The 57,671-nt window shown below is 55.6% G+C and carries 50 protein-coding genes, 1 tRNA gene and 5 pseudogenes (1 of these 56 running past the window's edge); 25 read left to right on the top strand and 31 right to left on the bottom strand.

The genetic code is table 11. From position 1 onward, the window contains the following. On the bottom strand, window positions 1-619 hold the 5' portion of the coding sequence (locus FBY01_RS28045; protein ID WP_145310415.1) for a PAS domain-containing sensor histidine kinase. The gene continues 1,493 nt to the left of window position 1, outside the view; the window shows 619 of its 2,112 coding nt (coding positions 1-619); the start codon lies at window positions 617-619; its stop codon lies beyond the left edge, outside the window. Window positions 620-817: 198 nt separating this feature from the next. Here FBY01_RS28045 and FBY01_RS32370 point away from each other — a divergent pair. Beyond that, window positions 818-928, top strand: a pseudogene (locus FBY01_RS32370) (flavin reductase family protein); the annotation flags it as partial. A gap of 110 nt (window positions 929-1,038) precedes the next feature. Here FBY01_RS32370 and FBY01_RS28035 read toward each other — a convergent pair. From FBY01_RS28035 to FBY01_RS28000, 8 genes are all read right to left on the bottom strand, one after another. Next, entirely contained in the window at window positions 1,039-1,698 is a 660-nt protein-coding gene (locus tag FBY01_RS28035; protein ID WP_010460994.1) for a DUF799 domain-containing protein, read from the bottom strand. After that, window positions 1,695-2,036, bottom strand: coding sequence for a DUF4810 domain-containing protein (locus tag FBY01_RS28030; RefSeq protein WP_371857854.1), 342 nt, complete (start codon window positions 2,034-2,036; stop codon window positions 1,695-1,697). Before FBY01_RS28030 ends, FBY01_RS28035 begins: the two co-directional genes overlap by 4 nt. 60 nt (window positions 2,037-2,096) lie before the next feature. Continuing rightward, window positions 2,097-2,771: a CsgG/HfaB family protein gene (locus FBY01_RS28025; protein ID WP_154505590.1), complete on the bottom strand. Its 675-nt coding sequence runs from the start codon at window positions 2,769-2,771 to the stop codon at window positions 2,097-2,099. A 232-nt stretch (window positions 2,772-3,003) separates the two neighbouring features. Beyond that, a complete protein-coding gene (locus FBY01_RS28020; RefSeq protein ID WP_218571014.1) occupies window positions 3,004-6,102 on the bottom strand; it encodes an error-prone DNA polymerase in 3,099 nt (1,032 codons plus the stop codon). Then, window positions 6,078-7,493, bottom strand: a complete 1,416-nt coding sequence (locus FBY01_RS28015) for a DNA polymerase Y family protein (protein WP_010461003.1) — start codon at window positions 7,491-7,493, stop codon at window positions 6,078-6,080. The genes FBY01_RS28020 and FBY01_RS28015 overlap by 25 nt, the downstream gene beginning before the upstream one ends. A 7-nt stretch (window positions 7,494-7,500) precedes the next feature. Then, window positions 7,501-8,118 (bottom strand): translesion DNA synthesis-associated protein ImuA, encoded by a 618-nt coding sequence (imuA, locus tag FBY01_RS28010; protein WP_010461005.1) that lies wholly within the window; start codon window positions 8,116-8,118, stop codon window positions 7,501-7,503. Then, window positions 8,118-8,735 carry a transcriptional repressor LexA gene (gene lexA, locus FBY01_RS28005; RefSeq protein WP_042932007.1) on the bottom strand — a complete coding sequence of 206 codons (618 nt, stop codon included), beginning with the start codon at window positions 8,733-8,735 and terminating at the stop codon, window positions 8,118-8,120. The genes imuA and lexA overlap by 1 nt, the downstream gene beginning before the upstream one ends. Before the next feature lie 38 nt (window positions 8,736-8,773). After that, complete coding sequence (locus FBY01_RS28000) at window positions 8,774-9,691, bottom strand: LysR family transcriptional regulator (protein WP_010461008.1); 918 nt, start codon at window positions 9,689-9,691, stop codon at window positions 8,774-8,776. Window positions 9,692-9,794: 103 nt separating this feature from the next. Here FBY01_RS28000 and FBY01_RS27995 point away from each other — a divergent pair. Both FBY01_RS27995 and FBY01_RS27990 read left to right on the top strand, forming a co-directional pair. After that, window positions 9,795-11,537: pseudogene (locus tag FBY01_RS27995) on the top strand (amidohydrolase). A 109-nt stretch (window positions 11,538-11,646) separates the two neighbouring features. After that, entirely contained in the window at window positions 11,647-12,384 is a 738-nt protein-coding gene (locus FBY01_RS27990) for a TorF family putative porin (protein WP_077749691.1), read from the top strand. 30 nt (window positions 12,385-12,414) lie between these two features. Here the strand turns inward: FBY01_RS27990 and FBY01_RS27985 are convergent, their stop codons facing one another. Beyond that, the gene (locus tag FBY01_RS27985) at window positions 12,415-13,383 is read right to left on the bottom strand and encodes a Gfo/Idh/MocA family protein (RefSeq protein WP_077749692.1); all 969 of its coding nucleotides are present in this window, start codon (window positions 13,381-13,383) and stop codon (window positions 12,415-12,417) included. 15 nt (window positions 13,384-13,398) lie between these two features. Beyond that, a complete protein-coding gene (locus tag FBY01_RS27980) occupies window positions 13,399-14,286 on the bottom strand; it encodes a Dyp-type peroxidase (RefSeq protein WP_077749693.1) in 888 nt (295 codons plus the stop codon). Between the two features lie 400 nt (window positions 14,287-14,686). Here FBY01_RS27980 and FBY01_RS27975 point away from each other — a divergent pair, with 400 nt between their 5' ends. Together FBY01_RS27975 and FBY01_RS27970 are read left to right on the top strand one after the other, a co-directional pair. Then, complete coding sequence (locus tag FBY01_RS27975; RefSeq protein ID WP_145310411.1) at window positions 14,687-16,312, top strand: NADP-dependent glyceraldehyde-3-phosphate dehydrogenase; 1,626 nt, start codon at window positions 14,687-14,689, stop codon at window positions 16,310-16,312. A 68-nt stretch (window positions 16,313-16,380) separates the two neighbouring features. After that, complete coding sequence (locus FBY01_RS27970) at window positions 16,381-17,400, top strand: FUSC family protein (RefSeq protein ID WP_178113308.1); 1,020 nt, start codon at window positions 16,381-16,383, stop codon at window positions 17,398-17,400. Window positions 17,401-17,408: 8 nt separating this feature from the next. Here the strand turns inward: FBY01_RS27970 and FBY01_RS27965 are convergent, their stop codons facing one another. After that, complete coding sequence (locus FBY01_RS27965; RefSeq protein WP_077749695.1) at window positions 17,409-18,302, bottom strand: DMT family transporter; 894 nt, start codon at window positions 18,300-18,302, stop codon at window positions 17,409-17,411. A 135-nt stretch (window positions 18,303-18,437) separates the two neighbouring features. Here FBY01_RS27965 and FBY01_RS27960 point away from each other — a divergent pair, with 135 nt between their 5' ends. Both FBY01_RS27960 and FBY01_RS27955 read left to right on the top strand, forming a co-directional pair. After that, on the top strand, window positions 18,438-18,875 hold the full coding sequence (locus tag FBY01_RS27960) for an Lrp/AsnC family transcriptional regulator (RefSeq protein ID WP_010461024.1): 438 nt from the start codon (window positions 18,438-18,440) through the stop codon (window positions 18,873-18,875). 57 nt (window positions 18,876-18,932) lie between these two features. Beyond that, window positions 18,933-19,262: a YceK/YidQ family lipoprotein gene (locus tag FBY01_RS27955; RefSeq protein WP_145310407.1), complete on the top strand. Its 330-nt coding sequence runs from the start codon at window positions 18,933-18,935 to the stop codon at window positions 19,260-19,262. Window positions 19,263-19,321: 59 nt separating this feature from the next. Here FBY01_RS27955 and FBY01_RS27950 read toward each other — a convergent pair whose 3' ends face one another. Then, entirely contained in the window at window positions 19,322-19,993 is a 672-nt protein-coding gene (locus tag FBY01_RS27950) for a Bax inhibitor-1/YccA family protein (RefSeq protein ID WP_010461027.1), read from the bottom strand. Between the two features lie 123 nt (window positions 19,994-20,116). Here FBY01_RS27950 and FBY01_RS27945 point away from each other — a divergent pair. The 6 genes from FBY01_RS27945 (at window position 20,117) to FBY01_RS27920 (ending at window position 25,606) form a co-directional block, all read left to right on the top strand. Then, window positions 20,117-20,204 (top strand) — tRNA-Ser (locus FBY01_RS27945). Window positions 20,205-20,316: 112 nt separating this feature from the next. Continuing rightward, window positions 20,317-22,176, top strand: a complete 1,860-nt coding sequence (locus FBY01_RS27940; protein ID WP_145310405.1) for a site-specific integrase — start codon at window positions 20,317-20,319, stop codon at window positions 22,174-22,176. Then, complete coding sequence (locus tag FBY01_RS27935; RefSeq protein WP_145310403.1) at window positions 22,157-22,450, top strand: hypothetical protein; 294 nt, start codon at window positions 22,157-22,159, stop codon at window positions 22,448-22,450. Before FBY01_RS27940 ends, FBY01_RS27935 begins: the two co-directional genes overlap by 20 nt. Window positions 22,451-22,824: 374 nt before the next feature. Then, on the top strand, window positions 22,825-22,995 hold the full coding sequence (locus tag FBY01_RS27930; RefSeq protein WP_145310401.1) for an AlpA family transcriptional regulator: 171 nt from the start codon (window positions 22,825-22,827) through the stop codon (window positions 22,993-22,995). 49 nt (window positions 22,996-23,044) lie between these two features. After that, entirely contained in the window at window positions 23,045-23,341 is a 297-nt protein-coding gene (locus FBY01_RS27925) for a hypothetical protein (RefSeq protein ID WP_145310399.1), read from the top strand. Window positions 23,342-23,629: 288 nt separating this feature from the next. Then, entirely contained in the window at window positions 23,630-25,606 is a 1,977-nt protein-coding gene (locus tag FBY01_RS27920; RefSeq protein WP_145310397.1) for a replication endonuclease, read from the top strand. A 24-nt stretch (window positions 25,607-25,630) separates the two neighbouring features. Here the strand turns inward: FBY01_RS27920 and FBY01_RS27915 are convergent, their stop codons facing one another. From FBY01_RS27915 to FBY01_RS27905, 3 genes are read right to left on the bottom strand one after another with little or no spacing between them, the layout of a single operon-like run. Beyond that, window positions 25,631-26,050, bottom strand: a complete 420-nt coding sequence (locus tag FBY01_RS27915) for a hypothetical protein (protein WP_145310395.1) — start codon at window positions 26,048-26,050, stop codon at window positions 25,631-25,633. Between the two features lie 54 nt (window positions 26,051-26,104). Next, complete coding sequence (locus tag FBY01_RS27910) at window positions 26,105-27,241, bottom strand: HNH endonuclease (protein WP_145310393.1); 1,137 nt, start codon at window positions 27,239-27,241, stop codon at window positions 26,105-26,107. A gap of 51 nt (window positions 27,242-27,292) precedes the next feature. Then, window positions 27,293-28,474, bottom strand: coding sequence for an SEC-C metal-binding domain-containing protein (locus FBY01_RS27905; RefSeq protein ID WP_145310391.1), 1,182 nt, complete (start codon window positions 28,472-28,474; stop codon window positions 27,293-27,295). Between the two features lie 483 nt (window positions 28,475-28,957). On the opposite strand from FBY01_RS27905, the gene FBY01_RS27900 reads away from it, so the two are divergent. Both FBY01_RS27900 and FBY01_RS27895 read left to right on the top strand, forming a co-directional pair. Next, entirely contained in the window at window positions 28,958-29,371 is a 414-nt protein-coding gene (locus FBY01_RS27900; protein ID WP_145310389.1) for a hypothetical protein, read from the top strand. Beyond that, entirely contained in the window at window positions 29,368-31,122 is a 1,755-nt protein-coding gene (locus FBY01_RS27895; protein ID WP_145310387.1) for a relaxase/mobilization nuclease domain-containing protein, read from the top strand. Before FBY01_RS27900 ends, FBY01_RS27895 begins: the two co-directional genes overlap by 4 nt. A gap of 578 nt (window positions 31,123-31,700) precedes the next feature. Here the strand turns inward: FBY01_RS27895 and FBY01_RS27890 are convergent. Continuing rightward, window positions 31,701-32,222 carry a hypothetical protein gene (locus FBY01_RS27890; RefSeq protein WP_145310385.1) on the bottom strand — a complete coding sequence of 174 codons (522 nt, stop codon included), beginning with the start codon at window positions 32,220-32,222 and terminating at the stop codon, window positions 31,701-31,703. A gap of 134 nt (window positions 32,223-32,356) precedes the next feature. On the opposite strand from FBY01_RS27890, the gene FBY01_RS27885 reads away from it, so the two are divergent. From FBY01_RS27885 to FBY01_RS27870, 4 genes and pseudogenes are all read left to right on the top strand, one after another. Continuing rightward, window positions 32,357-32,659: a helix-turn-helix domain-containing protein gene (locus tag FBY01_RS27885; protein WP_145310382.1), complete on the top strand. Its 303-nt coding sequence runs from the start codon at window positions 32,357-32,359 to the stop codon at window positions 32,657-32,659. Between the two features lie 294 nt (window positions 32,660-32,953). Beyond that, a pseudogene (locus tag FBY01_RS27880) lies at window positions 32,954-33,682 on the top strand (IS3 family transposase); the annotation flags it as partial. Window positions 33,683-33,697: 15 nt separating this feature from the next. Next, a pseudogene (locus tag FBY01_RS27875) lies at window positions 33,698-33,865 on the top strand (transposase domain-containing protein); the annotation flags it as partial. 68 nt (window positions 33,866-33,933) lie between these two features. After that, the gene (locus FBY01_RS27870) at window positions 33,934-34,422 is read left to right on the top strand and encodes a GNAT family N-acetyltransferase (protein WP_145310379.1); all 489 of its coding nucleotides are present in this window, start codon (window positions 33,934-33,936) and stop codon (window positions 34,420-34,422) included. A gap of 200 nt (window positions 34,423-34,622) precedes the next feature. Here the strand turns inward: FBY01_RS27870 and FBY01_RS27865 are convergent, their stop codons facing one another. The 14 genes and pseudogenes from FBY01_RS27865 to FBY01_RS27805 form a co-directional block, all read right to left on the bottom strand. Next, on the bottom strand, window positions 34,623-35,219 hold the full coding sequence (locus FBY01_RS27865) for a hypothetical protein (RefSeq protein ID WP_145310377.1): 597 nt from the start codon (window positions 35,217-35,219) through the stop codon (window positions 34,623-34,625). A gap of 88 nt (window positions 35,220-35,307) precedes the next feature. Continuing rightward, a complete protein-coding gene (locus FBY01_RS27860; RefSeq protein ID WP_145310375.1) occupies window positions 35,308-36,864 on the bottom strand; it encodes a BCCT family transporter in 1,557 nt (518 codons plus the stop codon). Window positions 36,865-37,092: 228 nt separating this feature from the next. Beyond that, on the bottom strand, window positions 37,093-38,340 hold the full coding sequence (locus FBY01_RS27855) for a Xaa-Pro peptidase family protein (protein WP_010461039.1): 1,248 nt from the start codon (window positions 38,338-38,340) through the stop codon (window positions 37,093-37,095). 51 nt (window positions 38,341-38,391) lie between these two features. Beyond that, the gene (locus FBY01_RS27850) at window positions 38,392-39,642 is read right to left on the bottom strand and encodes an MFS transporter (RefSeq protein WP_178113310.1); all 1,251 of its coding nucleotides are present in this window, start codon (window positions 39,640-39,642) and stop codon (window positions 38,392-38,394) included. A gap of 151 nt (window positions 39,643-39,793) precedes the next feature. Next, the gene (locus FBY01_RS27845) at window positions 39,794-40,165 is read right to left on the bottom strand and encodes an ethanolamine utilization protein EutQ (protein WP_042932004.1); all 372 of its coding nucleotides are present in this window, start codon (window positions 40,163-40,165) and stop codon (window positions 39,794-39,796) included. Then, a complete protein-coding gene (locus tag FBY01_RS27840; RefSeq protein ID WP_145310373.1) occupies window positions 40,162-41,490 on the bottom strand; it encodes an FAD-binding oxidoreductase in 1,329 nt (442 codons plus the stop codon). Before FBY01_RS27840 ends, FBY01_RS27845 begins: the two co-directional genes overlap by 4 nt. A gap of 10 nt (window positions 41,491-41,500) precedes the next feature. Beyond that, complete coding sequence (locus FBY01_RS27835) at window positions 41,501-42,748, bottom strand: FAD-dependent oxidoreductase (RefSeq protein ID WP_224795573.1); 1,248 nt, start codon at window positions 42,746-42,748, stop codon at window positions 41,501-41,503. After that, window positions 42,737-42,901: pseudogene (locus FBY01_RS32000) on the bottom strand (rubredoxin); the annotation flags it as partial. The pseudogene FBY01_RS32000 and the gene FBY01_RS27835, both read right to left, overlap by 12 nt. Window positions 42,902-42,906: 5 nt before the next feature. Continuing rightward, a complete protein-coding gene (locus FBY01_RS27830; RefSeq protein ID WP_010461049.1) occupies window positions 42,907-44,352 on the bottom strand; it encodes an aldehyde dehydrogenase family protein in 1,446 nt (481 codons plus the stop codon). A gap of 10 nt (window positions 44,353-44,362) precedes the next feature. Further along, window positions 44,363-45,553, bottom strand: coding sequence for an aromatic ring-hydroxylating dioxygenase subunit alpha (locus FBY01_RS27825; protein ID WP_154504970.1), 1,191 nt, complete (start codon window positions 45,551-45,553; stop codon window positions 44,363-44,365). Window positions 45,554-45,878: 325 nt separating this feature from the next. Further along, complete coding sequence (locus tag FBY01_RS27820) at window positions 45,879-46,814, bottom strand: LysR substrate-binding domain-containing protein (RefSeq protein ID WP_010461053.1); 936 nt, start codon at window positions 46,812-46,814, stop codon at window positions 45,879-45,881. Between the two features lie 761 nt (window positions 46,815-47,575). Beyond that, complete coding sequence (locus tag FBY01_RS27815; RefSeq protein ID WP_145310371.1) at window positions 47,576-49,702, bottom strand: TonB-dependent siderophore receptor; 2,127 nt, start codon at window positions 49,700-49,702, stop codon at window positions 47,576-47,578. A 275-nt stretch (window positions 49,703-49,977) separates the two neighbouring features. After that, window positions 49,978-50,529 carry a 3-hydroxyacyl-CoA dehydrogenase family protein gene (locus tag FBY01_RS27810; RefSeq protein ID WP_372241904.1) on the bottom strand — a complete coding sequence of 184 codons (552 nt, stop codon included), beginning with the start codon at window positions 50,527-50,529 and terminating at the stop codon, window positions 49,978-49,980. Window positions 50,530-50,691: 162 nt separating this feature from the next. Then, entirely contained in the window at window positions 50,692-51,567 is an 876-nt protein-coding gene (locus FBY01_RS27805) for a LysR substrate-binding domain-containing protein (protein WP_010461058.1), read from the bottom strand. Window positions 51,568-51,710: 143 nt separating this feature from the next. Here FBY01_RS27805 and FBY01_RS27800 point away from each other — a divergent pair, with 143 nt between their 5' ends. The 6 genes from FBY01_RS27800 to FBY01_RS31995 form a co-directional block, all read left to right on the top strand. Beyond that, window positions 51,711-52,061: a RidA family protein gene (locus FBY01_RS27800; RefSeq protein ID WP_145310369.1), complete on the top strand. Its 351-nt coding sequence runs from the start codon at window positions 51,711-51,713 to the stop codon at window positions 52,059-52,061. 48 nt (window positions 52,062-52,109) lie between these two features. Then, entirely contained in the window at window positions 52,110-53,501 is a 1,392-nt protein-coding gene (locus FBY01_RS27795; RefSeq protein ID WP_077749698.1) for an FAD-dependent oxidoreductase, read from the top strand. 303 nt (window positions 53,502-53,804) lie between these two features. Continuing rightward, complete coding sequence (locus tag FBY01_RS27790) at window positions 53,805-54,971, top strand: 2-aminoethylphosphonate--pyruvate transaminase (protein ID WP_077749699.1); 1,167 nt, start codon at window positions 53,805-53,807, stop codon at window positions 54,969-54,971. A gap of 265 nt (window positions 54,972-55,236) precedes the next feature. Continuing rightward, entirely contained in the window at window positions 55,237-56,580 is a 1,344-nt protein-coding gene (locus FBY01_RS27785) for an MFS transporter (RefSeq protein ID WP_010461067.1), read from the top strand. Window positions 56,581-56,619: 39 nt separating this feature from the next. Then, window positions 56,620-57,447, top strand: coding sequence for a phosphonoacetaldehyde hydrolase (gene phnX / locus FBY01_RS27780; RefSeq protein WP_010461068.1), 828 nt, complete (start codon window positions 56,620-56,622; stop codon window positions 57,445-57,447). A gap of 75 nt (window positions 57,448-57,522) precedes the next feature. Beyond that, the coding region (locus FBY01_RS31995) for a hypothetical protein (RefSeq protein ID WP_178113306.1) at window positions 57,523-57,671 on the top strand (149 nt) is incomplete at its 3' end.

Genomic DNA, 57,671 nt, shown 5'->3' with positions numbered 1-57,671 from the left:
AGCGCTCGTCACCGGACAGCACGTTGCCCTTGATGTCCCAGACGAACGAGCCGAGCAAAGCCCCGGCATTGAGCGCCAGGCGCACCCGTTCGTTGTCGGCGCGATAGGCGTCTTCGGCTTCCTGGCGCCGGCGTTCGGAGATCACATATTCAGTGGTTTCAACGACCATCGCCATGACCCCGGCGGGGCGCCCTTCATCATCGGCGACAGGGCTGTAATAGAGGTCCAGCCAGACGTCTTCGGGGACTCCGTCGCGTAGCAATTCCAGCAATTTATTACGATAGGACAAGGTGCCGCCGGCCAGGCAGGTATCCACCACATGTCGATTGAACTCGGCCACTTCCGGCCAACCCAACTCGACCGGCGAGCCCAGCAGATAAGGATGGCGGCCACCGGCAAACGTCGAGTAGGCATCGTTATAGATCATGTAGCCCTCGCGCCCCCAGAGCATCACCATCGGCAGTGGCGACGCGAGCATCAGCCGCACCGTGCTGCACAGACTGGCGGGCCAGGTGTCGATGTTTCCAAGCTCGGTCCGGCTCCAGTCGAACGCGCGGATGCGCCCGGCCATTTCACCGTTCCAGCCGGCACACCCGTGGCTATCAGATAGAAACTGCATCGACTGGCTCTTTGTCCCTGTGAGTGACTGAAATGCGGGATCGCAGTGCGAGGACGGCACGTGCCCGTTTGTTTCGAGCATCGCCGACGCCAATGGTTTCATATGAGGTTAGCCGATTCAAACCGTCCGTAGTTGGCGGATGATTGCGCTGTGCATCGGGCCGTTGCGGGAAATCATCTTCGGGGGAAGTGTTGATGGCGCATGGGCGGGCATGGCTATGCGCGGACGCGCGATGATTTTGATTTGCCGACGCGCTTGTTGCAGGCGGGGACGGATGCGCCAGGGGATGGCGAGCGGTTCAAGCCTATTACCAATAACGAAATTCACATAAAACGGTGGCGAGCAAGCTTGCGCCCTCGCCACAGGAAGCCGTTCACAGGAAGCACTTCACTCCAGGAGCTTCCTTAAACAGACCGTTATCAATCAGTACCGTATTTCGGCGAACGCGGTCCGTACAGCAAGCCCGCCGGTTGACCGGCCGACAGCAGGCGCGCACTGGCCACACCGGCAATCGGGTGACCGGCGTCGGTGGCGCTGTTGATCACTTGCTTGACCGCTGCCGTAATCAGCATGCCAACCAAGCCGCCGCCACCGTTGTTGCCGCCCTCTTCGCTCGAAGCCCGGGCCGAGCCGGTCCACAGGGTGGTGCCGCTCTTGAGGTCTACCAGTTTCGCGGTGGCGGTCACCACGGTTTCGCTGCTGATGATCATGTAGCGCGTACCGTAGTCCGTCACGGTGATGTACAACGCCGCATCGGCACCGAAAATTTCCTGCAGCTTGTTGGCCGGAGCCTGGTGAATGTCCGCCGGTGTGGTCAGGCCATTCTGGCGGAATGTCTCATCGACCAGGGTGATCGGCAGCACGTAGTAACCGGCTTCTGCCAACGGGTACGTGACCTGCGACAACATGCTGTAGGACGCCTTGACGTCCGGCGAGTTGTTCAGCGGCGGCAGCACCAGAATGGTTTTCGGACGGGCTTGCTTGTACGCCGAATAGTCCACGGTCTTGGGGCTGACGCAGCCACCGAGCACAGCCAGCGCCAGCAACCCGGCCATCAGTTTCAATGAACGCGCGATCATTGGGTGTCTCCGGTCTTGGCGTTTTTAAGCAGAAAATCCATGTACGGCGTCGACTCGGGAAACAGGGTTTTCTCAGTCCTGAACTGCTGCACCATCTGATCGTCCTTGCCCATGCTCAGGTACAACAGCCCCAGGTGAGCGTGGTAGCCAGGCGGCGGCGTCTTGCCGGTGGACTTGATCTTCTGCAGGTCGCGTTCCAGCGCTTCGGCCTGGGCTTCCTTGGGTGTTTCACCCTTGAAGTACTCGTAAACTTCCGGCTGGTAGCTTTCCCACTGGTAAAGGGTTTTCGGGCCAGCGCAACCGGCCAACAGGCCGCTGACCAGCAATGTCGACGCCATCAGCGCCCACGACACATACGTCTTGAACATGCTTTTACCGCTCCTTGTCATCAACCTTGATCAGTTACCCGGTTTCCATGCCCCGGCGTTCATCCCGTCTACCAGGCGATTGATCGCCTCGCGCATGGCCAGGTCGAGCACTTTGCCGTTGAGGGTCGAATCGTAGGCAGCGGTGCCGCCGAAGCCGATGACTTCACGGTTGGACAAGGCGTACTCGCCCGCGCCCTGAGTCGAATAAACCACTTCGGAGGTGCTGATATTGACGATGTTCAGGTTGACCTTGGCGTAGGCCACCTGGGTCTTGGCGCGACCGAGAATGCCGAACAGCTGATGGTCGCCGGTTTCTTTGCGGCCGAACTCGGTGACATCACCGGTGACCACAAAGTCAGCACCCTTGAGGCGCTGGGACTGGCCCTTGATCGCGGCTTCCTGCTGGATCTCGCCCATGTTGTCGCGGTCCAGCACGCTGAAGCGGTTGGTTTGCTGCAAGTGAGTGATCAGGATGGTCTTGGCCTGACCGCCGAGGCGATCCACGCCGTCGGAGAAGATCCCGCGCATGTAGCTTGAACGGTTGTCGAACTTGCCGACCGCCATGGGTACACGAACACCGGCATACGCCACGCTGGCGCTTTCGACTTTTGCGACCGGCAAGGCGCGCGAGCTTTCCGTGGCGCAACCGGCCATGCTGCCCAAAAGGGCAATCGCTGCCGTCGATACCAACATCCGAGAGATCATTCTCACTGTGCATTCCTTCTGAAAAACGGTTTATCCCGGCACGGCAATAGCCAACCGCTGCGGGTTGCAGCGGCGAAAAAGCGAGGGGGAATCAAATCGATAATCGACGTGCGGGACGTCGGCGGCCGGCATTATGCCAAAGTGCCATCACTGATAACAGTGTTTAATTTTTTATTGGCGCCAATGCATTGGCTGTCGCGATCAGTGCGATCAGTGCGATCAGTGGTGGGGATCAGTGGAAATCGCGGCTGCGCACGCTGATGCCATCCAGCAAGGGGCTCAGGTCGCTCAAGCGTCCGGCAATCAGGTGGCGCACCTCGCCTTCCTTTTCCCAGCGGCCATCGACCTTGAGCAACTGCGAGCCGACCAGCACTTTTCGCTGCCGATCAGCCAGGTCGCGCCAGACGATGACGTTGATGTTGCCGAATTCGTCTTCGAGGGTGACGAAGGTCACGCCACTGGCCGTGCCCGGCCGTTGCCGGCCGGTGACCAGCCCGGCGACGCTGACCGGTCGCCCGTGCTCGACCTCCATCAGCTCTTTCGAACTGCGGCAACGTCGGGCTTTCAACTCACCACGCAACAACGCCAATGGATGCGGACCCAAGGTGGTGCCGACACTGTTGTAGTCGGCCAGCAGGTCCTCGCCCACTGTGGGTTTGGGCAGATAGATCGCAGGTTCTTCCTGACTCGGCAGGCCGGCAAACAAACCGAGTTGCTTCTGCACCCCCGCCACCTCCCAGCGCGCCCGATGACGATCGCCGGCCAGGCCCCGCAACGCACCGGCATCGGCCAGTTGTTCCTGGGCACGGGCGTCGAGTCGTGCGCGCTCGCCCAGGTCGGCGATGTCGACAAATACACCCTTTGCCCTCGCCGCTTCGATGCGCCGGGCATCGTCCTCGCGAAAGCCCTTGATCATCCGCAGCCCCATGCGAATCGCCGGCTGCGCGCTGGTGATCGGTTCGAGGCTGCAATCCCAGTCACTGGCGCGCACGTCCACCGGGCGAATCTGCAAATGATGCCGGCGCGCGTCCTGCAGAATCTGGTCCGGGCTGTAGAAACCCATGGGCCAACTATTGATCAGCGCACAGGCGAAGGCCGCCGGTTCATGGCATTTCAACCAGCAACTGGCGTAGGTCAACAAGGCGAAACTGGCGGCGTGGGACTCAGGAAAACCATAACTGCCGAAGCCTTTGATCTGTTCGAAGATCTGCGCGGCGAACTCGGCCGTATAGCCGTTTTTCTTCATCCCGGCGGCCAGCCGATCCTTGTGCGGTTCCAGTCCGCCATGGCGTTTCCAGGCGGCCATGGAGCGACGCAACTGATCAGCCTCGCCGGGGCTGTAGTCGGCGGCGACAATCGCAATCTGCATCACCTGTTCCTGAAACAGCGGCACGCCCAAGGTGCGTTTGAGCACGACTTCCAGCGCCGGGGACGGGTAAACCTCGGGTTCCTCCTTGTTTCGCCGTCGCAGGTACGGATGCACCATCCCGCCCTGGATCGGCCCCGGACGGACGATCGCCACTTCGATCACCAGGTCATAGAAGGTCCGGGGCTTGAGCCTCGGCAGCATCGACATTTGTGCCCGGGATTCGATCTGGAACACGCCGATGGTGTCGGCACGGCCGATCATGTCGTAGGTTTGGACATCTTCGGCGGGGATCGTCGCCAGGCTCAAGTCCAGATGGCGATGACGACGCAGCAGATCAAAACAGCGGCGGATCGCACTGAGCATGCCCAAGGCCAGAATATCCACCTTGAGCAGCCCCACCGCATCGAGATCGTCCTTGTCCCACTGAATGATGGTGCGCTCGGCCATGGCAGCGTTTTCCACCGGCACCAGGCTGTCCAGTGGCTGCTCGGAAATCACGAAACCGCCGGGGTGTTGGGACAGATGCCGGGGGAAACCGATCAGTTGCTGAGTCAAACTCAGCACCCGGCGCAGCACCGGGCTCTCGGGGTCGAAACCGCCTTCAAGCAGGCGCTCCACGGGCGGCGTTGCATCGCTCCAGTGGCCGCAGCAATCGGCCAGGGCGTTGATCTGATCCGGTGGCAAACCCAGGGCCTTGGCCACATCGCGCACCGCGCCGGCCGCGTGATAGGTGCTGACCACTGCCGTGAGCGCGGCGCGGGTCCGGCCATAACGCTGGAACACGTACTGCAAGACCTCCTCGCGGCGCTCGTGTTCGAAATCGACGTCGATGTCCGGTGGTTCATTGCGCTCTTTGGAGAGAAAGCGTTCGAACAACAGCGTGGTGCGATCCGGGTCGATTTCCGTGATGCCCAAGGCAAAACACACCGCCGAGTTAGCGGCAGACCCCCGGCCCTGACAGAGGATTTTTTGTTCACGGGCAAACCGCACAATGTCGTGCACCGTGAGGAAGTAGCTTTCATAGCCCAGCTCGGCGATCAGCTCCAGCTCCTTGTCGATCTGCACCAGCACCTTGGCTTGCGGGCCGTCCGGCCAGCGCCACGCAATCCCCTCTTCGGTCAGATGCCGCAGCCAGGACGTGGCCGTCTGGCCTTGCGGCACCAGCTCGCGGGGATACTGGTAACGCAACTGGCCGAGGTCGAAGGTGCAACGCCGGGCAATGGTCAGCGTTTCATCGAGCAGTGCTTGCGGGTAGATCGATTGCAGGGCATCGAGGCTGCGTACATGCCGCTCGCCGTTCGGATGCAGCCGCAACCCGGCCTCGGCCACCGGCAGGTGATGACGGATCGCGGTCATGGTGTCCTGCAAGGCGCGCCGTCCACGGGTGTGCATGTGCACATCGCCGCTGGCCACCGCAGGAATCCGCAGTTCCCGCGCCAGGGTCAACAGCGCGTCCAGTCGCCGGGTGTCGTCCTGCCCGCGATGCAACTGCACCGCCAGCCACAGGCCATCGGTGAACGTCTGTTTGAGCCAATGACCGCTGGCAAAATCATCGACCGTGTCCGGCACCCACAGCGCCAGCAACCCCGGCATCGGTTCACTGAAGTCCTCACGCAGCACCTGATACTGGCCTTTCTCCGTGCGGCGCCGCGCCCGGGTGATCAACCGACACAGGGTCTGGTAACCCTCAAGGTTTTCCACCAGCAGCACCAGCTTCGGACCGTTCTCAATGCGCACTTCACTGCCGATAATCAGCGGCAGCTCCACGGATTTGGCCGCTTGCCAGGCGCGGACGATACCGGCCAGGGTGCATTCATCGGTGATCGCCAGCGCTTGATAGCCGTGTTTTTTCGCCCGCTGAAACAATTCCAGGGCACTGGAAGCACCGCGCTGGAAACTGAAGTTCGACAGGCAGTGCAGCTCCGCATACTCGACGCTCATGCGAACCAGCCTTGCAGCCACAGCGGGCCACCCTCACCCACCGCACGGTAGGCCCAGCCCTGCTGGCCGGAACGGGTTTCGATCAGGTAGTAATCGCGGCGCACGTCGTCGCCGTCCCACCAGCCGGACTCGATGCGCTCCGGCCCCATGAGGATCCGTGTCGAGCCTTCGTGTACGGCCTGCGGTTCCGTCAGCAACCAGCCCGGACGCTGCACCCCCGCCAATCCCGCACACAGTTGTTTGTCGGCCCGTGCCTGCCACGCGCACTCTGGCCGGTGATCGGCCTGGAAACGCAAGCCATGCACCGCGTCATCCCCGAGCCGTGCACGCAAGCGTTCGCGCAGTTGCTCCCAGGGCAAGGACTGCTGCGGACGGTCGTCGAACAGTTCCTGACGTTGCGGGACGAAGCTCGGCAGGTCTTCGGCGCGCAGCCGAAAACCGCGCACCGGGGCCTCGACCTGCACCTGTTCCAGCCGTCCCCGGGCCAGTTCGAAGAGCATCGCCGGATCGCGCTCGGCGCTGAGCAGGCCGACCTTGATCAGCGTGTCCGGCAAGCCGGCGTGTTCCAGATGCAGGTCGAAACGCTGCACGCCACTGTCCCGGCCACAAAGGAAGGCCGACAGATCGCCGGTCAAGCGACGCAATGGAAACAACAACGCTTGATGGGATTGCACATCGAAGTTGAGCTCGATGCGCACATCAAACCGGTCCGGCGGCAGGTAGAACGCCAGCGCCAGCCGCCGCTCGCCGAACAGCGCATCCAGGTGCTTGAGCACTTGGGCCTCGAAACGTCGCGCCAGGCTGTTGCGCGGCAACGCCTGAACCTGGCTCAAGGTGCGCAACCCCATGCGCGACAACGCCGTGGCCACCGCCGGTTCCAGGGCGATCCGGTCAACCGGCAATTGCCCCAGGTGATAGCGCAAGGCTTGATCGTCCGGCACCACCAGGCCGTCATACATATTGGCCAACACCCGCGCAGCCACCGGGTTGGGCGCGGCGACGATCCGATGCCGAAAGCCCAGTTCGCCGAGCTCGGCACGCAACCGCGCCTCGAACTGCGGCCACGGCCCGAACAACCCCAGGCTGGATTCGATTTCAAACACCACGGCACGCGGGTAATGCACGCTAACCTGAGAGCTGAACCGATAGGCCCACGCCGCCAGGAACTGTTGCCAGTGCTCGATCTCGGCGACATCGTATTCGGCCGTGACAAAACCTTTGCTCAAGGCCTGGGCGGCGGTCATCGACTGCCCCGGGCGCAAACCCAGCGCCCGCGCCGGAGCGTTGACCGCTTGCAACACCCGGCGCTGTGCCGGGCCCGTCAGCAGCGCCAACGGTTCATCGGGATCGGGGCGCTGACGCAGTACCGCGTCCAGCGCCAATTGCGGGAAGAGAATGCACACCCAGCGCATGGCAACCTCAATGCCCCACGGGAAAGGCAATCGGCGCCGAACGCGCCAGCCCGCCCCGACACTTGAGCACACGCAACTGTGCAGGCCGGGCATCGATGGCGATGCGCAGCGCCGCAGGCGAAGGGTTGATGGCTTCGTTGATCGAGCGATAGGCGAACGCCAGAGTCGAGCCGGTTTCGGCCGCCACCTGCAAGCGTCGCAGCGCCCGGTCATCGGCCTTGTGCGGCCAGCACAGCACCGCGCCGCAACTGCCCGAACGCAGGCATTGTTCCGCTGCCCACAGCGCATCGCGCTCGCTGGCCTGGATGATCGACAACTGGCGCAGATCGACCCCGGCGTTCTGCCAGGCCTGGGGATACGGCACGTAAGGCGGCGCCACCAGCACAATGCGCTCGCCCGCCGCCGACAGCCGCGCCAGGGCCGGCCACACCAGTTGCAACTCGCCAACGCCCTGCCCGGCCAGGAGGATTTCGGTCAGCGCCGCCTCCGGCCAGCCGCCGGTGGGCAACGCCGCGTCCAGCGCGGCATGCCCGGTCGGTTGCGGGCTGACAGATGGTGGCGCAGGCCGGCCCTTCCAGACCTGGCCGCCATTGAACAGCGTATCCAACGCAACGACGGCGCCCATCACCCTTGCCTCACCAGACCGCAGAACACGCCTTCGATGGCCAGGTCCTGATTGGCCTCGACGATGATCGGCTTATAGGCCGGGTTGCGTGGCAACAACCGGACAACATCGCCGACCCGCTCGAAACGCTTGATGGTGACTTCGCCGTCGAGCCGCGCCACGACGATCTGGCCGTTGAGCGCTTCGGGATTGCGGTGTACGCCCACCAGGTCGCCGTCGAGAATACCGTCCTCGATCATCGAGTCGCCCTGGACCCGCAGCATGTAGTCCGGCACTCGCGAGAAGATCGACGGGTCGAGCAGCAAGCGGCTGTGCACTTCGGCATCGGCACCGATCGGCGCACCCGCCGCGACCCGCCCGAGTACCGGGATGTCCAGCAATTCGGGCCGCGCCGGTTGCCCGAGCAAACGAATGCCCCGGGCCTGATGCGGGTTGACCTCGATAAAACCGGCCTCGGTCAGCGCCAGCACATGCTTGCGCGCCACGCTGCGAGAGGCGAAACCAAATGCCTCGCTGATTTCAGCGAGGCTTGGGGATTGACCGTGCTCCGCGATTCGATCACGGATAAAGGTCAGGATGGCGGTACGGCGGGGAGTTAAAGTCGTCATGGAGTACATTTGTACTCTTTCGGCATTTTCCTGGCAAGGACCGCCAGTCAGCTCAAGCCACGCGACGCCAGAAACCCTGCGATGTAATCGATGAAGGCCAGCACTTTGGCGGTTGCCCGCCGATGACTGGGGTACACCGCCAGGATGTAGGAGCCAAAACTGTCGGGATCGATGTCGTAATCGGCCATTACCCGCACCAGCCGCCCGTCGGCGATGTACGCCGCGGCACTCCACAACGGCGTGTGCAGCAAACCGCGTCCGGCCAGTGCGTTGGCCAGCAGCAGGTCGTAGTTGTCACTGCGCAATCGTGGTGATTGCGGTTGCGCCAGGCTCAATCGTTGCCCGTCGCGCTCGGCCCACCAGAATTCGCGGCTGAGCAGCGGATGACGGTAGAGCAGCCATTCGTGGTCATCGAGGGTGTCCGGCGTGACCGGCAACCCCTTGCGCGCCAGATATTCAGGGCTGGCGCATAACGCCAGCCGATTGCTGCCGACGACGCGAGCAATCAACCCCGGCAAATCGTCATGCCCCTCGCGCAACGCCAGGTCGTAGCCGCTTTCCAACAGGTTGACGAACTCATCGCACAGGTCCACTTGCAGGTTGATCTGCGGGTATTGCTCCAGAAAGCCGCCGCACACCTGATCGAGAAAAGCCTGCCCATACGCCAGCGGCGCGGTGATTTTCAGGTTGCCGCGCAGGCCATGCTGCAACTGCTCGATTTCCTCGCCGGCCTCCTCCAGCCGCTGCAACACCTGGCGTGCGGTTTCCAGATAAAGACGACCCGATTCGGTCAGCAAAATCCGTCGGGTGCTGCGTTCGAACAAGCGGGCGCCGAGCTCCGCTTCGAGGTGATTGACCGCTTTGGTCAAGGCCGACGGGGTCTTGCCCAGTTGCTCGGCGGCGCGGCTGAAACTGCCGAGTTGCGCCGTGACCACGAACATTTTCAATGCACCCAACTTGTCCATTCTTTTTCCATTCAGGCAAAAACGTTTTTCGTGAGCGAGGCGTTCTGCTGGCCGTGACAAGCCACTAATCTGGCCATCAGACGCAATAACAAGGAAACATTCAATGAAAAGATTCATCCCGAATCTATTGATGGCCGCCGTCAGTTTTGCCTCGATGGAAGCCATGGCAGCGGCCGATCTGGTGCTGTTCAATGGCAAGATTTTCACCGCCGACCGCGCGCAACCGAAGGTGCAGGCGTTGGCGGTGCAGGACGGCAAAGTGCTGCAAGTGGGCAGCGATGCGCAGATCAAGGCTCTGATCGCGTCGGGCACCAAAGTCGTCGACCTCGGCGGAAAAGCCCTGATGCCCGGCCTGATCGACAGTCATTCCCACGCCATATTCGGCGGTCTGGAAATGACCTCGGCCAATATGGAAGACGAGGTGGTCGACCTCGACGAACTGGAAAAACGCCTGAAAGCCTGGCGCAATGACGGCAAGGCCAGGCATGGCGATGTGCTGGGCGTGGCCGGCATGAGTTCGGCTTATTGGGCCCAGGCCGAAGCTTTTGGCCAGAAATTCAACGCTGGCGAGTGGGCCAAGGTGCCCGTGGTGTTCACCGGCAGCGATCACCACACCGCGTGGGCCAACAACGTGATGCTCGAACGCGCCGGGATTGATGCGGCGCTGCTCAAGTCATTGCCGGACGCCGAGAAAGACACGATCGGCAAACTCGCCGATGGCAGCCCCAACGGTTTTCTGGTGGACGCCGGCTGGGATCGCGTCGCCTCGAAGATGCCGGTGCCGAGCCCCGCCGACATGTTGAAAGCCGCGCAATCCGCCGTGCGCTACAACAACAGCCTGGGCATCACCGCGTGGATGGACCCCGCCGCCAACGCCGCACCCGGCGAACCCGTGTTCGCGCTCAAACCCACGGAGAACACCGTCGGCGTGCTGCCGGTGTACAAAGCGCTGGCCGAAAGCGGCGGCATGAGCGCCCACGTCGCCGCACTGCTGGTGGCCAATCCGAAAAGCGTGCCGGCCGATCTCGACACCCTGGACAAGGTCCGCCAGCAATTCCAGGGCATCCCGAACCTGACCTTGCCCGGGGTCTAGATCTTCGCCGACGGCGTGATCGAATACCCGGCGCAGAGCGCGGCGATGATCGATCCGTACAGCAACTCGCACAAACAGGGTGAACTGCTGATCGATCCGAAGCACTTTGGCGAATTGGTCAGTGCCATCGATCAGCGCGGCTGGCTGGTGCACATCCATGCCATCGGCGACCGCGCAGTGCGTGAATCGCTGAACGGCATCGCCCAGGCGCGCAAGGACCGCCAGAGCGGCGTGACCCACTCGATCACCCACCTGCAAATGGTCAACCCGAAAGAGTTCGCGCGGTTCAAACCGCTCAACGTCATCGCCTCGATGCAACTGCTGTGGGCCAGCGCCGACGAGTACACCCTGGACATGATCAAGCCGTATGTCAGTGCGCTCGCTTTCCGTTACCAATACCCGGCGCACTCCTTGCTCAAACAGGGCGCGACCATCGCCGGCGCCAGTGACTGGGCGGTGTCTTCTCCCAACCCATGGAACGCCATGGCCCAGGCCATCTCCCGAGAAGGCCCGCTGGGCGTGCTGAACGCCGATGAGCGCATCGATCGCGAAACGATGTTGTATGCCTACACCCTGAACGCTGCGCGCACCATCGGCCTGGAGAAGCAGATCGGTTCGTTGAGCCCCGGCAAGCAAGCCGACTTCATCGTGCTGGACCGCGACGTGTTCAGCGTCGACAACAAAGCCCTGCATGACACCCAGGTGCTGCAAACCTGGTTCGCCGGTCGCGAAGTCTACGCACCGACGCTGTAAGAAAAATCATCTGAAACCACTGCCCGCCCCCCGCGTTTGTCGCCGGGGTTCGGCGCAGCCTTGCCGTAAAAAATCTGCCCATAACAATCACAATAACGGGACGCACCTCATGAAAGCTTTCACCCTGTTCGCCCTCGGTTCCTTGGGCCTTCTTCCCTTGAGCAGTCAGGCGCTGCCCTTGAATGACGATTTCGCCCTACTGGTCGACCTGACCCTGGCCAGCGACTACCGCACCCGTGGCATTTCGCAAACCCAGAATGATCCTGCGGTGCAGGCCGGTTTGACCTTGGCCCACAGCAGCGGGCTGTACCTCGGCGCATGGAGTTCAAACGTCGATTTCGGCGGCGGTCTGAAGACCCGGCAGGAAGTCGATTACTACGCCGGTTGGCTCTGGCAAGCGACCGATACGGTCAGCCTGGACCTTGGCTATCTCAAATACGCTTACCCCAGGGAGAGTCAGTTTAACCAGGGTGAGACCTACGCAATCCTCAGCGCTTATGGCGTGAAGCTGGCGGCCTATTATTCCGCGGATGCGCCAGGCATCGACAGCAAGCAGAGCTCGCTGTACAGCTACGTGGGCTACGAAACCGAGTTGCCTTACGACACCGGTCTGAAACTGCGATACGGCAACATGGATTTCAAGGACCCGCACCTTTACTCGATGTCAGGCCAGGCCGAAGACTCGTACCGCGAATGGGAGGTCAAACTGTCCCACGAACTGGCCGGTGTAATGCTGGGTTTGAGTTACATCGATACTGACCTGTCGAAAAGCCAGTGCGTCAGTAATTGGGGTTATGGAGATGTCTGCACCGCGACCGTAGTAGCAAGCCTGAGCAAATCCTTCTGACCCCCACAGGATTGCATTGAAGCTTAAATTTCAGGTGCGCTTGAGGATCTGGTCCATCACCCAGTCGGTTTTCAGCGCGTGTTCGGCCATCGCCGGATGCTGCGCTTCGCCCCGGATATGCGCGTTCATGCCCAGCACGTGATGCCACTGGATGTGCTCGTGATGGTCGATGTGCAGGCTGAGATTTTCATCCGCCTCAAGTCGCACCGGGTGCTCATCGAACACCGAAAAACTGATCCGGCCCTGGCTGCCGATCAGTTCTACCTGATCTTCGCGGCGGTCGGCGACGAAATTCCAGCAGCCCATGCCCAGGGCACCCGAAGCAAACCGCCAACTGGCGCTGACGGCGTCTTCGGCGGCATACAAACCGGCCTGCCGCGCGGTAAAACCGGCGACTTCGACGATATCCCCGAGCAAATACTGAAACAGATCGAAGCCATGACTGGCCAGGTCGGCGAAGTAGCCGCCGCCGGCAATCAGCGGGTCGGTGCGCCAATTGTCGGCGCCACCCAGATCGTTCGGAGAAGGCGCCTTGGTCAGCGTCCAGGACAGATGCCGCACCTCGCCGATCCGCCCCTCCTCCAGCCACTGCCGCACTTGCGCAAAGCGCGGCAGCGAACGTCGGTAATAGGAAACGAACAGGTGCAGTCCGGCGTCGGCAAAGACCTTTTGCATCTCGCGGCTTTGCCCGGCATTCAGCGACATCGGTTTTTCGACGCAGCAATGTTTGCCGGCTGCGGCGACCTGCAAGCTATAGGCGTGGTGACTGTCGGGTGGCGTGGCGATGTACACCGCGTCCACCTCAGGATCATTGATCAGCGCTTGCGCATCGGTGTAAACCCGGGCGATGCCGTGACGTGCGGCGTAGTCGGTCACCGCGTCCAGCCGCCGCCCCATCACCGCCACCAGTGCCGAACCGGGGGCCTTGTAAAAGGCCGGCCCGCTCTTGCGCTCAGCGACACTGCCACAACCGATCATGCCCCAGCGCACTACGTCCATGTTCTCTCCTTATCCTTAGCCGATGCGCAACGCGCGCAGGTCCAGATGGCCGTCCTTGAGCGGCGGGCACCAGTAGTAGCCGCCGGTGATCGGGCGGCTGATGCGATACAAACCGTCGGTAATGCCGTCTTCCAGTCCGCTCATGCGCCGCAGTTGGGCTTCGAAGGCGTCGAGGGAAAAACCGAACGCCAGAAACATCAGGCCGGCGCGGTCCCCTTCGATCCACGGCATCGAGCGACGGACCACGAACGCCTCAGGGGCGAAGCTTTCCTGGGCGGTGCGTTTGACGTGGGCGGAAATCGGCGCGTCATCGAGTTCTTCGTTATCGCTCAAGCGACGGCCCATGATGTTGTCTTTTTCCTGGGACGGCATCGCGTGGAAGCCTTTCAGATCATGCTGCCACTGTTGGATCGCGGCGAAGCTGCCACCGACCAGTCCTTCCGCGCCCTCGCCCAACAACGCGGCGGCCACGGCGGCTTCGTCGTGCGGGTTCTCGGTGCCGTCTTCGTAGCCGGTCAGGTCGTGGCCGGTCATGTGGCGGAAAGTTTCGTTCATCTGCACCAGGCGCAGGGCCGGTGCCAGCGCGGCTTCGATGGCGTTGCTGCGATTGAGCAGTTCACCGCGGTCGACGCCGTGTAGCCAGCACCAGAGCGCGTGTTGGGTCGACGGGTTGTCGACGCCAACGCCGGTCAGCGCCGGAAACGGTCGCAGGCCATCGATCTGTGCATGCAGCGCCTTGACCAGGGATTCACCGAAGCCGACCACCGCCGATTTTCCGTCCACCAGTTGCATCAAGTTGTCGAGCGCGGCCGGCAATGCTTCGGCGGATTCGAGGGCGAAGAACATATGGCGGGCTTGAGGCGGAACGGGGGTGGCGAGAATGCCCGGCTGGTAGTAACTCATATGAACTCCTTGAAAAAGAGCACGGAGTTTAACCGGAGCACGAGGGTTTGTGTGGCTTTGGCATCCTTCCCCACACGGCGAAATCGCGCTGGGCTCTGATTGCGAAACGCGCTGGGGCTTATCGTTAACACCGCTGAGCAGCGCCGGCAAGACGCCGCCCATCAACACCAAACAAAGGCTAGGCTTTTCAGAGACTCGAATGGCCCGCATGGCCGTCCTCTCGTGAGGTCCCCCCTCTGGGGGCCAACCAGAGGGGCATCTGGGCCATGACCGACGGTGCCGGCCATTCCACGATCGAAAACCCTGAACCGCCGAACGATGAGATGAGTCATGACAAGCGAGGCCGAGGTCTGCTAAAACGATTCATCAGTTCATCACCCAATCCAGACGGGGTAGCGACATGACCACAGCACATATCCTTGGCAACCTGTTTCCCGACTCAAGCGACATCCCGGAAAAATACCGCCTCGACGGTCAGACCGAGCAGCGTGAATACCTGGTCGACGGCGAACTGAAAACCTGGTCCGGCCCCCTCGCCCAAGTCCGCAGCCCGGTGTACCTGACCGGCGAAAATGGCGATGAACAAGTGATCCTCGGCAGCACGCCGCTGCTCGATGCAGAAACCGCATTGACCGCGCTCGACGCCGCCGTCCGCGCCTATGACCGGGGCCAGGGTTTGTGGCCGACCATGCGCGTGGCCGAACGCATCCAGCACGTCGAAACGTTTCTGGGCCGCATGCGCGAACAGCGTGAGGCGGTGGTCAAGCTGCTGATGTGGGAGATCGGCAAGAACCTCAAGGACTCGGAGAAAGAGTTCGACCGCACCTGCGATTACATCGTCGACACCATCAATGCCCTCAAGGAACTCGACCGTCGCTCCAGCCGCTTCGAGCTGGAACAGGACACCCTGGGGCAGATTCGCCGCGTACCGATGGGCGTCGCCTTGTGCATGGGGCCTTACAACTACCCGCTGAACGAAACCTTCACCACGCTGATTCCGGCGCTGATCATGGGCAACACTGTGGTGTTCAAACCGGCCAAGCTGGGTGTGCTTTTGATTCGGCCGCTGCTGGAAGCCTTTCGCGACAGTTTCCCGGCCGGGGTGATCAATGTGATCTACGGCAGCGGCCGCGAGACCGTCAGCGCACTGATGGCCAGCGGCAAGATCGATATCTTTGCGTTTATCGGCACCAATAAAGCCGCCAGCGACCTGAAAAAACTCCACCCCAAACCTCACCGCTTGCGCGCGGCACTGGGCCTGGACGCGAAGAACCCGGGCATCGTGTTGCCGGAGGTTGATCTGGACAACGCCGTCAACGAAACGGTGACCGGCTCACTGTCGTTCAACGGTCAGCGTTGCACCGCCCTGAAAATCCTTTTCGTCCATGAAGACGTGGTCGAGTCGTTCATCGAGAAATTCAACGCCAAACTGGCCACTCTGAAACCGGGTATGCCATGGGAAAGTGGTGTTGCGCTGACGCCGCTGCCGGAAGCGAGTAAGGTCGATTACCTGCACTCGCTGGTCGCGGATGCAGTCAGCAAAGGCGCCACCGTAGTCAATCCAAATGGCGGTGAAGCGCGCGCGTCGTTCTTCTACCCGGCGGTGCTGTTCCCGGTGACGCCGCAGATGCGCGTCTACCAGGAAGAACAATTCGGCCCGGTGGTGCCGATCGTGCCTTACCGGCATCTCGATACGGTGATCGACTACGTCCTGGAGTCGGACTTCGGCCAGCAGTTGAGTATCTTCGGCACCAACCCGGTGGCGGTCGGTCGGCTAGTGGACACCTTTGCCAACCAGGTCGGTCGGATCAACCTCAACGCCCAGTGCCAGCGCGGCCCGGACACCTACCCGTTCAACGGCCGCAAGAACTCCGCCGAAGGCACATTGTCGGTGCATGATGCGCTGCGGGTATTTTCGATCAGGACGCTGGTCGCGACCAAGTTCCAGGAAACCAACAAGGAACTCATCAGCGAGATCATCAGCGGACGCAGTTCGAGCTTCCTGACCACCGATTACATCTTCTGAGGACACCGAGCCTGAACACGTTCAGAGCCCATCGACTGCCACCGCTGCTGCGCCGGTTACTGCGTCCGTTGCTGGACCCGTATCGGCGCTATCGCTACGCCAAGCTGATCCACGCGGTCCGCGTGTCGCTCGGCTTGTTGGCATCGATCATGCTGACCACCGGCATCAACCTGCCCCACGGTGAGTGGGCGTCGGTAACGATGCTGGTGGTGATCGGCGGTTTGCAGCACCACGGCAACATCGGCAAAAAAGCCGCCGAGCGTGCCATCGGTACGTTGATCGGCGCCGCTATCGGCCTGCTGCTGGTGGCGCAACAGGCCTGGCTCGGGATGCCTTGGCTGACCTATTTTGTGATGTCGGCGGTGTGCGGTTTTTTCTCGTATCACGCCATCGGCAAGGGCGGTTACACCGCGCTGCTGGCGGGGATCACTGTGTTTATTGTCGCCGGGCATGGCGACAACCTAATCTCCGACGGACTGTGGCGCGCAGTGGACATTCTGATTGGCGTGGCCCTGGCCCTGGCCTTTTCTTTCGCCCTGCCGTCGTATGCGGTTTTTTCCTGGCGCTATAACCTGGCCAACTCGCTGCGCGATTGTGCGACGATTTATGGACGCATTATCGATGGTCAGTCCGTCTCCGATGACGAGCACCTGAAGCTGATGAATCGCCTGAACGCGTCGATGGTGCAATTGCGTTCGCTGATGCCGTCGGTGTCCAAGGAAGTGAAGATTTCCATGACCGAACTCGATGCGATTCAGCGTCATTTGCGAATGTGCGTCAGCACCTTGGAAATCCTTGGTAACACCCGGCCGGACTCCAAGGATCGCGACGCCATGGCGCATCTGCAATCGAGTTTCAAAGCCGAACACCGGCAGATTCGCGTGCAGCTGATCGGCATGGCCCGGGCGCTGAAAACCGGCGCATCGCAGCGACTCAGTCGCCCCATCGATTTGCCGGTTGATTCAAGTCTTGAAGCACCGGTCTACAACCCGCTGGACGGCCATCAATTATTGATACGCCAGTTCGCTTCGAACATCGGCGAGATGCGCCAACGACTGGCGAAGACCGCGCCGCGCTGGAACATCTGACGCCCGTCTTATTGTGTGACCGCCCGACGAGACTTCAAGCCCCAGCCCTGCTGCATGCCCGCGGCAGCCAGCAGAATAGCGGCAACACCGACCCACTGCAGCGGTTCGAGGCGATGACCGAAGGCAAACCAGTCAACGAAAATCGCCGCAATCGGGTAAATGAAAGACAACGCCCCGGTCAATGCCGTCGGCAGTTTTTGAATCGCGCCGTACAGCAGCACATACATCACGCCGGTGTGGACGATGCCCAGCGTCACCAGGCTGGCCCAGGCGCTGGGTGCTTGCGGCAACGCTGAAAAGTGCGCAAATGGCGCGAGCAGCAGCACCCCGGTGCTGACCTGGATCAGGGCAATCAAATGCGGTGGTGTGCCGGTCAGGTGTTTGATAATCAGGGCTGCAATCGCATACAGAAATGCCGCCCCCAAGGCCAGACCGATGCCCATCAGGTAATCGTTGCCACCTGCGCCCTGCTCGCCATGAGCGCTGACAATGGCCAGCATCCCGAGAAACGAAATGCCCAGCCAGAACAGTTTTTGCAGGGTGATCTTCTCGCCCAGAAACAACGCCGCCAACCCGACCAGCATGAACGGCTGAACGTTATAAACCGCCGTGCCGATGGCAATTGAGGCACGGGAATAAGAGGCAAACAACAACACCCAGTTGCCGACAATCGCGACCCCGCTGAGCACTGCCAGCAGGAAGGTGGTGCGGGTCAGAATGCCCGGACGCAGGAAGCCGAATGCCGCGCAGATCAACAACAGTGTGCCGGCGCCGAACACGCACCGCCAGAACACCACGTCCAGCACGGGCTGCCCGGACACCAGCACGAACCAACCGATGGTCCCGGAAATCAGCATGGCGGCGGTCATTTCGAATGAACCGCGACGTATGTTTTTGTCCATCATCAGACTCCTGTGGTTGAGGCCAAATTATGCCAATCCGTCCAAGGGCATCTCCAGCGCAAAAAGCAGGCTAAACTCGGTTTTTGCCTTTTTTATCAAGGCGTATTCAGTCAACGGCCTAACAGGGGATTTGCCATGACCGACGACATCGACCAAGTGCTCATCACCGCATTAATGGACGACTCACGCCGCTCGCTCAAGGCGCTGGCGCAGATCAGCGGCCTGTCCTCGCCCAGCGTTGCCGAGCGTTTGCGGCGACTCGAAGAGCGTGGTGTGCTTAAAGGTTACACCGTCGAAATCGACCCCAAGTGCTTTGGTTATCAACTCCAGGCCATCGTGCGGATCCGCCCGTTGCCGGGCCAGTTGCAGGAAGTCGAACGGCAGATTCAGGCCATCCCGGAATTCACCGAGTGCGACAAAGTCACCGGCGATGACTGCTTCATCGCCCGCTTGCATGTGCGCTCGATGGAGCAACTGGACACCCTGCTCGATCGCCTCAACACCCACGCGGAGACCAACACCGCCATCGTCAAGAAGACCCCGGTCAAACGCCGCTTGCCACCGATGGCGTGAGTGCGATTTTGATTGGAAACGCGTAAATTGACCGCTTTCCGGCTAAGGATTGGCGGTATGAAAATTCAGGTGGTTTTACTCGCGACGTTGTTGCTCGCCGGCTGCGGCACGGTTCAAACAGTTGTGCGCGGGGATGAAGTGGCTTCGAAGAGTCTCAAGGAGTACAAAAGTTACTGCGGTGCCGTTCCGCGTATCTACAGCGGCGTGACTTACGATTTCTGCATGCTCTATGCTCCCCTGCAAAAAGGACGGGATGAGCAGGTGCATGACAGCGCTCCGGCCATTGTCCTTATCGACGCAGTCATTTCCGGCGCCCTTGATACGTTGCTCCTGCCCTATACCATCTACCGCCAGCAAGCCGATGGCAGCATTATCATCACGGAATGAGCCCGAATTCCGGGCGATAAAAAACCCGCCTGAGCGGGTTTTTTACTTAGAGCCTGCGATTAATCATCGCGGCTCATGATGCCGAACAGCTGCAACAAGCTGACGAACAGGTTGTAGATCGATACATACAGGCTGATGGTCGCCATGATGTAGTTACGCTCGCCGCCGTGAATGATGGCGCTGGTCTGGAACAGAATGCAGACCGAGGAGAACAGCACGAAACCTGCGCTGATCGCCAGTTGCAGACCGCTGATCTGGAAGAAGAAGCTCGCCAGCGTCGCACCCAGCAGTACAAAGAAGCCTGCGGTGATGAAACCACCGAGGAAACTCATGTCCTTGCGGGTGATCAGCACGTAAGCCGACAGACCACCGAACACCAACGCCGTCATCGCGAATGCCGAACTGACAACTTCAGCGCCGCCCTGCATGCCCAGGTAGCGGTTGAGGATCGGGCCAAGCAGAAAACCCATGAAACCGGTCAGGGCAAATGCCGACACCAGGCCCCAGGCCGAGTCACGGAGTTTGTTGGTGAGGAAGAAAAGCCCGTAAAAGCCGATCAGCACCACGAAAATATTCGGGTAGCCGACACGCATCTGCTGAGCAACGAACGCCATCACGCCGCTGAATGCGAGGGTGAGAGCGAGCAAGCCGTATGTGTTGCGCAGGACGCGGCTAACCTCTAGCTGCTCAACCTGCACGCTGTTATTAACTGCGTAATCCTGTTCGCGCATGGCGACACTCCTGTTGGTTTGAAACGTTCAGTCGCAAAGATCATAACAGACGCTCTGTAACAAGCCATGCAGAGAGTTTGACAGTGTGTTTCATTCAGGTATTATGGCGCCCGCAACGCAAACGGAGGTGTGGCCGAGTGGTTTAAGGCAACGGTCTTGAAAACCGTCGACTGTAACAGGTCCATGAGTTCGAATCCCATCGCCTCCGCCATTTTCTTAGAAGTCCTTGATTTTCAAGGACTTTTCAGGGCTGGCTAGCAAGGTAGACGCAACAAGCGTCACAAAGCTAGCCGCAGCAACAGCCGAAAGGCCTGGAGCTGTAAATGCCCACAAAAAATCTACATCTAAGCCTAACGCGCAGCGGAAAATACGTTTTCCGGGCGCGCTGGCCTACGTCTATCGCTCGCCTTTTGCAGCGATCAGAGTTCAAAATCCCCCTTCAGACAGACAGCCGCTCGACTGCCATTAAAAAAGCAGCAGAGGTTAACGCGGCTTATCAACGGATTTTGAGCATGTACGAAAATATTGAAGAAGCGGATATCACCGATGAAATGCTAGCTGAAATGCGAGCGCGATTAAGGGCGATGGAAGCTCAAGTCAAGAAACAGAGCCTTTCATCACTGCGCGTAAGCCAATTCTTATCTGCCTGGCAGTTACTCAATGCCTTCGCAAGCGATGAAATCCTCGAAAGCTACGGCTTATCTGCCGATGATAAAAACGCGTTATACCAAAGAGTCATGGCTGAAGCTTCGTATTACGACGATGCAACTCGCCGAGAAATCAATCACCTCACCATGACCACTGCTGACAAAGAACTGCTGTTAGAGCAATTTAAAAGTATTGTTCATGACATTACACAAAAACACATTTCACAAATCGCACAATACAAGATCAGCCACCGCCCCCTCCAAAAAAAACTATCAACCCCGAGCAAGAACAATTCATTTCAGGACTTGCATAATCTCGACAAGCTTGATCCGGGAACGGTTTCAAAAGCAAGACAAAAAAAGACTGATCTTGAATATTCAAGATATGCTCGTGCGTTCGACGTCCTAGTACAAAATAAACCAGTTAATCTATTAACGCAGAAAGAACTTTCGGACGTTTTTGTAGACTTAAGCAACATCAAAGTGCGTGGAATATCTATAATTGAATTAGGCGACACCGCGAAAAAGATTGCTAAAAGCGATCTAATTGCAGGTACAGGCGAAACAAAGATCAGTTCGGCAACAGCAGAAAAATACTCCACAAGGCTTATTTCCTTGTTAAAATTAGCACATAACGATGGAATAACTGAATACACCCCTGACTCGATAAAGAAACCTTCGTTCAGTGCAATTCGTACACGGCAAAAGATGGAAAGCAGCCACATCGACGACAAAAAGTCTTCATTCACACCAGAAGAAATCCAAAAAATATTTAGTGGTTATCTATATAACACCCACGAATCCTGCCCTACCAATGGGATTTTTAAATATCAATATTGGCTTCCATTAATAGCGCTACACACTGCAGCAAGGATTAGCGAGATATCCCAGCTCAACACAGATGATATTTGCGAGTTAAATGGCATCTATTATTTTAAAATTGAAGGGGATTCTGATTCAGTGCCTCAGCGTCGAAGCCTGAAAAACATAGCGAGCAAACGACTAGTTCCCGTTCATAAAAAACTGATAGATCTTGGATTGTTAATATACGTCCAAGAACGGAAAGCCGAAAAAAAGAAAAAACTATTCGACGGTTTGGTGTATAGCGAAAATAACAAATGGGGCGCTACTGCCACTCAATTTTTTTGCCGTCTCGACGGGCCAGGCGGTTATCTCTCAAAAGTCGGCGTGCATAAATCTCAGAATGATGGAAAAAAATTCCACTCATTTAGACACACTGTCATCACAGAACTCCGCGATCACGTACTTAAAAACAATGAGCAACGTGGCTATATAATCGAAACGATAACAGGCCATGAAAAAGAAACAACATCAGAAGCAGACCGCTACGGAACAAGCAACCTCGAAACCAAAAAAGACTTTCTAAATAACCTCAACTTCAAAATTGACGTTATGACTTATGACCAATTCTGCAAGAAATTCAGAAGCATCCTTACCCGATCATTGAAGAGCTTTGAACTAAAACAAAAGACATTAGCAGCCAAGGAGGTGAAACGTGGATCTAAGCATCAGTAAACTGGAGCGACTCCCGAACGGGAAAGTTATGGGTGTAGCTAAGCTTTATGTTTTGTACGACTCTCTTGATGACGACTGCAATACAAAAGACGAAAACCTCTACATTGAATTTACTTTTGAGAGGAAAAATGGAGAGCTAAATTTTTCTGAATTTGATATCAACGATCAAAGTCTGAATTTTTACAAAGCGTTTAACTTCGCCGCTATTGAAAGGCTGAAACGGGGTATCGCAGCATTCTGCGAACTCGCTGGAACGGCAAAACTCTACGCCTAGCAACGACACTACACATCCCCCCTCCTCGCGCCGCTACGCACCGTAGCGGCAGCCTTGTGCGCTCTCCCCCTCCTAAAGCAGCAGCTAATAGTCAGCAATCTACGGTCGATGTCGGACAACTATGTAGAGCGCGCTTAAACCTCCGGGCAGTGTCGGACAAAAATCAATCAAGCACTACCGTCTGTCGGTTTTCTTGAAGCTATTTCCTCATCAGGTAGACGAGTTAATTATTTTTATCTTTGTTTTTCAACAGCTTAAAAAAGTATACTGAGTGTACTTCACAATATTGACATTTTGTCAACGATTTACCGATTGACGGGCCAGGTGATCTGCGAAAAGCTATCAGGGTGAACACAAAACACCAGGACTGAACGATGTTACTTACCACCAAACAAGTTTGCGAAGTTCTAAAAATCGGTCGAAGTACCGTCTATAAAATGACTTTAAATAAGGAAATTCCATCGCCACAAAAAATCGGAATTAAAAACGTATGGCTTGAAAGTGATATTAAAACATTTATCGCAAAAAAATTCGAAGGGGAATAAAAATGAGCTTGAGTATAGGCTTTCTAGTAAACAACAGGAGTGCAAAATAATGTTCAATCATATCTACGAACTGGGGAAACCCAAGAAAAACGTCATAATCCAAGGCATTGTTGACGACTGGGAGTCAAGGCTAAATCAGCTATCCGATCTTAGCGAAAATCTGACGGACAAGGGCGTCAGTGAAAACTTCATGAGTGCCAGCCGCGAGTTAATCAATCAGATTGAAGAGGAAGTGTGGATAGAACAAAAGCGGATCACTGGTGAAAAAGAACAGCTCAAGCTATTAAAAGAAGCTAAAGCTAATCTCTTAGAACAGATCGCTGAACTGCAGGGAGAAGCCTTGTGAACGTTGGCATATCGACGCTGGATATCGACTGAAATTCTAATAGTGTCATTCCGCCGAATAGGCGGCCCAGGATATGGGGGTGAGTGTTTGTAAAATCACTCCCATATTTGAAGACAACCCAGACCGTTGCAGCGGTAACGATACCGTTATGTATTTTGTCTCATCTCAGAAAACTTAGCCACGTCAATATTTCTTCTACCGATGAGGTTATTACTAGTCGGGAAAATCAAGTAAACCTACCGCACCTCCGGGCGGTTTGGCAAACAACTATAATAATAAGAAAAACGCATGAATTCTTCCGCCAAAAATACCAATTATGTGCTCGCTGAGACTTTCGACACAGACAAGTTGTTAGAGAGCTCCCCGTCTTTACTAATACTGAAAATAGATCAGCTTGCCCGCCTCATCTCCCTTAGCCACACAAATCACATTTTCAATATTAAAGCAGACACAACAAAGCTTGTTTTGCATGTTCGTACGCCTCATGAGTTTCTTAAAACTGTCACCCCCAATAGAAACTCAATAATCGCTAGTCTGCTAAAGCGTCTTCAAGATGCCAGTTTAGCGCTTGCTTTGCATGCTCGCACGCCTCATGAGTTTTCTTTAACAGTCACTCCCAATAGAAACTCAACAATCGCTAGTCAGCTAAAGCGTCTTCAAAATGCCAGCTGGTGGCGAAAGAAAATATATACTTTGGTTTTAAAGAGAAGAGAGCATTTGGCGTTCATTAATAAAGAGCTTGGTTTCGACAAGCCGGACAAGTGCTGCTCAGCATATACAGTCGAGCTAATGCATCTAAAGAAACTAAAAAACGATGCATATTTGGAGCAACAAAAAAAACTATACCTCCCGAGCATAAAGTCTGGGACACCTATCACCTTCAATCTAAAAGAAGCAAACAAGAGCGCATCAAAAAATAAATTTCATGAAGTATTTTTGACAATTAAATCACTCGAAAGGATCGCCGACAACAGCAATTTTGAATGGGCATTTGTAACTTTCACTTGTCCATCAAAATTTCATTCGAATCCGAAAAACAAGACACGAAATGAAATAGCAGATTACGATAACGACCTGACATTTAAAAATGGCAGCGACTACTTAAACGGCAGCATGTTTAAAACATTTCAAAAAAGGCTCGATAAAAAATTCAAGCGGGGAAAGGACTACTTCGGATTCAAAGTGATCGAAGTCCACGACGATGGCTGTCCACATATGCATTTTTTGATTTTTTTTGATAGCGCAATGAAAAACTCGATTGAGTCGGTCATTGGAAAATTGTACAACGCTGACCGACCCGAGTGGTATTTCAGAACCTTTAAAGACAAACTGATTAAGTACGGCCTGAATCGCTCCACTGTGGGGAGTGATCTTCAAGGCGCAGTAAAATGTGCAGCAGCATCGAGTTATATTTTCAATTATCTGGCCTTTGCCATGCAGCATGAAGATAGCGACAACAAAGATATAAACTACGAAATGGCAAATAGATACAAATGCGCCATCCGAGCTGCTGGCACCCGACAATATTCATTTTTCGGAGTTAAGAGTTCCCTCACAAAACGGCGAGCACTGCGAAAAGTCAAGCGACTGGAGATATCCCCTCAGAATTTACATGCGAAGCGACTAGCGGATCAGCTATATGTCTCAAAAAGCGATCCGCTGAGGCTCGAAAAGCAACTAGACGCCAGTGTCGCCTTCATCACAGCGAACTCTCAAAATATTGATTTTGTGAAAGAGGTTACAAAGAATAAATTTGGAGAGGAAGTCGTCAAAATCGTTGGCATCAAGCATCGTGATGATGCAGAACACGTTCAAACGAGTGGCCTCTGCATGGCCCTGAGCAAAAATGAGCTCAAATTGCTCAACCACGAAAATGAAGGCGTACAGCGTTTGGCCAGCCTCTATATATCGTCGAAATCCAAACACGTCAAAATGGGGGCAATTAGTGTTAATTATTCAAGTAAAAGCAAAGAGCAAGAGCAGGAGCTCCCCCAAAGCAGACTTAGACCCTCGGAGCCGGATCATAGCCCTCCGCAAGGGCTCCACAGCGCGCCACAGACACGAAGCACACTCTCCCTGCCCCTATCCCAGCGGATGAGGATGAGCGAAGCGCTGAAGTCACTTCAAGAACGACGCGGTATTTATTACAAGCGTGCGTCGACACCCACACAACTTGAAGTCGAACAGAATAACGAGGAACCTAAAAAAACTGGACTCGTGATGCTTGAAAGACCTGGGCTCAATGAAGGTAAAAAAGCGGCATAACACAGTACCGCTATAAGCCAAAGGCTAATTATTTGTTTCTGACAACCCGATTTCGTTAATTTTGAAATCATCCTTCTTTGACCACAAATCTTTTCTCATAGCCAATACCGTTGATAAAAAATTAGTTTTGTTAGGCGTTTCGATGAAAGTTTTCACGCTAAGTATTACGGGCTTTGATGCGTAGAGAATCATTTCGTGATATTCAGCTTTCAGATACTCAATCACATCCAGCGCAGAACTGATGTCTGACTGCCTACTCGAAAGATATTTAATATTTTCCGGCTTAAAATACACATCCATATACAACAGGCACGACTTATATCGTCTTTCTTTATTTTCTAAAACTTTGAATAGAAGCTCTTTCCGCTTAGTAATCAGCGCAGTGATGATACCGCCTATACCAACCAGTCCGAGGAAACCAAGCGTTACTTCAATTGTTCCCATGACGACCTCCAAAAACTCATTACCTGAATGATTGTGTTTTCGTTACTAGCTCCGTTAGCGGTTACCGCGTATTCGATGAGAGATATAGGGGCTGATTTTTTCCATCATTAATATTGTAAACTGTTCTGCCTTCTCTAATGGAATATCTGATCCCTCTGGAATACCTAGTGTCTCAGCCGCGTACACAAAGCCTGCCCTCACAGCACTATCAAGAGCACGCTGCTCGCTTCTTTTAATAATAATAGGTAAAGCGAAATCCGCAGCGGCTTTATGAATGGCATGGTCGACCCCGAAACCATCTATTACCTTGAAAAACTCCTCATCAGCTATATTGCTGTTTACTGCGACATGGGTTTCTTCACCAGTTATAGGATCGAGCGCATAGATTTCATCTATTTCCGGGCCGGTGTAATTGTCGTTAATTAAGATTATGACGCGAAATAGCCCGAAGTATTCAATATAAGACCACAACCTGCTTTTATCAGGATCACTTTTTAAAGAAACGCAATGGAATATTGTTTCCTTGTTTCGGTCAATCACAAGATCGCTCAAGTAGGCGTGCCCATATGGCGGCTCAGCGTTCATGTCAAGCAAGTATGCAATTGCTCGGCCAAATTGACTATGTGGTATACCGCAGTGTGACGCAAACGCCAGCGCTGTTTTAACGAGCGAACGACCAGCCTTCCCCCCACCGAGGCTAAGCTCTACTGTTAGAGGACTATCCAGGTAAGCCGTGTCAATTTTCAGCTCGGAGAGTGCTTTGTCTAAGTCAAAGGCAGGGTGCTTTCTGGCAACCCCATTTAATCTTTTTTTTGCCTCTGCAATTGACTTAGCGACCATGCTGATTCTTTTTTTACCATCAACAAACTCTTCGGAATAACTCGACTTTGGGGAGAAAGAGCCGTCTGGCAAAAGCATATATTGGCGCCCATCTACCGTATTAACTAGTTGGCCTGGAGGCAATCCACGCTCTCTAGTGATGCCGAGCGAAAGCGAAAACCAGTTTAGCTGCTCAGCAAGCTCTGAATCCCAGCTATCGCCCCTCGTGCTGTTGCATTCTATACAAATGAAATCAGACGTTTTTAGCCAGCCGCCTATAGAATTTGGAATTATATGTTCCTTAGACCTGCTTGCCCCTTTTAATTCTGCATTGCAGAAGGCGCAAAATTTATTTGAATCTTCCCCTTTCATATACAGCTCCAAATAACCAACAGGCGAGCAGCATAGTGATGTTAGACAACACTACACCATCAGTTTTTTATGGATTTCTCCAGGAACAAGACGTGCAGGAAAATCATCATAATTGAGTTTTGAAGTATAGCTTTCGGAAAGAGCCAACTCGCAAATATGCTCTTGGTCGCATTCCGAAATACCATTCCACCAACCAAGACTAAAATAATTATTTTCGACATGAGCAAAAATCGATTTTACCAACCAATTTTTTATAAATTTATCACCTCGTTGAAAGAGATCAGCGAGATAAATACTAGCTTTCTCGTGCTCAATCAAATGAGACAAACAGTACACGGCACGCCCCTGAATACAAACTGTGGATAATGCAATGTGCTCAAGGGACTCTTGCTGCCCACTGAAATTTTGAATTCTGACACCGTCAAGATTATAGAAAGGCGATATAGTTCCGCACACAGCGACCGTCAAGGGCGTATCGAACTCTATAATATAGTTCTTTAGCAAGTGAAAACTACTATTCAAACGTATCGATTCAAAACTAGATTTAATTCTACTAATATCATCTAATCCTTTTAATATATCTCTCTGAATGCGTCGAAGACTATATTGAAGTATTAGCTGTTCAATAAGAGTACGTCCATTATCTAGATTTTGGATTTTCCAATCTACAGCCTCGCAAGCGGCAGTTTTTTGATAAAACTCATGACAAACAGCTCTATAAGAACTAGACCAACAATTTTCTCGACTCGGCGAAAATTCGTTTATTTCTATTGCTTTGAAAATTTCAGTATCATGATAGGAGCAAAAACCGAAAAAAATAGACGCATTAGATTTGATCCCGGTTTTTATCCCTTTCTCATCAAGTCGGCCTTCTGAATTCCGATAAAACGTGCCGACGTGTCCATCTTTAGCAATGCTTGTTAGTACCCGACTTCTTTGAATAGTGTGAGCACCTTTAATTGGAAGAACGCAATTATGTGCGTCGTAACTGGCACAGCAAAACTCACTTTTATCAAATATCCGGCTTTGCTCGTGACGTTCCACGTTTCGCGAGATTTTCCGCTTCTTTTCCCGATGTAGATGGCATTCAGAAAACTTTTCACCACTACCACACCAACAAGACTCATTCGGCGTCATCGTGTTGACGTGCGCGATGTCCCCCATCAAGCGTTGCTTAGCACCAATATCCATTGTGGCTATGATTTTTTTTATCTCGTCAGATAGATAATCCATTACCTGCTCCGTCGCGTGATGGAATTTTAAAGGTAGCGTTAAGAAAAAAAATCGTCGATGGACGGCATACTACTCTCAATTGTAGCCTCCCGTCTCGCTAGGACAGCTGTAGTCTGATGCTCATTGAAATACTGCCTGATGCACCTGATTGACGCTCTGGTCTGATCTTGCAGTGCGTTTTTTCCATCGTAACTTGCATCATCTACAAGCGTTTCATCGGCAGTATAAAAATCTGCTATACAACCAAAGCTCAACTCGTACATATACACCTCCAAATATAACCCTCTACCTAAAGCTTGCCAATTGAAGATTCTTTATCTCTATGTTGATAATACGTTCAAGTACATAAGCGAACAAGGCTCCTCGAAAAATAGTCTACGACTATTTCCCGACCTTGCAAGGGTTTACCCTTGACCCAATGGGGTTCCCCCATGCCCCTTTAAGAGCTAAGAAAGATCAATAACAAGAACTCCAGGAGGGGTCATGCCCGAGATAGAAAAAGCATCGGATAAGATGGTACAAATCAATGCCCAGGTGCCATTGTCACAGCGGGAATTGCTCAATCAAAAAGCTCGTGCAGCTGAAATGAATGTAAGCCAATTTGTTAGCCGCTTGATTACCGAGTCGACTGTGGAAGTCACCCCTGGTATTTCAAAGCAGCTGCAAGAACTGAATGCCTGTCTGGGCCGAATCAACAGCAATCTGAACATGCTGGCCAAGCATGCCAATACCTATCGTGAGAACGCCGATGCCTTGCTGATCCATTACCAGTTGGGGCAGATCGGCGGTGACGTACGCAGCGTCGCTGAGTTGTCGCAGGCGATCCATCTGCTGAGCCGCAAACGCAAACCGCGATCAGCGAAAAAGCCGGCCAAGGCGCAGCAGGTGCCGGCATGATCCACGGCCTTTCTAACTACAGCACCAGTGGTGCCGGCTGCGGCCTGGATTACTTCCTGGACGATGATTACTTCGACAAAGAGGCCCAAGTCTGGAAGCCACGCGTACCGGCCCCCGAGCTGCTGGAGGGCGACCCGGAGGTGATTCGTGCGCTATGCGAAAGCCTGGATTTCAAGCACAAGTACACGTCTGGCGTACTGAGCTTTTCGACGGAAGAAACGGCACTGATTGATGCGACACCAGGCCGGAAGGAAGCGCTAATCCAAGAGTTCAAAGACTTCGCTTTTGCCGGCATTGAAAATGCCGATAGCCGCTTGTGGTGCCTGGTGGAGCATAGGCACCTGGGACGCCTTGAAATGCACTACATGGCGCCGAGGGTGCACGCGGAAAGTGGCAAATACTTCAACCCGTTTCCGCCGAATTACAACGGCAAGCGCGGGCCTGGCAGCAACCAGGTGTTCATTTGGCAGAATGACGCCTTTGTTGATCACATGTGCGAGAAGTACGGCCTGCAGAACCCTCGCGATCCGCAATATAAAAGGCCAATAGAGCTGAAACAGTTTGATCCGAAAAAGAACATCAAACAGCAAGTGATCCAGGCGATTGATACATTGATCGATAACCGGGCGATCGGTGGCCGCGAGGACATGATCAAGTTTTTGGAAAACAGTGGTGCAACTATAACAAGAAAAAGCAGCGACTATTTTTCCTTCAAATTTGAAGGAATGGATAAAGCTGTGCGCTTAAAAGGGGAATTGTATGGCGAACGATCTTTCGAGCAAGTTGCAGAAAGGCATGCAGAAGCAATTGCAAGATTCCAAAATGGCCGAGCTGGGTCTGAATCCCGCTATGGTGAAGCACTTGCTGAACGAACAGCGGAAACTCAAGGAAGACATAAAATCGTTGGAGAGTCGATCGAGCGCGCAAAGCGACTTGAATCAGTCTCTTCAAATGAACTTGCAAGCCTGTCAGAAGAATTTAAAGCAATTAAAAACGATCTGGATACTTTCAGTCCTGGGGCTCGGACTGCTGCTCGCAATTTTGTGGCCAATCACCCGTTGATTCGCGGCTTCGATCAAACACAGATCGATGGCCTGGCTAATGCGTGCCATCCGGAGTTGGAAGTGGCTGACGTCAAGACCGACGACCCGGTCGCCGATGAACTGCGGCGCAAGCTGTACAACGCGCTCAAACAGGGCGTCGACGAAGCGATGGCGCAGTCGCGCAAGTTCTTCAAGCAGCAGCAGGAAGCGGCAGAGGCCTTCCGCCAAGCTTTTACCAGAGGCTTTTCCGTGCTGTTCAAATTCAACTTGAGCACTTACAGCGGGCGCAATTTTTTGAGCCAGGATGGCTACGGCAGTGATTTTGCTTCCAACCGACGATTGATCAGCGAGCACATCAAACAACTACGTGATGACATGCGTTACCTCAAAGCCCTGGATCAGCAACAGAGGCGGGTCGAACAGCGAATCCTGACGCCGCTGGGGGCGATGCGAAAGGCGCAGGCTGGCACTGGACTGCGCTCCGATCTGTCATCGCTCATAGAAGCGCCCAAGGCGGTTGCGCCGAAGCTAGATAAGCTGGATGAGAAACTTTTTATATCGGCTGTTAAAAATTCCAATCGGAAATTTGGCTTTGCACTAAAAACAAAAATAAACGATGAGGCTAGAGATGATGGACAAAGTATCATTAACGAAACGCATAGAACTCCTGGAAAAACTGCATTTGACAGCTCACCCACTATCAAATAAAACACGTTGTTTGAAGTGCGGAAACGCTCGATTACAGGTCAATATTTCCGAAGAATTGCCGGAGGAATATGCAAGCCCCGCAATAATAACGGACTTTGTTAGAAAAGTTGAAATCAACATAATTTGTACAGCGACAGCACAAACGCAAATCAAACTTGCCCAAGTCACTCATTGTGAGCTTTTTGAAATGTGCAGCGATGATTAAACGACTGAAACACTATGTGCCCTTCTCGCCGGGCAAGGCTAGTCCGGCGGGCGAAAGCAAGATCGCGCCTCTTCGGCGCCCCAGTGTCGGGGTTCCGCCCCCGACAGGACGTCCCCCGGGCCGGGGTCGGCGTGCTCATGCGCCGCTGCGCGTCGCTATCGCTATCCCTATTTTTTTGATTTCGAGAGTCAAGGGCGACGAAGAAGGTTGGCCAGGGGGAAGATCTGCGGCAGCAAGAGCCCGACGCGCTGCGCTTGTCCGCCACATATGATCGCCTGGCTGGCCGGTGAAGCTGGCCAACCAGCCGCCCAGCTGCGGCCCGATCATATGCGACTATTGACCGCGACCAGCCCTGAGGGCCTCCAAGAGCAAATTAGTTGCTGATAGATGCCCAAGGTTTACTTTCGCAATATTCACGAAATTGTCTCACTCCACCCACCACTGCCCTGATTGGTTTTATCATGTAACGATAGACAACTAGAAAATTTAGTGCGACCCAAGCCAATTGATATGGAGACCCGGCAAAACTTGTTCTGTTATTACCTAGAGTACTACTCCACCAGCCATGAAACACGAAGATCGACACAAATCCAACTAAGAGCACTAACGGACTAATGTTAAAGATTGTACTACAAACAAACGGTATCGTTTCAACTGCGCGTACTGACTCGCCTTCACTTTGAATTGCTACAATCCTTTTTACCTTATCTTTCCCCTCATAGTAAGTAGCTCTTACTTTTTTACCCACATCAACGTGTGCGTCCAATTCATCCGGCAAACTAATATTTTCTAATTTTTCACCGTCAATTTTCCAGTAATTATACGATGCGTTATCGCCTAGTCTCCCGCGAGATTTCGAGTTCAGATGACCGTCAACTATTTTCATTTCGTACATTTCAAAATCCCTCTCTAGTTTGGTCTGTCTAAAGCGCAAGACATCAAAAAGCCATCACCGAGCAAATACTAAGGATCTCTTAGTACTCCGTCAACGAAAAACTAAGACTCTCTTAGCTTTTGCGGCAAGAGAAAATGAGCACGTTCAGCGAACGATTGAGAGCGGCGCGGAAGACAGCAGGCCTTAGCCAAGAACGCCTCGGCATGGAGGCTGGACTAGAGCCTGCCAGTGCATCAGCGAGGATGAATCAGTACGAAAACGGCGTACATGTGCCTGGCAAAGGAACTGTTCAGCAAATCGCGAATGCACTGGGTTTGCCCGCCGCTTATTTCTATTGTGATGACGATGACGAAGCTGAACTGCTCAAGCTTTTCCATTCGCTGAAAAAAGATGATCGTGAGCGCGTGCTAAGCCTGGCTCAGCAGCTCGCAATTTGAGTTTTTGCCACTACTTGAATGCTGCAACCGACCTACCGTTCGTCGGCTTCTGATTGCGAGACTTACGCCAAAGGGTGATCTTCGGCACGCCACAGAGGTGGTCACACTCTAGGTCACAACCTCTTTTGCATCTGAACTAACTTGTTGTTTTTAAATGTTTTTTCTGCGGTATGGCTTCGTAGTGCGTCTCCCATCGCCTCCGCCATATTTGTACCGACAAAGCCCTGATTATTCAGGGCTTTGTCGTTTCTGGCTTTTGACAAAACCCTGCAGCCCATACTTCAGCCCATACCTTTGATCAAGCATTCCTGGCTGGAGAGCGGCGGCGTTTATGGCTATCGCAAAGTCCATGACGATCTGCGCGAAGTCGGTGAGGATTGTGGTCGGCATCGTGTGGCGAGGCTGATGCGTCTTGAAGGTCTGCGCTCTCAGACAGGGTATCGACGCCGTCCTGGCAAATACGGCGGTAAGCCAGCGGTCGCCTCACTCAATTTACTGAAGCGCCAGTTCGATGTCTTAGAACCCAACAAAGTTTGGGTCACCGACATCACTTACATTCGTGCGTATGAAGGCTGGCTGTATTTGGCGGTGGTGCTGGATCTGTTTTCTCGTCAGGTCGTTGGCTGGTCAATGAAGTCGCAGATGATCAGTGATTTGGCCATTGATGCGTTATTGATGGCGGTTTGGAGGCGAAAACCGAAACAAGAGGTGATGGTTCACTCCGACCAGGGCAGCCAGTACAGCAGCTCCGATTGGCGCAGTTTTTTGAAGGCAAACAATTTGGTTGCCAGCATGAGCCGCCGAGGCAATTGTCATGACAACGCCGTGGCTGAGAGCTTCTTCAAGCTGCTGAAACGGGAACGGATCAAGCGGAAAATTTACACCACACGACAGGATGCTCGTGGTGATGTGTTCGATTACATCGAGATGTTTTACAACTCGAAGCGTCGTCATGGTTTCAACAATCAGCTGTCACCGGTAGAGTTTGAAAAGCGTTACACAGCGAGCTTGCAAGGTGTCTAAAGAATCCGGGGCGATTCATTACGCAGTGGCAAACGTGCGGCAGCGATCATGAATTTGATCCAATCGGCACGGCTCAATGGGCATGATCCATATGCTTATCTGAAGGATGTTCTCACGCGGCTGCCGACGCAGCGGGCGTGGGATATTGCAAACCTGCTACCGCATCAATGGGTGCCGCGGTAACCAGGCAAGGTGTTTGAGCAAATCTAGGTGAGCTAGAATGCCGGATGCATAGACCTCAAGGACGCGCGATGATATTGCAACACAGGCCAGTGAAGGCTGATGACATCAAAACTATCTGTAGCTTTCCCCTGAACGCTCGGGAACTGTTTTATATGTTCCCGAAAGCTCAATACCCTCTGACTGAAGCTCAGCTGTCTAATGCTATTGCTCAACGATTCGACTCGACGGTTGTCGAGACCGGGAACAGCGTCGTCGGCTTTGCTAACTTTTATCGGGCTGAAACAGGTGGGGTTTGCTGTATCGGTAATGTCATCGTTGCCCAAGAGGCACGAGGAAAGGGTGTGGCGACCTTCATCGTGGAGACGTTGACAGCTCTGGCGTTCGACCGCTATGACGCCACAGAGGTGCAGATCTCGTGCTTCAATGAAAATACAGCAGGCTTGCTGCTTTATCCAAAACTGGGCTTCTTGCCATTTGCTGTCGAAGAGCGAATTTCCCTGGGTAGTCGTAGATCAGCACTCATCCATATGGCCCGCAGCAGAGCGGCCCGACCATAACTCACATTGAAAGCCCGCTTAATGCAGCTGCTTTCAGGTATTCAGTTGGTTGCTTTGGTTCAGGTACAGTCAGTGCTGAATGGGCAGCGCTGTGCAGCCTAGGGATCAATGGGTGGGATTACCGGACGCTTACAGAAATCCTCCCCAGTTGCCATACCATAAGCGACCGTTAACTTCGATCCGATACTCCGCTTAATGATCTATGGTAATTGGGCTCCAGCCGCGCCATGGCTCGCGCGTGGGGCTATTTTGAACGGCCGTTCAAGATTGTTTTCCGGGTCGAACTGGCGTCGCTCGGTAAAATTCAAATGTCGACCATACACATGAAACGAAAGGCTTGTGTGTTCAGTTTCATTGATCACACTGTGAATACTCCCGCTTGGCAAAAGTAGCACTTCTCCATCTGTGATGCATCGCTCACCCATTAGCTGCAGCTCGGCGTATCCAGGAAGTAGCGCATCGTCCAGACGCTGCCAAAACAGGTTGCGCTCGGTGCCATCGACACCTACCACCACCGCCCAGGTATCGTGGTCATGGGGCGGCACACCACGCCCGGGTAGCCAGCTATCGACCACCACGAATAATGTCTGGTCAGGCTCGACGTGTAACAACGTCGTTCCATATCCCAATTCTGAGTCGGCTTCATACATTTCGGCGCTTAGCCAACTACGCTTTTGCACCATTCGTTGAACCAAAGGGCCGACGAGCGAAAGCAGTTCGGCCTCATTCGCTGCGTCATGCACAATTTTCCTTAGTTCACCCACAAAACTCTGTATATCGTCTTGTTGCGATTCCATTCTCAACATCCCCCTCAGCCGGTTTACCTTCCATGAATTGGCCAGCTGCCTACCTCCGAAGAAGTAGGCCGCTCTCCTTAAAGCAACTTTAGTCACGAGGTTCCTTGGCCAGCGCTTTAACGAAGCCGATCATTAGCAACAGCATGAGCACCATAAACGGCAACCCCATGGCCACTGCACCGGCCTGGATACCTTTCAACGCGGTATCTCCACCGATTACGAACAGCGTGATGGTGACTAATGCAATCATCACTAACCAAAGTACCCGCTGTACTGGTGAAGTTTCCGGGTCACCGCCCGCGGCCAGGTTGTCGACTACTAAGGCGCCCGAGTCCATAGAAGTCACCATAAAGATTACCAACAGGATGACCACCAATCCTGAGCTTATGAGCGGGATCGGCAGCATCTGTAGGAACTGAAAGATCGCCATATTAACATCGGTTAGACCTGCCGCGAGGGTTCCACTACCGGAGATAACTTGATCGATGGCACCCGTGCCGAACGCTGTGAACCAGGCGATAGCCACCAGGGTTGGCACCAACATCACCACGCCGACCATCTGACGGAGCGTGCGGCCTCGGGAAACACGCGCAACGAATACACCGACCAACGGACCCCACGTGCACCACCACGCCCAATAGAATACCGTCCATCCATGGAACCAGTCCTGGTCTGGACGATTGATCCAGTTACTCAGTGGCAGGAAGAACTCGACATAGTCGACGGTCGTGCTCAGCACCCCAGAAAAAAACGTCGATACCCCAATTCCAAACACAACCAATATGAATAAGCCCAGCGCCAGTAACATATTGATATTGCTTAGCAACTTGACTCCTGCATCCATGCCCCGCCATAGAGAAAACCCGGCCAGTCCAGTCACGACCAAGATGAACAGCAGCTGCAAACTAAAGGAGTTGGGAATGCCCAATACTTGTGAGATACCGGCAGTCGACTGCATGGCGCCAAGGCCTAAAGAGGTGGCCAAGCCGAATACGGTAAGCACTACGGTAAACACGTCGACCAACTGCCCTGGCAGCCCTCGATGTGCTTTACCAATCAATGGCTGCAGCCCCGAACTAAGGGCAAATGGGAGCCCCTTGTTAAAGGCAAAAAATCCAACCACCAACGCACTGGTCAGGTAGATGGCCCAAGGATGAAATCCCCAGTGAAAGATCGTTGCCCCCATTGCTGCATGCTCGGCCTGTGGGGTGTTCGCGAGGACATTGAGTGGCGTTTTCCACCAAGCGGTATATTGTGCGACCGGCTCAGCCACGCCCCAATACAGCAGGCCAACACCCATTCCGGCTGCAAATAGCATCGAAAACCAGGACAGTGTGCTGAACTCCGGCGTCGCCTCCTTTCCACCCAAGCGAATTTTACCAAAGGGTGAAATGGCCACGCTGGCGCAAAACAGCACGGCCAGATTACCCATAATCATGATGAACCAGTCGCAGTTCTTGAGAATCCAGCCTTTCGCTCCCTCCAAGGACTGGCCGAAGGTTATCGGATCATGCAACGCAACCAAAACCAGCGCCAATACAATCAAGAATGAAACAGGAAAAATAACCCGGTGAACATTAAATCCTAATATGCGGGTATTGAACGATCGAGAACAGGATTCTTCATCGACAACTAATTCTTTCATGCTAAGGGCCTCTCTATTATTTTTGTATTTACAGCTAACATCGAATAACCGCCCATGGGGCGTAACGTTATCCAGACCGGAATGCACGGCAACGCATTGGAAATGATGTTCAAACAGGAAGCGGTGTACGACAAATCATTTTATCTGCGCGACTAATGACTATTTCTCATGAGTACTATCGTACCAGGCTGGGATGTGCATATAACTGCCACCACCTGAGATGAACGATTACAACCAGTCCTCCTGCCACGGATAATTTGAAAGCGCCTCGCAACCGTTGTGGGTAATTAAAACTTGCTGCTCAAGTTTAATACCTTCCTTACCTCCACGTTTGCCCATATAACTTTCCACGCAAATAACCATATTCTCTTCAAAAACACCGTCATAACCACTGGTCTCCCAATCAGCACCTTTATGCGCCAGTGCCGGATATTCGTCGGCCAGACCCACACCATGCACAACACAGCAGTAACGGTTGTGCTGATAAGGTTGTGGAATATCCCAGGATCGCTGAACGAACTCGTGATGGCTCAGGCCAGGGCGCAAGAGCGCCATGTTGTGGTGGATCTGTTCATGGGCCAGCGCATACAGCTTGCGCTGCTCGGTCGTAGGGGCAACGTGACCGACGGTCCAAGCTCGCGAGATATCCGCGCAATAGCCATAGGGACCGATCAGATCCGTGTCGAAGGAAATGATTTCACCTTCCTGCATCACCCGATCGCTTGACTCCTGCATCCACGGGTTGGTTCTAGGTCCGGAAGCGAGCAGGCGGGTTTCGATCCACTCTCCACCGTGGCGGATATTCTCGTAGTGAAGCCAGGCCCACAGTTGGTTCTCGGTAATGCCAGGACGCTGCTCATCATGCATGCGCTGAATGCCTTTCTCGCACACCTCGATGGTCCAGCGCATCAGCTCCAGTTCGGCGGCTGATTTGATCTTGCGCGCCTCCTCCATCAGACTGTGCCCCTCGACCAGGCTCAACCCCTCAGTTTGGAGTAGCTCAAGCCCTTCGAAGTCTGCCTTATCCACGGCCAGGCGCGCGTTGGCACCAGCGTGTTCACCCATCACATCGACAATTTCTCGGGCCCAAATGGCAGCCTTCTCGGATATGCGCGAACCGGCACCGAAATAACTCCAACTGACCGCTTCGCGCACTTCATCGATCAGACTGATCCCCTCATGCAGGTGTTCGCAATTGTGGAACTCCCACAGGATCACGGGCCCATTGGCAAACACCAACGCGTAACGAGCGAAGTTGTGCAAGGTCCACACCTGCATGTTCGAGGTGTCAGTGGCGTAGCGGATATTGACCGGATCATAGAGCAGGATGGCGGCACAATCGCGCGCCAGTAACTGATAGCGCACCCGCTGCAGGCGGTAGGTACGCGCCGATTGCAGCGTTTCCAGCGTGACCGGGTTGTGCAAGGGTTGCGTGGAGTCATCGCCCGTAGGGTAATTATTCTTATTTTCGAACATGCTTTCGATTCCGTTAATCAAAATAGGAGAAAGGAACGTCACCATTTGGCGTCATGGACGATTCAGCGCGGTGGCGATCTCAGTCTCGTTGATCACTCTGTCGCACTGCGAGCTCTGGGCGTTTACGCCGACCGACTCGACAACCGCCACCAGACTGGAACTGGCCAGACCATTGGGCGTTGACGGGTGATGAAGGGGAGCATCGTCTTGCAAATGCTCACCGGTGACCTTGCCCTGCCCTACAAACACGACAAGCAGCGCAGCGCAGGCAGCGAAGAAGAAATAAAGACTCGATGCGCCGAAGTGCTCCATCAGTGAACCGGCCAGCAGCGGACCGATGCCGGCCCCCACACCAAACGCCACCAACAACACGCGGGCCAATGAAACACGCAATTGCGGCTCAATATTGTCGTTGGCCAGTGCCACACCGAGCGGATACAGGCAAAACTGCAAAAAGCCTATCCCCGCACCGAACAGCATCAGGGTGTTGAACGAAGGGCTTTGACAAAAAACCAGCGGCAGCGTGACGAGCACCAGCAGCACTGCCACAGCGCGAATCAAGCTGGCACGTGGCAATCGATCCGAAAGCCAGCCCAAGGGTAGCTGGGCCAGTAATCCGGCCCCAATCACCAAGGCCATGAACTGACCAATTTCGACCGTATCGAGTCCCTGCTGACTGGCATAGATCGAGGCCAGACCGTAAAAGCCCCCCGTCATCATGCCCGACACCACCAGGGTCACTAACGACTGCGGTATTCGACGCAGGAACAATTTAACGTCGACAGGCGCCGCAAGGATGGGCGTCGGATGCGGGCAGCGGGTCAACGCCACCGGCACCAGGCTCAACGCAAAAGCGATGGCCACGCCAAGCAACGCATGGACTCCCAGGTCGCCATTGAGACTCAGCGCCAGCTGGCCAAGCATCATGCCAACGTAGCTGGCAACCATATAGAGGGCCAGCACGCTGCCGCGCCGTTCCCTCCGAGCCTGATCGTTGAGCCAACTTTCCAACACCATGAACTGACACATCATGGCCACCCCCACCAGCGCTCGCAGCAGCAGCCAAAATGGCAAGGCACTACTGAATTCATGAGCCAGAGCTGCGGCGGCGATCCAGCCGGCGCAGGTGACGTAGCTGCGAATGTGCCCGACCCGCTCAATCAGGTAGTGCCCGACCTTGCCTCCCAACACCATGCCCAAGGCGTTGGCTGCCATCAATGCACCGCTCCACGTCTCGGCCTCCCCCCCCGCGTTCAGGCGCAGCGCCAGGTAGGTCATCAACAAGGTTGAACCCAACTGCATCAGTAAGCTGCTCAGATACAGGGCGCCGAACGCCTTCGTCAGTCCAAGCACTGAGCAGCCTCGTCAATGATGTGTGCGTGAGATTGCAAGCTGCAACGTTGCCGCCCCACGACATCGCTCTGTTCATTCTGCATTGCTCTGCGCTCCCGACTCAGGATAAACCGTGCCGCTGTTTCCAGTCGCCAGGCTGAACCACATACCCGAACAACGCATGGCCGCCATAGACCAGTTCGGTGCCTTCGGGAATCCACAGCAACTGTCCCGGTTCAACCCGGTACAGCTCACCGTTGGCCTGCAATTCGAAGCAGCCTTCGATGACGAAGATCACCTCGTCATACAGCAGGGTCCACGCCACTTCAGCGCCCTCCCAACGGGCAAAGCCGACCCCGATATTTGGCGATATTTCATTGCTGATCGCACGGGCGACATAAGCGGCACCGGGGGGACCACCACGCTGCGTGAAATCCAAATCATGATGATCGACGCGCAGCACTGGGCCTTTTCCAGTAAAGACCCTACTCATAGCTCACTCCGACTGTTCCAGGCCGCCAGACGGATACGTGAGCGCACACCAAGGCCGAGGAAGGGTTCCGGCGGATTGAGTGAAGGCATGCCCGTCACGGCCTGAATGTCGCGCAGTTGCGCCGAATCGGCACCCACGGCAAGGTCTGCGAGCAAGGTGCCTGAAATGGTGCCCCAGGCCGCGCCGACGCCGTTGTCGCACGCCGAGGCATAGACACCTTTCTCCAGTTCGCCAAAGAAGTTGGTGAAGTTGCGCGAGATGGCGTAGACGCCCCCCCAGGTATGACTGAAAGGGACTTCGGCGAGTTGCGGAAAACGCGCCAGGAACGCTTTTCGGTGATCCTTGCGCACACTGGCGCGCATGGCATCGTTGGTGCTTTGGCCGTACTTGGGAACATGCTTGTAGGTATTGCGGATGATCAAGCGACGATCCTGAGTCATACGCACCGTGGTACCGGCGTGGTCTGCCGGGGTCAGACCCCAATCGAATTGACCGCCATAGACCGCCAACTCGGCATCGGTCAGTGGACGAGTCCAACTGGCAAAGGTCATCACCGGCAACAGACGATTACGCAGGAAACCGAACTCTTGAGTGAAAATGCTGGTGCCAAGCAATAACTGCGCGGTGCGAATCCGGCCCTGAGCGCCATGTAGAATCCATCCGCCTTGGCCGTCTCGCTCCAAGCGCTGGATCGGTGATTCCTCAAGCAGCTCGACATTACTCGGCAGTGAGCGGCCCAGGCCATTGACCAGCGCTGCCGGCTGCATCAAGTAGCAACCAGGGGTGTAGATCGCACCACTGTAATGGCTGCTGCCAACCACCTGAGCCAACTCCGCGCGTTCGACCCGACGGAACGGCTCACCGAGCTCGCTCATCAAGTGTTCGAAATGATCCAGATAAGCCAGGCCGCGAGGACCTACCGCGCCTTGATACTTGCCGGCATGGGACCATTGGCAATCGATTCCATGGGTTTGAATCAATCCCTGCAACTGGGCGATGGCAGCGCGATTGAGTGCGAGCAAACGCTGTTTGTGCGCCGGGTCCGGATGTTCCAATGCAAATTTGTGTGGCAGGTCGATGACAAAACCCGAGTTGCGTCCAGAGGCACCATAAGCGACGCGCTGGGCATCGACCAGCAGGATTCGGGCCTCAGGACAGAGCTCGGCCAATCGGCGGGCCGCGGCCAAGCCAGCGAAGCCGGCGCCGATCACGGTGTAGTCGGCGCGCTGTTCACCCTCCAACCGCCTGCAAGGTGGTTGCTCAGGCAAGGCGGCATACCAGCCACAGCTGGCATCGTCATGGGGAAGGTTGATTGTATTTTTCATGGTGCTGCCCTCAGGCCATGGCCCGTTGAGCGTTCTGACAGGACTGCAGCAATGTATTGCGCTGCAATTGTGCTTGGCGACCGAGCAGGACAAACCCGCAAAGTGCCCCCTCGATGTCGTAATAACTGGCGCTTAGGCCATCGGCAGTCGGCGTGCATTGCCACTCCCCGGCGACGCCGACGGCAGGTGGAAGCAGGCACAGTGGCGCCGCCGGGGTCTTCACGGTGACTGGCATCAATGGATAGCTGACGTTGGTAGGCTGGCCGAGCAAGGTCTTGCACAGTGCCTGAATACCTTGGTTGATGGGTGCCAGGTACGGGAGCAATTGGCCGTCGATTTCGATGCAGTCGCCCAGGGCATAAATGCCCGGTTGCGAAGTCTGCAGTTGGGCGTCCACTTGAATGCCGCGACCAACGACGACCCCGGCGGTCTCGGCCAGGCTCAGGTTGGGACGCAAACCCACGGCGGACAACACCAGGTCGGCTTCAAGGCTTTGGCCATCGGCCAGGGTCAGGTGATAGCCGTCTTCAGTCTGCTCAATACGTTTCAGGGTGTTCTCCAGATACCAGCTCACCCCCAGCTCGCTCAAGGCGAATTGCAGCCGCCGTCCGGCCTGCGCCGGCAGCAGACGCTCCATCGGCCAATGGCCGAGGCCAATGACGCTGACGGCAAAGCCACTGCCTGCCAAATCGTTGGCGAACTCACAGCCGATCAGGCCGTCACCCAGGATTGCCACTCGCCGCACGCCCACCAGGCGTTCACGCAAGCGCTGGTAATCGTGCAGATTGTTGACACTGAGTAATGCCGCAGTCTCACCCTCGATCGGCAATCGGATGCTCTGCGCACCGCTGGCCAGTACCAATTGGCCATACTCCATCTCACCGAAATTGGTGTGCAGGCGCTGCCTCGCGCTGTCGATACGCGTCACCGTACAGTGCGGATAGACGCGGATATTCAAGCGCTTTTCGATCGCCAGCGGCGCCTCACCGGACAATGCCTCAGCGCTCTTGCCCTGTGCCAGGCCAATGGACAGCGCTGGCTTGGAATACAAGTGGCCAGACTCTTGAGTCAGCACGCGGATCTCGACCTTGGGGTCGACCTTGCGCAACGCCTGGGCCAGACCGTAACCGGCATAGCCACTGCCGATGATGACGATCGGCTGACGTGGCAGTGTGGCCGGTGGCGGCGATTGCAGCTGCACTGCAGGCACTACCGGCGCACTGACGGCAGCGGTTACCGGCTCACTGATATCCAACATCTCGAAATCGCTTTTGCCGACGCCACACTCGGGGCATTTCCAGTCTTCTGGCACATCCTCCCAACGCGTGCCAGCGATGATGCCGTCCTGCGGCCAACCGAGGGCCTCGTCGTAGATCAGCCCACAGACCACACAAAGCCAAGTCTTGAACATGTTGCTCACTCCCCTGCTACGCGGATCGCCACGTTCTTGGTACGCACGTAGCTGTACAAGGCCTCCTGCCCTTTTTCCCGGCCAAAACCGGACAGGCCGACACCGCCAAACGGGGTTTCAATTCCACCGGCATACCACTCGTTCACAAACACTTGGCCAGCTTTCAGGCGACGGGTGCAACGCATGGCGCGACTGATGTCCTGGGTGAACACACCCGCGACCAGGCCAAAAGCGGTTCCATTGGCGATCGCGATCGCCTCTTCTTCGCTGTCGAACGGGATCACCGCCAACACAGGACCGAAGACCTCTTCCTGGGCGATGCACATATCGGGGCTCACGTCGCGGAACACGGTCGGCCGCATAAAGTACCCGGCACGGTCACTGAACCCCTCACCGCCAGTGGCCGCTACTGCGCCCTCTTCAATGGCGCGCCGACACAAAGCTTCGATCCCTGCCAGTTGCCCGGCACTGACCACTGGTGTGAGGTCGGGGTTGTCGTGGCCGACGCCCACGCTAAGACCTTCGGCCAAGGCGACAACAGACTCGACGACCTCTTCATAAATTTCACGCTGCACCAGCAGGCGCGACATGGCAGAGCACACCTGTCCGGCGTTGAAGAAAATACCGCCCTTGACGCTGGCAAGCAGTTGTTCGCGATCCGCATCGGCGAAAGCAATCGCGGCCGACTTGCCACCCAACTCCATAACGCTGGGGATGGCATGTTCGGCGGCATCGCGCAGAATCGATTGACCGGTCGGCACTGAGCCGGTGAAGACAATCTGATCGACATCACGATGGCCAACCAGGTGCGCGCCAACCTCACGGCCACGACCGCAAATCAGGTTGACCGCGCCCTTAGGCAACCCGGCCTTGGCAACAGCGCGGATCAGCACGCACATCCCCAAAGGCGACAGCTCGGGCGATTTGATCACCACCGCATTGCCAGCCGCCAACGCCGGTGCAAGCGAGCGGGCACAGATCGAAACCGGGAAGTTCCACGGTACGATTTGCGCGGACACGCCCATCGGGTCATACAGGGTGAAATCCATGTAGCCATTGCCCAATGGAATCGAAGTGCCTTCGATCTTGTCAGCCATGCCTGCGTAGTATTCGAAGTAGCGTGCAGCCTCGACGAACTCATCTTTGGCATCGTTGAGGCTCTTGCCGTTTTCCTGGCACAACACCCAGGCGCCCTCTTCGGCCACGGCGCGGATTTCTTCGGCAATGCGCAGCAACCAAGTGACCCGCTGCGCCGGACGAACGCGGGTCAACTCACCGCTATCGGCGCAACGACGAGCCGCCCGCACGGCATGCTCGGCATCATCGACAGTAGCCTGGGCGATAGTCGCCAGTGGCTGGCCGGTGCCTGGATTGTTCACCGACAGCTGCTGCGGGCTATCAAGCCATTCACCATCGATGTAATTGAGCCAATGGGATGCTATTGAATACATGCTCATTTCCTCAGGCGTCCGGTACGGTGGCTAGCAACTGACGCGCAGCCCACTGATGGAAAAAGTGCGTTGGAACGTCCATCTCTGGCGAGAAGGCACCACCTTTGTAACCAGGGGAGTGACGGCCTTTCTGCATGCCTTCGACCGAACTGATGTCTTCGGCAAATACCACTTTCCAGGATTCCAGAATGGCGTTACGGCAGGCGGCGTATTCATCACCCAGAGCCTCGTCCCCAACATAGAACAGGCGCAGGTGTTCAATGGTGCGACCCGGTGCTACGGGCTCCAATTGCATGGCGAACGCATGATCGGCCTGGATGCCGAGTAGTACGTTGGGGAAGAAAGCTACGTATTCGGCATTGCGAAGGCGGTCTTGTGGCCAGCTTGGAAATTTGGGCAAGTGCGTACCGGCCACATCGGACAGGTTGTAGGCATAGCTGCCTTGACCAGCGAAATGCTCGTCAAACAGGATGTTGTAGTGATCCTCCAGGCGCGAATACGAGTTCAGGCTCGGGTGCACCCACGGCAGGTGATAGGCTTCGCAGTAGTTCTCGACGGCCAACTTCCAATTGCAGTTGATATCCAATGTGGTCGCGTCATGACCCGGACGGCGGCGCAGCTGACTCATACCGTCCTCGCCAAGGAACTGCGTCCAGCGCGCGGTCAAGGGAGCAAGCATTTCTTCGAGCGGCTGTGCGTCACCCGACAGATTGATGAACACCATGTCCATCCAGATGGCGCTGTTGATTGCTTTCAAACCGTGCTTTTCGCAAGCAAAACGCTCGTCCTTGTGCTTATCAATACCGCCGACATGCGGAGTGCCACGCAAGGCACCATTGAGGTCATAAGTCCAGGAGTGGTAGGGACAACGAATAACGCCCTGTACTTCACCTTCTTCCTGCACCAGCTTCATGCCGCGGTGGCTGCAGACGTTATGGAAGACCTGCACCAGGCCTTCGCGGTTGCGCATCAGCAGCAATGGCAGCCCCATGAAGTCGACAGGCTTGACCGAGCCGTTCTTGGTCAGGTCGCTGGCGAACCCGACACACGCCCAGGTCTTACCCATCACCTGGTCGCGTTCCAATTCGAAGTAGTGATGATTGGTATAGAACTCGTTGCTCAACCCGGTGGCTTGATGAATCGGGTTAAGTACAGTTTCCAGATGATGCACAGGAATTTGTTGCAAGGCGGTATTGCTCATTATTGTTTTCCCCTGCTGGGCACGGTGTGAAATGTTCGGCAGGCTCACTGGCCATCGTCCGTTGGCAGTGAGTTTCGAGAAATAGAGCATTGTTCGACAAACGATATTTACGTCACCATTTATGACTTTTAATCATCAATTCAAACACGCCAGATTCATGCATCAGAGCGACACACGGGCTTTCAAAAGATCGTCGATCAACGCTTTCAGGCAGTGGGAATGGAGCAAATTTTGATGATGCACAAAGAGGGGGGAGGCAGTGGAGCCATAGTGCAACCGTGCCGCAGGCTGCCCACCTGCGGCATGTTTTATTTAAGAACGGTATCTACTCGCTGGAACCGAATTCTGAGTCACTTAGCGTCGTCGGTAACTGTTCGATCAACCAGGTGCGAAAATATTTAACACTTTGCCGCATCCTCCCCTGGCCCTTCGGCTCTAGCAGGCAGAATTGTGCGTCTGAACTCAATACTGTATCGATCGGCCGCACCAAAGCACCGGTTTGCAGGTGATTGTCGACCAGGTTCGACCAAGCCAAAGCGATACCCTGCCCACTGAGTGCCGATTGGATCAGCATGGAGTAACTGTTGATATTGATCCGGCGCCTTGGCTCAATGCTCTTTAGCCCGAGACGCTGGAACCACTCAGTCCAACCAATCCAGTCACGCTGCGGATCTTCTAACCATAACCAGGTGCAATCAGCCAATTGCTCAGGCGTTTTCAGCTCAGGGTATTTTGACAGGTAGCCCGGGCTGCAGACCGGGAACACCTCTTCCGAAAACAGTGGCGTTACCTGCATGTCTTGCGGTGGGGTTCGGCAGTAGTACAACGCCAAGTCACAATCGAGTCGTGAGAAGTCCTTTACTTGATCGTAGGCGATAATGCGCAGATCAATGTCTTCGTTATTGCTCTGAAACTCAGACACCTTGGGTAGCAACCAGAGTGAAGCCATCGCGGAACTGGTGGCCACTGTGACCTGCTGCGCGCCCTGCCAGTGGCGAATTTCACCTGTCGCATGGGCTACCTGCATTAGTGATGCTCGCACCGTTTCATAGTACTGGCTGGCGGTTGGGCTAAGGTGGATCGAGCGCGTGGTGCGCTCGAACAAAGTCTTTCCCAGATAGTTCTCGAGCAGACGCACTTGCCGACTGATCGCCCCTTGGGTGACATTCAGTTCCTGTGCTGCCAGCGTAAAACTCAAATGGCGCGCAGCCGCTTCAAATGCTACCAGACTGTTGAGTGGCGGTAGAGGATGGATTTTCATGCCGGCAAGGTCACATCTTTATTGTGATTTTATTGGACCATTCTAGTCCCTGCCACCCAACGATGACAGCGTAAAGTCGCGGCATACACCACGTGCTCAGCCAATATCTCTTCGCGTGCCAGTCCGGCAATGATGGCCGCCCGATTCGGGGACCTTCGGTTACTACCGTCATACAATTCTGCACGTTGGGCACGCTATCAATTTCTACCAGGGCACTCGAAGCAAGCGCCCATCATGCCGTAGGCCCCTTGTGCTGCCGGTTATAAGGATGGTGCGTGACGAAATCTTGCCGGCCGCCAGAAGTGCTGCAGCAACGGCCTCCCCCACAGGGACATGAAAAGCATCGCCGTCGATCAACCAGTACCGTGGTCCGGTCCGGGCGACGCTGGAATGGATGCAGTGTGGGCCGTGAATGATCCACCAGTCCGGGCAGCGGCGTACGTTTGCTCTGGGGGGGCATCGTGCAATTGCGCTAACTGAGTTTCCAGCGTGTCACCCCGCGCCTGCTGAGTAACTACACCACGCTGCGCTTCGGCCAGTTCCGCTGCTGCAACGCTCCCTCGCTTCGGCGCTTGCTTGGAGTGCTTGGTACATCTGGCCATTCAGGAGCTGGATGTAATCCAACTCCAAATTTGCGCACGGCCTAAAACGCCTTAACCTGCAATTGTCGTCAATGCGGGCGGAACGAACTCTACCGCTGGGGCACATCGCCTCACCTCCCGCGTTACCGCGGAAGACTCGGCGTGCACCAGCACTGCACGCTACAAGGTGTAGGAAATGCCAACTTGTACTGTTCGCGGCGCGCCCGGATAGGCATAGACGTTACCGAATGCGCCTTCTTCATAGTCACGATCAAACAGGTTTTTCACGTCAAGATTGAGCCGCACCTTGTCATTGATCTTGTAGAAGCTGAGCAAATCGACAACGGTGTAGCTGCCCATCGAAAACGCGGTGTTGGCGGTTTGCCCGGCGCGCTCGTCGACGTACTTGAGCCCGGTTCCCAAGCCCAACCCCTTGAGGGTGCCATCCTGGAACTCATACATATTCAACAGGCTGAAGCTGTTTTTCGGGATGTTCAGCAGGCGCGTGCCGGAGCGCAGCACGTTGTCTTTGGTCACTTCGGCATCGACATAGGCGTAGCCGCCAATCACGCGCCATTCGGGCGTGAGGTTGCCGGCAACGTTGAGGTCGAAACCACGGCTGCGCACCTCGCCGGCCGCAACGCTGAAGGTCGAATCAACAGGGTCGGTGGTCAAAACGTTGCGTTTCTCGATCTGATAGATCGCCGCATCGACACTCAACTGCTGATCCAGCGCTTCCCACTTGATACCCATTTCGTAAGACTTGCCCTTCTCCGGCGCAAACCCGCCGCCCTCGCGGCTTGCGCCGGTGTTGGGCTTAAAGGAGCGCGCAGTGTCGGCATAGACCGCCAATGTCTCGGTCAGGTCGTAGGTCACGCCGATGCGCGGGGTCACCGCGTTGTCACTGGCCTGCCAACTCTTGCCGCCCGGCACGAAGGTTTCGTAGTCATGTTCGAAGCGTTCGAAACGCGCCCCGGCCAGCACCTTCAATTTGTCGGTCAATGCCACCTGATCCTGCACGAACGCTGCATACGTCTTGAGGTTTTCCTTGTCATGAGTCGGCGTGCGAGTCAGCGCCGGACGCTGCTGGCCGTACACCGGGTCGAAGATGTCGATCGGGTACGCGCCGACCGCACCGCTGGAGCGTTGAATAATCGACTTGTAGTCGTAATCTTCGTACTCGATACCGGTGAGCAACGTGTGCTGCAAACCAGCGGTATCGAAATGGCCGGTCAGATTGAGTTGGGTGTCCTTGTCGGTCCACTCCAGCTTGCGATAGTTGAAGTTGCGCCCCAGGGTGCGGCCGTCATCGGCAATACCGTTGGCCTCGACCGCGTTGCCCTTGAGCGATCCGTCGAGCCACTGGAAACCGCCCCCCAGCGTCCAGTCGTCGTTGAGCATGTGTTCGAAACGCAGTTGCGCCATGTTGTTGTCGTTGTGCAATTTGCCAACGTCTTTTTCGCCGAAAAAGCTGTCGCGGGAGGCGGTGCCAATCTGTTTGGCGTAACGCGTAACGCCTCGATCCAGAGGCGCGTTGTTGCGCATGAAGTCGCCTTCGAAAATGAGCTTGGTCGCATCGGTTGCCTGCCACGTCAGCACCGGAGTGATACCGTAGCGTTCGGTTTCGACATGATCGCGGAAGGTGTCGCCGCCCTCGCCCACTACGTTCAGTCGATAGGCCAGGCGCCCTTCTTCGTCGAGCGGGCCGGAAGCGTCCAGCGTGCCGCGTTTCATGCCCTGATCGTTGAGTTGACTGCCCAGGGTGACGGTGCGCTCGGGCAACGGCTGTTTGGAAACCACGTTGAAGGTGCCGCCAGGATCACCCCGACCGTAGAGCATGGTGGCCGGGCCGCGCAGCACTTCGAGTCGCTCAATCGTGTTGGCATCCGGCATGTTCGGATAGCCACGGTTGATCGGAAAACCGTTGCGATAAAACTCGCCAGTGGTGAAGCCTCGAACGGTAAACGTGGTCAGGCCCTGCCCACCGAAATTGTTCGCCCGCCCCACGCCCCCGGCGTAGTCCAGCGCTTCCTGCAAACGGGTGGCGCCCAGATCCTCGACTGCATCCTTCGAGACCACACTGATCGATTGCGGGGTTTCATGGATCGACGTGTCGGTACGCGTGGCGCTGGCCGAGCGCGTTGCCCGATAACCCTGAACCGGGCCGTCCGCCCTCTCGTAATTCGCAGTACCGATAACATCGGTTGCGTCCAGCTCAAGCGTTGAGGGAGCTACATCCGTTTGTTCAGCCCACGAGGAAGACGACAACGCTTGCAGTACACAAATGGAAAACAGGGTTCGACGCATGGAGAGGAAAACCTTAACGAATAGGCCAATACAGAGGGTGCAACCGCCAAAAACCAAGCGAGCATGCTATATAAAACCATTCGCAATTAACACTAATTCCCATTCACGCACGAAAAAATAGTTACCGAACAACTCATCACGTCATTCGGACAATTGCCGTTTGTGGCTTGGGTTTGCCGAGAGGTGCGCCGACACTGATGCGGCCCTCGACGCGGTCAAGGACGTCTGACTCAACATGGCCCCGGCGGGCTCGGTCAGCGGCCGGGGCTTTCTCGTCAATAAGCGTGGAAGGTCTTGCGTTGAGTCATGAACGCCGAGAGCGCCCTGCCCGACTCGGGGTTGTAGCGCTTAAGCGCCTTCGCCACATAACCGAGCCCTGTCTGGTCGGCATAGTAGGTCAACCCGCCCTTGTAACGCGGGAAGCGGTAGCCATGAACCCATACCAGATCGATATCAGCAGGGTGCTCCACAATATCGTTGTCGAGCAACCAGGCAGCCTCGTTGATCATCGCAAACAGGCAGCGTTCTTCGATTTCCTGATCAGAGATGCTACGGGGCGCAATATTCCATTGCTGGCGATGCTGCTCCAACAATTGCGCCAGCCATGAATCCGGCACAGCCTGGCGGCTGCCCGGCGCATAGCAATAAAACCCAAGCCCGGTTTTTTGCCCATGCCGTCCTGCCGCATACAATTTATCGATCCAATCGCAGCGTTGCTCACGCTCGCTCAGCTCCAACAGACGCCCCTGGCGGTTGCGCCAGGCGACATCCACACCGGCCATATCACGCAGTTCAAAGGGGCCGATGGGGAAGCCAAACGCACGCATCACCCGGTCGACATGCGGCTGATATTTGAACCCCTCATCGCTGGCAACCAGTGCGGTCGCAAGAACAGAAACGTTTTACGTATCGATCAGGTATGTAACGCGAAGGCATTGATCTTTTAATGGGTGACGTTGCCGGATAGCATCCACATCGAACCCCATACTTCATTCAGCCAATCTCTCTCGAACCATCTCAAAAAAGGTCGTCAGGATGCGCCGGGAACTCTGTGCGCGCAGGCAAACCAGTGTCTCGGTGAAGCGTCGCTGACTATCGACGATAGGCAACCCGCGAAGCCGCGAGTCGAAGCCAAGCTCGGTCGCCGAGACAACACCTACGCCCATACCTATCGCCACGGCTTCGCGCGCGGCTTCACGGCCTTCCACTTCGATCGCCTTGCGGATGCGCAAGCCCGCGGTTGCCATCTCTTCCTCAAGGCACAGGCGCGTCACTGAGCCTTTTTCGCGCAGGACCAGCGGCGTGTCGTGCAGATCGCCAAGGCTGATGGATTCGCGTTGCGCCCAGGGATGGTCAAGCGCGACGAACGCGAGCATCGGATCGCTACGCAGGGGCAGCGACAGCAGTCGGTCGTCTTCGATATTGCGCCCCAGCAGAGCAATGTCGGCCTGATGGCCGAACAACCGCTGCAACACTTCATCGGTATTGGCGGTTTCAATCTTCACATCGATACCGGGATAACGACTGCAAAAGCGTGCGACATAGGGCAGCACATGCACCGGCGCATCCACAGCGAGGTTCAAGGTTCCCGTGGACAGGGTGCGGTAGTCCATCAGCATGTCGTGGGCATCGACACTGATATCAAACAAGCGCCGGGTCAGGCCGAACAACCGCTCGCCCACTTCAGTCAGGCGTACCAGACGCTTGTCGCGGTAGAACACCATCACCCCGTAGTAATCCTCAAGCTTGCGAACCTGGTCGGACACCGCCGGTTGAGACAGGCAGAGCTGCTCTGCCGCGCGGGTAAAACTTCCGTTGATAGCGACAGCGTGGAACGCCTTGAGTTGAGTATGGGAAATCGTCATCGGGGAAGCCTCAGCATAGGTTCAGCTTATTCATGCATACGTTAAATCGATTTTATTTATAAACGATGAACTGCAAGCATGGTTTTCACAAGCCCCGACCAGTGTTCGAACACTGCGCCCTCCTATCAACCTGGGAATGCTTAATGGAAATCGAACGTTTCACAGCCGTAACACGCCGCTCGGACATGGTCCGGTACGACAACCACCTCTACATCGGAGGCCAGGTTGCCAGCGACCTCAGGGGCGATATCGAGGAACAGACCCACGAGGTGCTCGCCGGTATCGAGCAGCTATTGCTCAGTGCCGGCAGCAGCCGCAAGCAGGTGCTTTCGGTGCGTATCCTGCTCGCCCATCGCGAGGACTATGCAGGGCTCAACAAAGTCTGGGACGCGTTCTTTCCCGAAGGCCATGCCCCCACACGAGCTTGCACCCTGGCGGATTTGATCGACCCCGGTTGGCGCGTGGAAATGATCGTGGTCGCCGCATGCGGCTGATTGCTTCCTGAAACCCTGCCCTCAAACCGCTCCAACGGAGATGACCTCATGCGCCCCTACTGGCTCGATCAGGCCCTTAAAACTCAACCCGACTCGCCCTGCCCGCCGCTGCGGCAGAACACCCGCGCCGATGTCTGCATTGTCGGTGGTGGTTACACCGGTTTGTGGACCGCGATCATGCTCAAAGAACAGAATCCCGAGCTGGACGTGGTCATCGTCGAAGCCGACATCTGCGGTGCCGGTGCCAGTGGGCGCAACGGCGGCTGCGCACTGTCCTGGTCGGCCAAGTACTTCACCCTGGAACGCTTGTTCGGCGTCGAGGAGGCAATACGCCTGGTCAAGGAATCGGAGCAGAGCATTTACGCCATCGGCAGCTTTTGCGAGAAGTACGCAGTTGATGCCGATTACCGTCTCGATGGCACGCTTTACACGGCAACTAACCGCGCTCAGGTCGGTTCGACCGACGGGGTGATCGCCGCGCTGGAGCGCAATGGCATCAACTCTTTCTCCAAATGCGCGCTAGCTGACGTACAGCGTATGGCGGGTTCAACCCGACACGTTGAAGGCTGGTTCTCGCCGGCGGCAGCCAGTGTGCAACCGGGCAAGCTGGTGCGTGGTCTGCGTCGAGTCGCAATGGAGTTGGGTGTGCGTATCTACGAAGGCTCGCCAATGACCGGTTTGGAAGAGGGGCTGCCCACCATCGTCAATACGCCGAACGGGAAAGTGACCTGCGATCGTGTCGTGTTGGCGATGAACGCCTGGATGGCCCGTGCCTTTCCACAGTTCTCGCGGTCGGTAGCCATCGTCTCCAGCGACATGATTATTACTGAGCCACGACCTGACCTGCTCGAGCGCATAGGCCTGACCAGCGGGGTCACCGTGCTCGACTCACGTATCTTCGTGCATTACTACCACAACACTCCGGACGGCCGGATCATGCTCGGTAAAGGTGGCAATACCTTCGCTTACGGCGGGCGCATCCTGCCCGTATTCGACCAGCCTTCGCCCTACAAAGGATTGTTGCGCAACACCCTTGCGGAGTTCTTCCCGGACTTTGCCGATGTCGGCATCGCCGCCACCTGGAATGGCCCGTCCGATCGCTCCGTCACCGGGCTACCGTTCTTCGGTCGCATGGGCGCTAGCGGCAACATCTTTTATGGCTTCGGCTATTCCGGCAGCGGCGTCGGTCCGTGTCATATGGGAGGGAAAATCCTCTCATCGCTGGTGTTGGGGATGGACAACCCATGGACACGCTCGCCGCTGGTGCAAGGTCCACTCGGCCATTTTCCACCGGAGCCGATCCGTTACCTGGGCTCGCTGATGGTGCGCAACGCCATTCGCCGTAAGGAGCATGCCGAGGACCACAACCTGCGCCCCCGTCGACTGGATGTGCGTCTGGCGAAGTTCGCCGCGGCGGCTGGCAAGTCAGACAAGGGCTAACGCCTCCATCACGCAGCGAAAACATTACGCTTGCCACTAAAAACCGCCTGGCCATTGGCCGGGCGGTTTTTTTGTTTACAACACAGATGCGTCGCGCCGCCCAGTGGCCTTGATCGCCCAGGGCGCGGCGATCTGAACCGGATAACCATGGAATCGCGATAATAGAGCGCGAGATCCAACGTGCTCACTTATAAGCTCAGCTTGTTATTGACATGTGATAAATCGATTTCAGTTATTTCTAGGCGAGTGTTTTTATTGGCCCATGCATCACTCCTTACAAAAACAACACCGCCGGAGAAGATCATGACCAAAGCTGAATTCCCGACCACACAAGCGCTGGCTACGCCAGCCTTGGGTGAACCTTACCTGCTGACGCCAGGCCCGTTGACCACGTCCAAAGCCACCAAGGAAGCGATGCTGCGCGACTGGGGTTCATGGGATGTTTCCTTCAATCAAGTCACTGCTGAAGTTCGCCAGAACTTGCTCAGCATGGCAGGCATAAAGGACGACAGCTTCGTCTGCGTGCCTTTGCAAGGCAGCGGCAGCTATTCGGTGGAGGCTGCTTTAGCCACTGCCATCCCTAGAGACGGCAAAGCGCTTGTATTAATGAATGGCGCCTATGGTCAACGCGCCACCAAGACCCTGGAGTATCTGGGTCGCGCGTTTATCACCCTGGACAAAGGGGATTACTTGCCGCCCCAGCCCGAGGAAGTGGACGCCCTGCTCAGGGATAACCCGGACGTCACCAACGTCTTCCTCGTCCATTGCGAAACCAGCTCCGGCATTCTCAATCCGCTGCGCCAAATTGCCGATGTGGTTAAAGCGCATGGCAAGAGTCTGATCATCGATGCGATGAGCTCCTTCGGAGCGGTGCCATTGACGGTCGATGAAATACCTTTCGACGTGGTGGTGTCTTCTGCCAACAAATGCATCGAGGGTATTCCGGGGTTCGGTTTCGTTATCATCCGTCGCTCCGTGATCGAGGCCGCCAAAGGCCGCGCCAATTCACTCAGCCTCGACCTTTACGAGCAGTGGGTTTACATGGAGCGCACTGGCCAATGGCGTTTCACGCCACCGACCCACAGCGTGGTAGCGTTCCATAAAGCCTTGGAGCAACACACTGCCGAAGGCGGCGTGCATGGCCGGTTGGCGCGCTACACCCGCAATCGCGATGTACTCGTCACCGGCATGCGCGAACTTGGCTTTAGAACATTGCTTGAGGACCGTTGGCTGTCGCCAATCATCACCACGTTCTTCAGTCCAGAACATCCAAATTTTGAGTTCAAACGGTTCTACGATGAACTCAAAGCCCGTCAGTTCATCATCTACCCCGGCAAACTGACGGTAGCCGAAAGTTTCCGTATTGGCTGTATCGGCCAGATCGACGAATACATCGTCCACCAGTTGCTGCGCGCCATCGCCGACAGTCTTGTAGCGATGAACGTCGACATGCAACAGCCGACAGGCTGACCGCCCCTTTAAAGGTTCTTGTCAATTCGAGCACAGGTGCAATGGGTAGCACCTTTGGACAGGGATCTTTTTTTAAAACATGGATCCGGTGACTTATCGCTAGGCAATGCCGAGCAGCAGTCAGTGACCGTGGCAATTTAAAACTTAAAGCCTGATGCCATTCACTGCCATCTAATCGATGTCGTGTGCGTGGACAGATTTTCTGTACCGAAAACAAAAACAATTACTTTGCGCTTTCTGGCACCACATACGGGATCAGAACACCATGAACAAGAATGCTACAAGTCCTCTCGCAACCGGCTGGAAATCGCTCCAGCGCTGGCGCGTGCAAATTTTCCTCATCACCTGGGTGGCCTATGCCGCCTTCTACTTTACCCGCAAGGCGTTTTCTGTCGCCAAACTGGGTATTGGCGAAGACCCGAACTTCATCCTCGAAAAGTCCATGATGGCCAATCTGGATGCCCTCTACCTTACCGCGTATGCAGTAGGACAGTTTCTTTGGGGCAACTTCTCTGACCGCTTCGGCCCGAGGGTCGTGGTACTTAGCGGGCTCGTCATTTCCGCGTTAGCTGCGCTACTTATGGGCACTTACGCCACCTTACCGATTTTCGCCTCCTGCATGTTAATCCAGGGCCTGGCTCAGTCCACCGGTTGGTCTGGCCTGTGCAAGAACGTCGGTAGTTTTTTCAGCACTGGCGAACGCGGCCGCGTACTGGGTTACTGGAGCACCTGCTACGCCTTCGGGGGTCTGGTAGCAACACCGTTTGCCGGTTGGTGGGCTTATAACCAGTACCATGACTGGCGCATAGCGTTCATCAGCAGCGCCGTGGTGGTACTGGTTGTAGCGGTATTGTTCTTTTTCCTGCAGCGCAACCAGCCAGAAGATGTCGGCCTGCCTCCCGTCGAGATCGAAATAGAACCCGTCAGCAAGGTCGCAGTTCCGCGCGAAAGTATGTGGGCTGGCTTGCGCACGGTGATGAAAAATCGAACTGTGCTGGTGCTTGGCCTCGCGTATTTCATGCTCAAGCCAGCGCGCTACGCGATCCTCCTGTGGGGGCCAGTCATTATCTACGAACGGATGCCCGAGATTGGCAAAGTGGCATCCGCAATCGTTCCAACGGCTTTTGAACTAGCGGGTCTGGCAGGTCCGATCCTCATCGGTATCGCATCAGACAAGTACTTCGGTGCTCGTCGTATGCCGGCCTGTGTCCTTAGCCTGGTTCTTCTCACCATTTGCCTTGCGCTGTTCGTCCCCGCCATGCAGAGCGGAAGTCTTTACATGGTGGTTGGCCTGCTATTCATGATGGGCCTGACACTCTACGGGCCGGATTCGATGATGAGCGGCTCGGCTGCCATTGATTTCGGCAGTAAGGACGGTGCGGCCTCCGCCGCAGGTTTCGTCAACGGTTGCGGTTCGATAGGGGCGGTCCTCGGCGGCCTGTTACCCGGATATTTCGACACCACCACCATATTCCTGGTGTTCACCGTCGCGGCGCTGCTGGCCAGTTTGATGTTGATTCCATTTTGGAACAGTCGCCCGAAAACGGTGGAAAGCAAGGAGCTGGCCTCAACTCCGGTGCAACCGGTCATTGTCGGCACCAACTCCTGAACCCGAATCAATCACTCACCCATTACTGGAGCAATCATCATGGACTACAAACAACCTTCCCAACTGCAAGCTGTGGTTCTGGACTGGGCGGGCACCGTCGTTGATTTCGGTTCTTTCGCACCGACCCAGATTTTCGTCGAAGCCTTTGCCGAGTTCGGCGTTGCGGTTTCCCTGCAAGAAGCTCGCGGACCGATGGGCATGGGCAAGTGGGACCACATCCGCACGCTGTGCAACGAGCCACAGATTGCCGACCGCTACCATGCCGCCTTCGGTCGGTTGCCAACCGATGATGATGTCACCGCCCTATACGAACGCTTCATGCCGCTGCAGATCGAAAAGATCGCGCTGCACTCGGCGCTGATTCCTGGTGCGCTCGACACCATCAACGGCTTGCGCGACAAGGGCCTGAAAATCGGTTCCTGCTCAGGCTACCCGGCTGTGGTCATGGAGAAAGTCGTAGAGCTGGCACGCAAGAACGGTTATGTCACCGACCACGTGGTGGCGACTGACGAAGTGCCCAATGGACGCCCGCACCCTGCTCAAGCCTTGGCCAACGTGATTGCGCTGGGGATTAGCGACGTCGCCGCGTGCGTAAAGGTCGATGACACCTGGCCCGGCATTCTGGAAGGTCGTAGTGCGGGCATGTGGACCGTGGCGCTGACCTGCTCCGGCAATGCATTGGGCCTGACCTATGAAGAGTTCAAGGATTTATCCCTGGAGGAATTGGCCGAGGAACGCGCGCGCATCGTCAAGATGTTCGAAGGTTCCCGCCCGCACTACCTGATCGACACCATCGTTGATTTGCCGGCGGTCATCGAAGACATCAATGCCCGTCTGGCACGTGGCGAAACCCCTCAGGGCTCTTGAGCCTGTAGCGCTTGTGCAACTGACAGTGGCCGTCCCAAGGACGGCCACAACCAAAAACTACAAGAGAACGCCATCATGAACTACGCCCACCCTGGTACTCCCGGTGCCATCGTATCCTTCAAGTCCCGTTACGGTAACTACATCGGCGGCGAGTTCGTCGCGCCTGTCAAAGGTCAGTACTTCACCAATACCTCGCCAGTGAATGGCCAACCGATTGCCGAATT

The sequence above is a fragment of the Pseudomonas sp. SJZ077 genome, from assembly GCF_007993905.1.
Taxonomy (GTDB): Bacteria; Pseudomonadota; Gammaproteobacteria; order Pseudomonadales; family Pseudomonadaceae; genus Aquipseudomonas; species Aquipseudomonas mandelii.
The sequence above is the reverse complement of the archived record's forward strand: the minus strand, read 5'-3'. Positions and strand labels throughout refer to the sequence as shown.

Bases quoted from the DNA above. Each gene is read 5' to 3' on its own strand.
- FBY01_RS28035 (WP_010460994.1), bottom strand. From the start codon at position 1,698: ATGATCGCGCGTTCATTGAAACTGATGGCCGGGTTGCTGGCGCTGGCT.
- FBY01_RS28030 (WP_371857854.1), bottom strand. From the start codon at position 2,036: ATGGCGTCGACATTGCTGGTCAGCGGCCTGTTGGCCGGTTGCGCTGGC.
- FBY01_RS28025 (WP_154505590.1), bottom strand. From the start codon at position 2,771: ATGATCTCTCGGATGTTGGTATCGACGGCAGCGATTGCCCTTTTGGGC.
- FBY01_RS28015 (WP_010461003.1), bottom strand. From the start codon at position 7,493: ATGCGCTGGGTGTGCATTCTCTTCCCGCAATTGGCGCTGGACGCGGTA.
- imuA (WP_010461005.1), bottom strand. From the start codon at position 8,118: ATGGGCGCCGTCGTTGCGTTGGATACGCTGTTCAATGGCGGCCAGGTC.
- lexA (WP_042932007.1), bottom strand. From the start codon at position 8,735: ATGTACTCCATGACGACTTTAACTCCCCGCCGTACCGCCATCCTGACC.
- FBY01_RS28000 (WP_010461008.1), bottom strand. From the start codon at position 9,691: ATGGACAAGTTGGGTGCATTGAAAATGTTCGTGGTCACGGCGCAACTC.
- FBY01_RS27990 (WP_077749691.1), top strand. From the start codon at position 11,647: ATGAAAGCTTTCACCCTGTTCGCCCTCGGTTCCTTGGGCCTTCTTCCC.
- FBY01_RS27985 (WP_077749692.1), bottom strand. From the start codon at position 13,383: ATGGACGTAGTGCGCTGGGGCATGATCGGTTGTGGCAGTGTCGCTGAG.
- FBY01_RS27980 (WP_077749693.1), bottom strand. From the start codon at position 14,286: ATGAGTTACTACCAGCCGGGCATTCTCGCCACCCCCGTTCCGCCTCAA.
- FBY01_RS27975 (WP_145310411.1), top strand. From the start codon at position 14,687: ATGACCACAGCACATATCCTTGGCAACCTGTTTCCCGACTCAAGCGAC.
- FBY01_RS27965 (WP_077749695.1), bottom strand. From the start codon at position 18,302: ATGGACAAAAACATACGTCGCGGTTCATTCGAAATGACCGCCGCCATG.
- FBY01_RS27960 (WP_010461024.1), top strand. From the start codon at position 18,438: ATGACCGACGACATCGACCAAGTGCTCATCACCGCATTAATGGACGAC.
- FBY01_RS27955 (WP_145310407.1), top strand. From the start codon at position 18,933: ATGAAAATTCAGGTGGTTTTACTCGCGACGTTGTTGCTCGCCGGCTGC.
- FBY01_RS27950 (WP_010461027.1), bottom strand. From the start codon at position 19,993: ATGCGCGAACAGGATTACGCAGTTAATAACAGCGTGCAGGTTGAGCAG.
- FBY01_RS27940 (WP_145310405.1), top strand. From the start codon at position 20,317: ATGCCCACAAAAAATCTACATCTAAGCCTAACGCGCAGCGGAAAATAC.
- FBY01_RS27930 (WP_145310401.1), top strand. From the start codon at position 22,825: ATGTTACTTACCACCAAACAAGTTTGCGAAGTTCTAAAAATCGGTCGA.
- FBY01_RS27925 (WP_145310399.1), top strand. From the start codon at position 23,045: ATGTTCAATCATATCTACGAACTGGGGAAACCCAAGAAAAACGTCATA.
- FBY01_RS27920 (WP_145310397.1), top strand. From the start codon at position 23,630: ATGAATTCTTCCGCCAAAAATACCAATTATGTGCTCGCTGAGACTTTC.
- FBY01_RS27915 (WP_145310395.1), bottom strand. From the start codon at position 26,050: ATGGGAACAATTGAAGTAACGCTTGGTTTCCTCGGACTGGTTGGTATA.
- FBY01_RS27910 (WP_145310393.1), bottom strand. From the start codon at position 27,241: ATGAAAGGGGAAGATTCAAATAAATTTTGCGCCTTCTGCAATGCAGAA.
- FBY01_RS27905 (WP_145310391.1), bottom strand. From the start codon at position 28,474: ATGGATTATCTATCTGACGAGATAAAAAAAATCATAGCCACAATGGAT.
- FBY01_RS27900 (WP_145310389.1), top strand. From the start codon at position 28,958: ATGCCCGAGATAGAAAAAGCATCGGATAAGATGGTACAAATCAATGCC.
- FBY01_RS27895 (WP_145310387.1), top strand. From the start codon at position 29,368: ATGATCCACGGCCTTTCTAACTACAGCACCAGTGGTGCCGGCTGCGGC.
- FBY01_RS27890 (WP_145310385.1), bottom strand. From the start codon at position 32,222: ATGTACGAAATGAAAATAGTTGACGGTCATCTGAACTCGAAATCTCGC.
- FBY01_RS27885 (WP_145310382.1), top strand. From the start codon at position 32,357: ATGAGCACGTTCAGCGAACGATTGAGAGCGGCGCGGAAGACAGCAGGC.
- FBY01_RS27870 (WP_145310379.1), top strand. From the start codon at position 33,934: ATGATATTGCAACACAGGCCAGTGAAGGCTGATGACATCAAAACTATC.
- FBY01_RS27865 (WP_145310377.1), bottom strand. From the start codon at position 35,219: ATGGAATCGCAACAAGACGATATACAGAGTTTTGTGGGTGAACTAAGG.
- FBY01_RS27860 (WP_145310375.1), bottom strand. From the start codon at position 36,864: ATGAAAGAATTAGTTGTCGATGAAGAATCCTGTTCTCGATCGTTCAAT.
- FBY01_RS27855 (WP_010461039.1), bottom strand. From the start codon at position 38,340: ATGTTCGAAAATAAGAATAATTACCCTACGGGCGATGACTCCACGCAA.
- FBY01_RS27850 (WP_178113310.1), bottom strand. From the start codon at position 39,642: ATGCAGTTGGGTTCAACCTTGTTGATGACCTACCTGGCGCTGCGCCTG.
- FBY01_RS27845 (WP_042932004.1), bottom strand. From the start codon at position 40,165: ATGAGTAGGGTCTTTACTGGAAAAGGCCCAGTGCTGCGCGTCGATCAT.
- FBY01_RS27840 (WP_145310373.1), bottom strand. From the start codon at position 41,490: ATGAAAAATACAATCAACCTTCCCCATGACGATGCCAGCTGTGGCTGG.
- FBY01_RS27835 (WP_224795573.1), bottom strand. From the start codon at position 42,748: ATGTTGGATATCAGTGAGCCGGTAACCGCTGCCGTCAGTGCGCCGGTA.
- FBY01_RS27830 (WP_010461049.1), bottom strand. From the start codon at position 44,352: ATGTATTCAATAGCATCCCATTGGCTCAATTACATCGATGGTGAATGG.
- FBY01_RS27825 (WP_154504970.1), bottom strand. From the start codon at position 45,553: ATGAGCAATACCGCCTTGCAACAAATTCCTGTGCATCATCTGGAAACT.
- FBY01_RS27820 (WP_010461053.1), bottom strand. From the start codon at position 46,814: ATGAAAATCCATCCTCTACCGCCACTCAACAGTCTGGTAGCATTTGAA.
- FBY01_RS27815 (WP_145310371.1), bottom strand. From the start codon at position 49,702: ATGCGTCGAACCCTGTTTTCCATTTGTGTACTGCAAGCGTTGTCGTCT.
- FBY01_RS27810 (WP_372241904.1), bottom strand. From the start codon at position 50,529: ATGCGTGCGTTTGGCTTCCCCATCGGCCCCTTTGAACTGCGTGATATG.
- FBY01_RS27805 (WP_010461058.1), bottom strand. From the start codon at position 51,567: ATGACGATTTCCCATACTCAACTCAAGGCGTTCCACGCTGTCGCTATC.
- FBY01_RS27800 (WP_145310369.1), top strand. From the start codon at position 51,711: ATGGAAATCGAACGTTTCACAGCCGTAACACGCCGCTCGGACATGGTC.
- FBY01_RS27795 (WP_077749698.1), top strand. From the start codon at position 52,110: ATGCGCCCCTACTGGCTCGATCAGGCCCTTAAAACTCAACCCGACTCG.
- FBY01_RS27790 (WP_077749699.1), top strand. From the start codon at position 53,805: ATGACCAAAGCTGAATTCCCGACCACACAAGCGCTGGCTACGCCAGCC.
- FBY01_RS27785 (WP_010461067.1), top strand. From the start codon at position 55,237: ATGAACAAGAATGCTACAAGTCCTCTCGCAACCGGCTGGAAATCGCTC.
- phnX (WP_010461068.1), top strand. From the start codon at position 56,620: ATGGACTACAAACAACCTTCCCAACTGCAAGCTGTGGTTCTGGACTGG.